At 72.5% G+C, this 55,754-nt stretch carries 52 protein-coding genes and 2 pseudogenes (1 of these 54 running past the window's edge); 27 read left to right on the forward strand and 27 right to left on the reverse strand.

Going from position 1 to position 55,754, the window contains the following annotated elements; genetic code table 11:
- Window positions 1–628: pseudogene (locus GA0115233_RS22170) on the reverse strand (hypothetical protein); the annotation flags it as partial.
- A gap of 28 nt (window positions 629–656) precedes the next feature.
- A complete protein-coding gene (locus GA0115233_RS22175; RefSeq protein ID WP_093722024.1) occupies window positions 657–1,898 on the reverse strand; it encodes an FUSC family protein in 1,242 nt (413 codons plus the stop codon).
- A 228-nt stretch (window positions 1,899–2,126) separates the two neighbouring features.
- On the opposite strand from GA0115233_RS22175, the gene GA0115233_RS22180 reads away from it, so the two are divergent.
- The gene (locus GA0115233_RS22180; protein ID WP_093722025.1) at window positions 2,127–3,494 is read left to right on the forward strand and encodes an erythromycin esterase family protein; all 1,368 of its coding nucleotides are present in this window, start codon (window positions 2,127–2,129) and stop codon (window positions 3,492–3,494) included.
- 10 nt (window positions 3,495–3,504) lie between these two features.
- Here GA0115233_RS22180 and GA0115233_RS22185 read toward each other — a convergent pair whose 3' ends face one another.
- Window positions 3,505–3,999, reverse strand: coding sequence for an FBP domain-containing protein (locus tag GA0115233_RS22185; protein WP_093722026.1), 495 nt, complete (start codon window positions 3,997–3,999; stop codon window positions 3,505–3,507).
- Between the two features lie 115 nt (window positions 4,000–4,114).
- Between GA0115233_RS22185 and GA0115233_RS22190 the strand changes: the two genes are divergently transcribed.
- The 3 genes from GA0115233_RS22190 to GA0115233_RS22200 all read left to right on the forward strand — a co-directional run bounded on the left by GA0115233_RS22190 (window position 4,115) and on the right by GA0115233_RS22200 (window position 6,689).
- Window positions 4,115–5,083 carry a phosphotransferase family protein gene (locus GA0115233_RS22190; RefSeq protein ID WP_093722027.1) on the forward strand — a complete coding sequence of 323 codons (969 nt, stop codon included), beginning with the start codon at window positions 4,115–4,117 and terminating at the stop codon, window positions 5,081–5,083.
- A 54-nt stretch (window positions 5,084–5,137) separates the two neighbouring features.
- The gene (locus GA0115233_RS22195) at window positions 5,138–6,412 is read left to right on the forward strand and encodes an ROK family protein (protein ID WP_093722028.1); all 1,275 of its coding nucleotides are present in this window, start codon (window positions 5,138–5,140) and stop codon (window positions 6,410–6,412) included.
- Window positions 6,413–6,476: 64 nt separating this feature from the next.
- Entirely contained in the window at window positions 6,477–6,689 is a 213-nt protein-coding gene (locus tag GA0115233_RS22200) for a hypothetical protein (RefSeq protein WP_093722029.1), read from the forward strand.
- A 39-nt stretch (window positions 6,690–6,728) separates the two neighbouring features.
- On the opposite strand, the gene GA0115233_RS22205 is transcribed toward GA0115233_RS22200, so the two are convergent.
- The 3 genes from GA0115233_RS22205 to GA0115233_RS22215 form a co-directional block, all read right to left on the reverse strand.
- Window positions 6,729–7,757 (reverse strand): SDR family oxidoreductase, encoded by a 1,029-nt coding sequence (locus tag GA0115233_RS22205; protein WP_093722030.1) that lies wholly within the window; start codon window positions 7,755–7,757, stop codon window positions 6,729–6,731.
- A 222-nt stretch (window positions 7,758–7,979) separates the two neighbouring features.
- Window positions 7,980–8,645, reverse strand: coding sequence for an HAD family hydrolase (locus tag GA0115233_RS22210; protein WP_093722031.1), 666 nt, complete (start codon window positions 8,643–8,645; stop codon window positions 7,980–7,982).
- Window positions 8,646–8,694: 49 nt separating this feature from the next.
- A complete protein-coding gene (locus GA0115233_RS22215; RefSeq protein ID WP_093722073.1) occupies window positions 8,695–9,726 on the reverse strand; it encodes a PHP domain-containing protein in 1,032 nt (343 codons plus the stop codon).
- A 94-nt stretch (window positions 9,727–9,820) separates the two neighbouring features.
- Here GA0115233_RS22215 and GA0115233_RS22220 point away from each other — a divergent pair, with 94 nt between their 5' ends.
- Window positions 9,821–10,057: a hypothetical protein gene (locus tag GA0115233_RS22220; protein ID WP_093722032.1), complete on the forward strand. Its 237-nt coding sequence runs from the start codon at window positions 9,821–9,823 to the stop codon at window positions 10,055–10,057.
- 15 nt (window positions 10,058–10,072) lie between these two features.
- On the opposite strand, the gene GA0115233_RS22225 is transcribed toward GA0115233_RS22220, so the two are convergent.
- Window positions 10,073–11,314 (reverse strand): ricin-type beta-trefoil lectin domain protein, encoded by a 1,242-nt coding sequence (locus GA0115233_RS22225; RefSeq protein WP_093722033.1) that lies wholly within the window; start codon window positions 11,312–11,314, stop codon window positions 10,073–10,075.
- A gap of 347 nt (window positions 11,315–11,661) precedes the next feature.
- On the opposite strand from GA0115233_RS22225, the gene tgmA reads away from it, so the two are divergent.
- Window positions 11,662–11,853: a putative ATP-grasp-modified RiPP gene (gene tgmA, locus GA0115233_RS22230; protein WP_093722034.1), complete on the forward strand. Its 192-nt coding sequence runs from the start codon at window positions 11,662–11,664 to the stop codon at window positions 11,851–11,853.
- A gap of 14 nt (window positions 11,854–11,867) precedes the next feature.
- Window positions 11,868–12,821: an ATP-grasp ribosomal peptide maturase gene (gene tgmB, locus GA0115233_RS22235; protein ID WP_093722035.1), complete on the forward strand. Its 954-nt coding sequence runs from the start codon at window positions 11,868–11,870 to the stop codon at window positions 12,819–12,821.
- A gap of 29 nt (window positions 12,822–12,850) precedes the next feature.
- On the opposite strand, the gene GA0115233_RS22240 is transcribed toward tgmB, so the two are convergent.
- The 3 genes from GA0115233_RS22240 to GA0115233_RS22250 all read right to left on the reverse strand — a co-directional run bounded on the left by GA0115233_RS22240 (window position 12,851) and on the right by GA0115233_RS22250 (window position 14,353).
- Complete coding sequence (locus GA0115233_RS22240; RefSeq protein ID WP_255310309.1) at window positions 12,851–13,081, reverse strand: DUF6422 family protein; 231 nt, start codon at window positions 13,079–13,081, stop codon at window positions 12,851–12,853.
- A gap of 82 nt (window positions 13,082–13,163) precedes the next feature.
- Window positions 13,164–13,628, reverse strand: a complete 465-nt coding sequence (locus GA0115233_RS22245; RefSeq protein WP_093722037.1) for a VanZ family protein — start codon at window positions 13,626–13,628, stop codon at window positions 13,164–13,166.
- A 56-nt stretch (window positions 13,629–13,684) separates the two neighbouring features.
- Window positions 13,685–14,353 carry a DUF4230 domain-containing protein gene (locus GA0115233_RS22250; protein WP_093722038.1) on the reverse strand — a complete coding sequence of 223 codons (669 nt, stop codon included), beginning with the start codon at window positions 14,351–14,353 and terminating at the stop codon, window positions 13,685–13,687.
- Between the two features lie 180 nt (window positions 14,354–14,533).
- Between GA0115233_RS22250 and GA0115233_RS22255 the strand changes: the two genes are divergently transcribed.
- Both GA0115233_RS22255 and tuf read left to right on the forward strand, forming a co-directional pair.
- Window positions 14,534–15,487 (forward strand): ribose-phosphate diphosphokinase, encoded by a 954-nt coding sequence (locus tag GA0115233_RS22255; protein ID WP_093722039.1) that lies wholly within the window; start codon window positions 14,534–14,536, stop codon window positions 15,485–15,487.
- 58 nt (window positions 15,488–15,545) lie between these two features.
- Window positions 15,546–16,739, forward strand: a complete 1,194-nt coding sequence (gene tuf, locus GA0115233_RS22260) for an elongation factor Tu (protein ID WP_093722040.1) — start codon at window positions 15,546–15,548, stop codon at window positions 16,737–16,739.
- An 8-nt stretch (window positions 16,740–16,747) separates the two neighbouring features.
- Here the strand turns inward: tuf and GA0115233_RS22265 are convergent, their stop codons facing one another.
- Together GA0115233_RS22265 and GA0115233_RS22270 are read right to left on the reverse strand one after the other, a co-directional pair.
- Window positions 16,748–17,128 (reverse strand): anti-sigma factor antagonist, encoded by a 381-nt coding sequence (locus tag GA0115233_RS22265; protein WP_093722074.1) that lies wholly within the window; start codon window positions 17,126–17,128, stop codon window positions 16,748–16,750.
- A gap of 247 nt (window positions 17,129–17,375) precedes the next feature.
- Window positions 17,376–18,326 (reverse strand): NADP-dependent oxidoreductase, encoded by a 951-nt coding sequence (locus tag GA0115233_RS22270; RefSeq protein WP_176711901.1) that lies wholly within the window; start codon window positions 18,324–18,326, stop codon window positions 17,376–17,378.
- Between the two features lie 71 nt (window positions 18,327–18,397).
- Here GA0115233_RS22270 and GA0115233_RS22275 point away from each other — a divergent pair, with 71 nt between their 5' ends.
- Together GA0115233_RS22275 and GA0115233_RS22280 are read left to right on the forward strand one after the other, a co-directional pair.
- Window positions 18,398–19,345, forward strand: a complete 948-nt coding sequence (locus GA0115233_RS22275) for a GlxA family transcriptional regulator (RefSeq protein ID WP_093722041.1) — start codon at window positions 18,398–18,400, stop codon at window positions 19,343–19,345.
- A gap of 61 nt (window positions 19,346–19,406) precedes the next feature.
- Window positions 19,407–20,048 carry a hypothetical protein gene (locus GA0115233_RS22280; protein WP_369691377.1) on the forward strand — a complete coding sequence of 214 codons (642 nt, stop codon included), beginning with the start codon at window positions 19,407–19,409 and terminating at the stop codon, window positions 20,046–20,048.
- A 467-nt stretch (window positions 20,049–20,515) separates the two neighbouring features.
- Here the strand turns inward: GA0115233_RS22280 and GA0115233_RS22285 are convergent, their stop codons facing one another.
- Together GA0115233_RS22285 and GA0115233_RS22290 are read right to left on the reverse strand one after the other, a co-directional pair.
- On the reverse strand, window positions 20,516–21,085 hold the full coding sequence (locus GA0115233_RS22285; protein WP_093722042.1) for a TetR/AcrR family transcriptional regulator: 570 nt from the start codon (window positions 21,083–21,085) through the stop codon (window positions 20,516–20,518).
- Window positions 21,082–21,444, reverse strand: coding sequence for a DUF1304 domain-containing protein (locus GA0115233_RS22290; protein WP_093722043.1), 363 nt, complete (start codon window positions 21,442–21,444; stop codon window positions 21,082–21,084). Before GA0115233_RS22290 ends, GA0115233_RS22285 begins: the two co-directional genes overlap by 4 nt.
- 272 nt (window positions 21,445–21,716) lie before the next feature.
- Here GA0115233_RS22290 and GA0115233_RS22295 point away from each other — a divergent pair, with 272 nt between their 5' ends.
- The 5 genes from GA0115233_RS22295 to GA0115233_RS22315 are packed head-to-tail and all read left to right on the forward strand — an operon-like array spanning window position 21,717 to window position 26,040.
- Window positions 21,717–23,435, forward strand: coding sequence for an ATP-binding protein (locus GA0115233_RS22295; protein WP_093722044.1), 1,719 nt, complete (start codon window positions 21,717–21,719; stop codon window positions 23,433–23,435).
- A complete protein-coding gene (locus tag GA0115233_RS22300; RefSeq protein WP_015655861.1) occupies window positions 23,432–23,842 on the forward strand; it encodes a roadblock/LC7 domain-containing protein in 411 nt (136 codons plus the stop codon). Before GA0115233_RS22295 ends, GA0115233_RS22300 begins: the two co-directional genes overlap by 4 nt.
- The gene (locus tag GA0115233_RS22305; RefSeq protein ID WP_093722045.1) at window positions 23,839–24,210 is read left to right on the forward strand and encodes a DUF742 domain-containing protein; all 372 of its coding nucleotides are present in this window, start codon (window positions 23,839–23,841) and stop codon (window positions 24,208–24,210) included. The genes GA0115233_RS22300 and GA0115233_RS22305 overlap by 4 nt, the downstream gene beginning before the upstream one ends.
- Window positions 24,191–24,796, forward strand: coding sequence for a GTP-binding protein (locus GA0115233_RS22310; protein ID WP_093722046.1), 606 nt, complete (start codon window positions 24,191–24,193; stop codon window positions 24,794–24,796). The genes GA0115233_RS22305 and GA0115233_RS22310 overlap by 20 nt, the downstream gene beginning before the upstream one ends.
- A complete protein-coding gene (locus GA0115233_RS22315) occupies window positions 24,793–26,040 on the forward strand; it encodes a cytochrome P450 (protein ID WP_093722047.1) in 1,248 nt (415 codons plus the stop codon). The genes GA0115233_RS22310 and GA0115233_RS22315 overlap by 4 nt, the downstream gene beginning before the upstream one ends.
- A 75-nt stretch (window positions 26,041–26,115) precedes the next feature.
- Here GA0115233_RS22315 and GA0115233_RS22320 read toward each other — a convergent pair whose 3' ends face one another.
- The 3 genes from GA0115233_RS22320 to GA0115233_RS22330 all read right to left on the reverse strand — a co-directional run bounded on the left by GA0115233_RS22320 (window position 26,116) and on the right by GA0115233_RS22330 (window position 31,129).
- Window positions 26,116–27,801, reverse strand: a complete 1,686-nt coding sequence (locus tag GA0115233_RS22320) for a hypothetical protein (protein ID WP_255310306.1) — start codon at window positions 27,799–27,801, stop codon at window positions 26,116–26,118.
- Window positions 27,802–27,993: 192 nt separating this feature from the next.
- Window positions 27,994–29,625, reverse strand: coding sequence for an amidohydrolase (locus tag GA0115233_RS22325; protein ID WP_093722048.1), 1,632 nt, complete (start codon window positions 29,623–29,625; stop codon window positions 27,994–27,996).
- Window positions 29,626–29,635: 10 nt separating this feature from the next.
- Window positions 29,636–31,129: an APC family permease gene (locus GA0115233_RS22330; protein ID WP_093722049.1), complete on the reverse strand. Its 1,494-nt coding sequence runs from the start codon at window positions 31,127–31,129 to the stop codon at window positions 29,636–29,638.
- 177 nt (window positions 31,130–31,306) lie between these two features.
- On the opposite strand from GA0115233_RS22330, the gene GA0115233_RS22335 reads away from it, so the two are divergent.
- The 3 genes from GA0115233_RS22335 to GA0115233_RS22345 all read left to right on the forward strand — a co-directional run bounded on the left by GA0115233_RS22335 (window position 31,307) and on the right by GA0115233_RS22345 (window position 33,015).
- Window positions 31,307–32,020, forward strand: a complete 714-nt coding sequence (locus tag GA0115233_RS22335; RefSeq protein WP_093722050.1) for a TetR/AcrR family transcriptional regulator — start codon at window positions 31,307–31,309, stop codon at window positions 32,018–32,020.
- 58 nt (window positions 32,021–32,078) lie between these two features.
- Window positions 32,079–32,543, forward strand: coding sequence for a pyridoxamine 5'-phosphate oxidase family protein (locus GA0115233_RS22340; protein WP_093722051.1), 465 nt, complete (start codon window positions 32,079–32,081; stop codon window positions 32,541–32,543).
- A 79-nt stretch (window positions 32,544–32,622) separates the two neighbouring features.
- Window positions 32,623–33,015 carry a VOC family protein gene (locus tag GA0115233_RS22345; RefSeq protein ID WP_093722052.1) on the forward strand — a complete coding sequence of 131 codons (393 nt, stop codon included), beginning with the start codon at window positions 32,623–32,625 and terminating at the stop codon, window positions 33,013–33,015.
- 46 nt (window positions 33,016–33,061) lie between these two features.
- Here GA0115233_RS22345 and GA0115233_RS22350 read toward each other — a convergent pair whose 3' ends face one another.
- The 3 genes from GA0115233_RS22350 to GA0115233_RS22360 form a co-directional block, all read right to left on the reverse strand.
- Window positions 33,062–33,394 carry a DUF4235 domain-containing protein gene (locus GA0115233_RS22350; protein WP_255310307.1) on the reverse strand — a complete coding sequence of 111 codons (333 nt, stop codon included), beginning with the start codon at window positions 33,392–33,394 and terminating at the stop codon, window positions 33,062–33,064.
- Between the two features lie 17 nt (window positions 33,395–33,411).
- Window positions 33,412–34,428, reverse strand: coding sequence for a glutathione S-transferase family protein (locus GA0115233_RS22355; RefSeq protein WP_093722054.1), 1,017 nt, complete (start codon window positions 34,426–34,428; stop codon window positions 33,412–33,414).
- Between the two features lie 222 nt (window positions 34,429–34,650).
- Window positions 34,651–35,100, reverse strand: coding sequence for a nitroreductase family deazaflavin-dependent oxidoreductase (locus tag GA0115233_RS22360; RefSeq protein WP_093722055.1), 450 nt, complete (start codon window positions 35,098–35,100; stop codon window positions 34,651–34,653).
- Window positions 35,101–35,257: 157 nt separating this feature from the next.
- Between GA0115233_RS22360 and GA0115233_RS22365 the strand changes: the two genes are divergently transcribed.
- Window positions 35,258–35,458: a ferredoxin gene (locus GA0115233_RS22365; protein WP_093722056.1), complete on the forward strand. Its 201-nt coding sequence runs from the start codon at window positions 35,258–35,260 to the stop codon at window positions 35,456–35,458.
- Between the two features lie 42 nt (window positions 35,459–35,500).
- Window positions 35,501–36,040, forward strand: coding sequence for a flavoprotein (locus GA0115233_RS22370; protein WP_093722057.1), 540 nt, complete (start codon window positions 35,501–35,503; stop codon window positions 36,038–36,040).
- Between the two features lie 182 nt (window positions 36,041–36,222).
- On the opposite strand, the gene GA0115233_RS22375 is transcribed toward GA0115233_RS22370, so the two are convergent.
- On the reverse strand, window positions 36,223–37,086 hold the full coding sequence (locus GA0115233_RS22375) for a hypothetical protein (protein WP_093722058.1): 864 nt from the start codon (window positions 37,084–37,086) through the stop codon (window positions 36,223–36,225).
- Window positions 37,087–37,265: 179 nt separating this feature from the next.
- Between GA0115233_RS22375 and GA0115233_RS22380 the strand changes: the two genes are divergently transcribed.
- Window positions 37,266–38,234 (forward strand): aldo/keto reductase, encoded by a 969-nt coding sequence (locus GA0115233_RS22380; RefSeq protein ID WP_093722059.1) that lies wholly within the window; start codon window positions 37,266–37,268, stop codon window positions 38,232–38,234.
- A gap of 369 nt (window positions 38,235–38,603) precedes the next feature.
- Window positions 38,604–40,433, forward strand: a complete 1,830-nt coding sequence (locus GA0115233_RS22385) for an RICIN domain-containing protein (protein WP_093722060.1) — start codon at window positions 38,604–38,606, stop codon at window positions 40,431–40,433.
- 104 nt (window positions 40,434–40,537) lie between these two features.
- Here GA0115233_RS22385 and GA0115233_RS22390 read toward each other — a convergent pair whose 3' ends face one another.
- Entirely contained in the window at window positions 40,538–41,089 is a 552-nt protein-coding gene (locus GA0115233_RS22390; RefSeq protein ID WP_093722061.1) for a DUF4232 domain-containing protein, read from the reverse strand.
- 71 nt (window positions 41,090–41,160) lie between these two features.
- Entirely contained in the window at window positions 41,161–43,533 is a 2,373-nt protein-coding gene (locus GA0115233_RS22395) for a SpoIIE family protein phosphatase (RefSeq protein WP_093722062.1), read from the reverse strand.
- Between the two features lie 405 nt (window positions 43,534–43,938).
- Between GA0115233_RS22395 and GA0115233_RS22400 the strand changes: the two are divergent.
- The 4 genes and pseudogenes from GA0115233_RS22400 (at window position 43,939) to GA0115233_RS22410 (ending at window position 49,414) form a co-directional block, all read left to right on the forward strand.
- Window positions 43,939–46,183, forward strand: a pseudogene (locus GA0115233_RS22400) (glycoside hydrolase family 9 protein).
- A gap of 34 nt (window positions 46,184–46,217) precedes the next feature.
- A complete protein-coding gene (locus GA0115233_RS22405) occupies window positions 46,218–47,348 on the forward strand; it encodes an effector-associated domain 2-containing protein (protein ID WP_141689555.1) in 1,131 nt (376 codons plus the stop codon).
- 42 nt (window positions 47,349–47,390) lie between these two features.
- Window positions 47,391–47,573 (forward strand): hypothetical protein, encoded by a 183-nt coding sequence (locus GA0115233_RS40235; protein WP_107406452.1) that lies wholly within the window; start codon window positions 47,391–47,393, stop codon window positions 47,571–47,573.
- Between the two features lie 14 nt (window positions 47,574–47,587).
- Window positions 47,588–49,414 carry an HEXXH motif domain-containing protein gene (locus tag GA0115233_RS22410; protein ID WP_141689556.1) on the forward strand — a complete coding sequence of 609 codons (1,827 nt, stop codon included), beginning with the start codon at window positions 47,588–47,590 and terminating at the stop codon, window positions 49,412–49,414.
- Window positions 49,415–49,688: 274 nt separating this feature from the next.
- On the opposite strand, the gene GA0115233_RS22415 is transcribed toward GA0115233_RS22410, so the two are convergent.
- From GA0115233_RS22415 to GA0115233_RS22430, 4 genes are all read right to left on the reverse strand, one after another.
- Window positions 49,689–50,645: an IS481 family transposase gene (locus GA0115233_RS22415; protein ID WP_093722077.1), complete on the reverse strand. Its 957-nt coding sequence runs from the start codon at window positions 50,643–50,645 to the stop codon at window positions 49,689–49,691.
- 70 nt (window positions 50,646–50,715) lie between these two features.
- Window positions 50,716–53,763, reverse strand: coding sequence for an FxSxx-COOH system tetratricopeptide repeat protein (gene fxsT / locus GA0115233_RS22420; protein WP_255310308.1), 3,048 nt, complete (start codon window positions 53,761–53,763; stop codon window positions 50,716–50,718).
- 744 nt (window positions 53,764–54,507) lie between these two features.
- The gene (locus tag GA0115233_RS22425; RefSeq protein ID WP_093722066.1) at window positions 54,508–55,446 is read right to left on the reverse strand and encodes an AAA family ATPase; all 939 of its coding nucleotides are present in this window, start codon (window positions 55,444–55,446) and stop codon (window positions 54,508–54,510) included.
- A 32-nt stretch (window positions 55,447–55,478) separates the two neighbouring features.
- Window positions 55,479–55,754: the end of a VMAP-C domain-containing protein gene (locus tag GA0115233_RS22430; protein ID WP_093722067.1), read on the reverse strand. It continues 1,173 nt past the right edge of the window; 276 of the gene's 1,449 nt are visible here — the last part of the coding sequence; its start codon lies off the right edge, out of view — the gene reads right to left on this strand; its stop codon occupies window positions 55,479–55,481.

The following is a 55,754-nucleotide window of genomic DNA, read 5'->3' on the forward strand; positions in this document are numbered from 1 at the left end:
CCGGGGCGGCCGGTGCCGCGGACGCCCGCGGCCGGGCGCCGCCCGGCCGTCCGGCCGCCATGAGTGCCCGTCGCCGCTCCTCCCGCAGCCGCTCCTCCTCGCGCCACCGCGCCAGTGCCTGCGGCTCCAGCGGGAACGTCTGGAGCTGGACCCCGCCCCAGACCTCCTCGCCGGTCACCTGTCCCTCCACGGTGGCCCCGAGCCCCAGCGGCACGGCCACGAACTGGCGGACCGTGCCCTTGCCCGAGTTGATGCCGTCCAGCCACGGCTGGCGGGGAAGGACGAGGTAGTTCTGCGGGTCCCGGGCGAGCCGGTCGCTCCACGGCTTCCCGGAGACCGCGCAGACCTTGCCGACGCCGACCTGGAGAGCGGCGGGCTCGGCGGTCCCGGCGAAGCTCAGCCACATCGCCTCGCGCAGATACACCGGCAGCATCACCCCGCCGCGCGCCCGCCACTCCCGAGGAACCGTGTCCGGGTAGTCCGCCACCCGCCGCAGCGGGAACTCGCCGAGCCCCGGCGGCAGCGGATGCGTGCCGGTCTCGGGCAGCCGCAGGGTGCGGATGAACCGCACCGCCACCCCGCCCGGCAGCCGCAGTGTGTTCCTGTCGATCCGTACGCCGTCGCCCACTGACCGTGCCCCCCTGTCGATGACCTTGTCACCTGGGACGGCGCACGGAGGCCAGCCGGTTCCGGCCGACCCGCACGGTCTCCTGGAGCCGGGTCAGCCGCGGCATCCGCTCGCGCTGCTCGCTGGAGACCCGGTCCAGCTCCTCCAGCAGCCGCCGCGAGCGGTGCTCGGTGTCCATCTCGTCGAGCATGCGGTTGACCTCGGTCAGCACCGCGCCGTGCAGCTGCCACTGCCGGGCGTCGCGCTGGACCTCCTCCAGCAGCAGCTGGGCGAGCTTGTCCCGGGTCGCGGCGGCCTGCCGCAGCTCCGCGGCCAGCCGCTCCTCGGCGGACTCGGCGTTCTCGCTGACATGCGCGGTGACCAGCACCGCGAAGCTCACCACCGCGTCGGCGACCTCGGAGAGCAACTGCTCCACGGCGGCACCGATCTGCGGCGCGAACAGCGGATCGGGGTCGCGTTCCTTGGCCAGGTCGGTGAGCGTGCGGGCGATCACCCGCAGCACCACCGTGCAGATCTCCAGGGTGTCCAGACCGGTCCGCAGCACCACCCGGTGCAGCAGCCCCTCGCGCACCCGCGGATTGAGCCGCAGACTGTCCTCGGCCTGCCTCAGGGCCGCGTCCACCTCGACGATGTCGTGGTCGAGCCGGCGCGCCTCGTACAGCCGGGCCGTCGCGCGCTCCACCGGCGTACGGCCGGCCGCCTCCTCGCCCATGCTCAGCATCAGCTGCCGCACCCGGCGCGCCAGTCCCTCGATGGACTCGCCCGCCTCGTCCACCCACACCGGCGGCGCCAGCAGCAGGTTGCAGCCGAGGCCCACGACCGCGCCGATCAGCGTCTCCAGCACCCGCGCCCACGCCGTGTCCCCGACGGAGGTCACCCCCAGCACCAGCATCGCGCTGATCGCCACCTCGGGGACGTACTCGTCCACCCGGACCAGATGTCCCACGGCCAGCGAGGCCAGGATCACCAGCGCCAGGCTCCACCAGGTCAGACCCACCAGCAGACTGAAGGCGATGGCGACCAGGACGCCGGCCACCACGGAGTTCACCCGGCGCACACCGTTGGTGAGCGTCGCGTAGAGGGTGACCTGGACGACCAGCAGGGCCGTCAGGGGCGCGGTGAGCGGGGCCTTCTCGGGGCTCAGGTGCAGGGCGATGACGTAGGCGACCGTCGCCGCTGCCGTCGAGCGCAGCATCTGAACGACCGCGGGTTCCCGGCTCAGCTTCGTCAGCCACTCCCGCGACACCCGCCACCGTCGTACGTCGAGCATCCTTGCGCTGTTCCCCTCTCACGGAGCGACGAACATGATCACGCGGTCCGCCGAGCGGACCGCGACAGTCCGCAAGGAGGCCCAGAGTGATCGACTCGGGATCACCTGACAAGAGCCGACGGCGGAAAGAAGGAGGAAATCCCCCCGATCCGACCGCCGGAGACCCGCACCCGCGGACGGGGGCCGACCGGATGGTGTCCGGTCCGGCCGGGACGCGAGCCTGGGATCATGAAACGGCACCGGACCGCAACGGCCCTGACCCTGTTCATCATCCTCGGCACGACGGCGTCCGTCCTCCCGGCGGCGGCTGCCGCCCCGCCCGTGCGCGCCACCGCGGCATCCGACCACGACGGGGCCGTCGTCGACGCCCTCGCCCGCGCGGCGCATCCCCTGCGCACCGTCGAGCCCGGCGGCGACACTCGCGACCTGCGCGCCCTGGACCGCATGATCGGCGACGCCCGGGTCGTCGGCCTCGGTGAGGCGACCCACGGTTCCCACGACTTCTTCGCGCTGAAGGGCCGCGTCCTGCGCCACCTGGTCGAGGAGCGCGGTTTCCGCGCCTTCGCGCTGGAGGCACCCTGGAGCACGGTCGCCCGCCTCGACGCCTACGTGGTACGCGGTGAGGGCGATCCCCGGCGCATCATGCGGGACGAGTTCCAGCGCGACTACCGGTGGTGGAACAACACCGACTACCTGCGGCTGATCGAGTGGGCCCGCGCCTACAACCTCCGCCACCCGGCCGACCCGGTCCGCCTGGTCGGCGACGACATCGCCTGGTCCGGGCCCGAGCTGTACGACGCCGTCACCGGGTACGCCGCCGGCCGCGACCCGGAGACCGCGGCCCGCCTCGAAGAGCTCTACCGAGGGCTGCGGCCCACCGAGGCCACGGGCGCCTACATCGACCGGTACCTCGGCGAGCCGTACGCCGTGCGCGAGGAGCGGGCCCAGCGCACCGGACAGGCCCTTCAGCTGCTGCGCGGCATGGCGCCGGGCAAGGACCGGGCGGCGTACGAGCGGGCGGTGCAGGACGCGCGGGTGATCGACCAGACGGCACGGCAGTACGCCTTCGACTTCACCGACCCCGCGCAGGTGTCCGAGGCCATGCGCTACCGGGGCGAGCAGATGGCCGCGAACGTGCTGTGGTGGCAGCGGCACACCGGCGCCCGGATGCTGCTCTCGGCGCACAACAACCACGTCGGCTACGTCCCGGACCGGCCCGCTCAGTACCTGAAGGCGCAGGGCGCCGTCCTGCGTGACGCGCTCGGCGCCGGGTACGTGAGCGTCGGCCTGACCTTCGACCACGGCTCGTTCCGGGCCACGGGCACCGACGACGAGACCGTCGTGCGCCGGTGGGCGGTGGGACCGGCGGGCCCCGGCACCAACGAGGTCGTCCTCGACCGGGTGCCCCACCGGAACTACGTCCTGGATCTGCGCACGGTCGGCTCCCCGGCCCGGGAGTGGCTGCGCCGGGCGCGGCCCACCCGCAGCGTGGGCACCGCCTACCCGGACGGCCCGCACGACATCGCCCTCGCCCGCAGCTACGACGTCCTGATCCACCTGCACCGGGTCTCCGCGGCCCGGCTGCTGGAACCGTGAGGCCTGCGGCTCAGACGTCCAGCTTGTCGAGGAAGGCGCGCAGATTGCCCTCGGTCCGCGCGATCTGCTCCTCCAGGGTGAGACTCTCCTCGATCCGGATGCCCGAGTCGGGCACCTTCTTGCCGCGCAGGTAGAGGGAACAGGCGAGGTCGGTGCACATGTACAGGCCGACCGAGTTGCCCTCGCGGCCCGCCGGGCCCGCCTTGCGCGCGGTCATCAGCGAGACCCCGCCGCCCCGGTGCGTGGTCAGGCACAGCGAGCACAGGCTGCGGTGCAGGAACCCGCGCTGCTGCGACGGGAAGCGCAGCGTGATGCCGATCAGCCGGCCGTCCCGCTCGGTGACCAGATAGCTGCGGTCGGGCGCCCCCGGATCTCGCCTGCCCAGGAAGTCCAGATCGTCCCACGGGAGTTGATCGAGATCCCGGGGCACGCTGAGGCGCTTGGCCTCGCCCTTGGAACAGTTGACGAACGAGGAGCGGATCTCGGACTCGGTGAGTGCTTTCATGGGGGCCTCCTGAGGGGCGTGGCGACGTCGTTACCTAGAAGTCCTAGGTTTCCGACTAAGGCTAGACGTCGTATGCCTGCAAGGGCCAGCGAATATTCAGTGGAAGGGGCGGGACATGGGGACGGACTCCCGGGCACGGGCCGAACGGATCCTGGCCGCGGCAGGACTGCCCCTGGGCGGCCTGGCGGGGGTGCGCCCGCTGTCGGGCGGCACCTACAACACGGTCGAGGAACTCCTCCTCGCCGACGGCACCCGGTACGTACTCAAGGTCCCGCCCGCCGAGACCGTCCCCGGACTGCGGCACGAGCGGGCGCTGCTGGTGTCCGAGGCGGAGTTCTACCGGGCCGCGGCCGGTGTCGGGGTCGCCGCGCCCAGGGTGGTCGCCTTCACCGAGGGCGCCCTGCTGATGACCGCGTGCCCGGGACAGGCCTGGGACGACTCGCTCACCGACGCCGAACAGCGCGACCTGCGCACCGAGCTGGGCCGCCAGGTGGCCCGGCTGCACACCGTGACCGGGCCGGGCTTCGGCTACCCCTCCGGCGCCCTCGGCCCCCTCGCCGCCGACTGGCGTACCGCGTTCTCCGTACTGCTCGACGCCGTTCTCGACGACGCGCGCCGGTACCGGCCGTGGCTGCCGCGCCCCGTCGAGGAGACGGAGCGCACGCTCCGGGCCGCCCTGCCCGCGCTCGACGAGGTCACCGCGGCGTGCGCGGTCCACTTCGACCTGTGGCCCGGCAACATCCTGGTGGACCGCTCGGCCGGGGCGGCCCGCATCGGCGGGATCATCGACGGGGAGCGCATGTTCTGGGGCGACCCCGTCGCCGACTTCGTCTCACTCGCCCTGCTCGGGGACATCGAGAAGGACTCGGCCTTTCTCGGCGGGTACCGGGAGGCGGGCGGCCGGGTCGACTTCGACCGGTCCACCCGGCTCCGGCTGGCCTGCTACCGCGCCTACCTCTACCTGATCATGCTCACCGAGACCGTGCCGCGCGCCGCCGACGAGGGGCGGTCGCGCTGGATCCGGGAGACAGTGGGGCCGGAACTGGTCGCGGCGCTCGACGCGATCACGGAATTGAGCCGCTGACCCGGTATCTTCCAGGGCGTCCAGGTCGGACGGCGTGTTGACAGGGGGAGCCAGATGGTGGGGCGGAACAGGCGGACGGTACGCGACCTGCGGCGGGGCAACCGCGCGGCGGTTCTGCAACGCCTGTACTTCGACGGCCCCCTCAGCCGCTTCGAGCTGGGCCCGGCCACGGGACTCAGCTCCGGCTCGGTCAGCAATGTGGTCGCCGACCTGCTCGCGGACGGGGTGCTGGAGGAGGCGGGCAACGTCGAGTCCGACGGCGGCAGGCCGCGCACCCTGCTCAGAGTGGCCCCCGACTGCGGCTACATGATCGGCGTGGACGTCGGCGAGACCCGGGTGCGGGTGGAACTGTTCGACCTCGCGCTCACCGAACTCGGCCGTACGGAGCGGGTCCTGGGCGCCGAGGGGTACGCCGTCGAGGTCGTCGTGGGGTACATCCACGACGCCGTCGCCGAGGTGCTGGCCGCCGCCGATCTCGCCCCGGACCGGCTGCTCGGCATCGGTATCGGGGTGCCCGGCATAGTCGAGCACGACCCCGAGCGCGGCGCCGTCGTGCACGGCCAGACGATCGGCTGGGACGCGGTCGCACTGGAGTCACTGCTGCGGGAACGGTGCCAACTGCCCGACAGCATCCCCTACTTCATCGACAACGGCGCGCGCACGCTCGGCCAGGCGGAGATGTGGTTCGGCGCGGGGCGCGGGGCCCGCAGCGCCATCGTGGTGCTGTTCGGCTCCGGGGTCGGCGCGTGCGTGGTGACCCCGGAGGCGGGGGAGGGGCGTGCCGTCGAGGGCGGGCACCTGACCGTCCAGGTCGCGGGGCGCCGCTGCCGGTGCGGCGCGCCGGGCTGTCTGGAGGCGTACGCCGGTGCCCAGGCGCTGCTGGAGCGGTGGCGGGAGGCGGGCGGGCACCCGCCCGAGGGCGCCGGCCAGGAGAGCGCGCTCGCGGCGCTGATGTCGGCGGCCGCCGACGGCGACCCGGTGGCGCGGGAGCTGCTGGCGGAGACCGCCGAGTACATCGGCGCGGGCCTGTCCGACCTGATCAACCTGTTCCGGCCGGAGCGCATCCTGATCGGCGGCTGGGCGGGTCTGCGGCTCGGCGCGGCGCTGCTGCCCGAGATCCGGCGGCACGCGGCCGGGTACGCACTGCGGCACCCCGCGGAGCGGGTCGGTATCGACCTGGGCGGGCTCGGACCGGACGCGGTCACCGTCGGTGCGGCGATCCTCCCGCTCGCCGCCTTCTTCGCCCTGGGCGGCCGGCGGACCGAGCCCGCACCCGCGGAACCGCGGCCCGTCTGGCACGCGGCACTCGCGGACCGCGCCCCGCGCTGACGTTTCACCGCGCCCCGGCGGCGGTACTCGCGGGACGCCGCGCGTGACGAGCGAAGGAGGCACCGTGAACACCGAGAAGGGCGAGCCCGTGCCGAGGGACCTGCCGGACCAGCTGGCGGGAGCGGGCGAGGACCCCTGGGACGTGAACCCCGAGGACCTGGACACCGCGCCGGAGGACACCCCGGAGCCGGACGAGGCGGGCACGGGCCGCAAGGGGTCCCGGAAGGACGCGAACGTCCACCCGGAACATCCGGCGCCGGACGAGTCGACGGCGTAGCCGGTCCGGGCGGGGCCGCGGGGCCGCGCCCGGACCGGCTCAGCTCGCCTTCCGCCCCCGCATCGGCGCGGTCGCCTCGCCCGCGCCCGACTGCATGCCGTGCAGGAACTCCTCCAGCACCTCGGGGGCCGAGCGGCGGGGCTGCCAGTTCAGCTCGGTGCGGGCCCGGGTGCAGTCCATCAGGGGCAGGCGCAGCACCGCGTCGAACAGGTGCGGTGAGGCGGGCAGCAGGTGCAGGCCCCAGGCCGCCGCGACCGCCGAGCGGGCCGCCGTGGGGGACATGCGTACCGGGCGGGCGTCGAGCAGTTCGCCGAGCAGGGCCGCGTCCACCGGGGGGTCGGCCGCCAGATTGAAGGCGCCCTTCACCTCCGTGCCGATCGCCAGCCGGTACGCCTCGGCCGCGTCGTCGGTGTGCAGCGCCTGCACCCGCAGCCCGGGGATGTCCGGCAGGAACGGCAGCAGCTCCGGCCGGGCCAGCTGGCCCGGCAGGAAGCGCCCGCCGAAGATCCTGCGCTGCTCGCTCGCCGACTCCCGCTTGAACAGGAACGCCGGCCGCATCCGGACCACCCGCACCTTGCGGTGCCGTCGCTCGAAGGTGTCCAGGGTCCGCTCCAGATACGCCTTCTCCCGGCAGTACGCGGCGCCCGGCCAGCCGTGCGTGGGCCACGACTCGTCGACCGTCCCGTCCTTCGGCCCCGGGGAGTAGGCGCCGACCGACGAGGCGTGCACCAGCGTCGGCACCCTGGCGGTGGACACCGCGTCGAAGACCCGGATCGAGCCGAGGACGTTGGTGCGCCAGGTCTCCGCCGGATCGTGCGTCGGCTGGAAGGCCCAGGCCAGATGGACGACGGCATCGGCGCCGGCAAACTCCTGCACCAGGTCCGTCTCCTCGGAGGCCAGATCGGCCGCCGACCACTGTGTCTTCGGCGGGAACCAGTCGGGGATCCTGCGGGCCAGGCCCAGCACCGACCCCACGGAGGGGTCCTCGGAGAGGAGGCGCACGAGGCTCGTACCGACATTCCCCGTGGCCCCCGTGACGACGACCCTGCTGCCCTGTGTACTGCTCACGGTCGGCTCCTCTCCGCGGATGGGAGCAGCCGACTACCCCGCGCCGGGAAAGGGAAAGCCCCGACCGCGACGGGGGAATCACGGTCGGGGCGGGGGAATCACGGTCGGGGCGGATCAGGGGGGCACGTACCGTGCCCGCATTAAGTTCAACGGAGAACCATCCCGCGCCGTTCCCCGGCCGCCGGTGACGCGTGTCACCGTTTCCGGCTGCCCCTTCCAGTGTCACCCCTTCCGGGCGAACGGGCTCTCCTCGATCGAAGCCAGCAGATGCGCGGGACCGTCGTACACGGCCTCGGCGCCCGCCTTCTCCAGATCGGCCCGCGCGATGCCCCCGCACAGCACGGCCACGCACCGCACCCCGGCCCGGCTGCCCGCGCGCATGTCCCACACCGTGTCCCCGACGAACACCGCGTCCTCGGCGGACGCCCCGGCCAGCTCCAGCGCGTGCTCCACGGGCTCCGGCGCGGGTTTTCCCTGCTCCACGTCATCGGCACTGGCGGTCGCGGCGATGACGTCGTCCGCGTCGATCGCCCGCCGCAGCGCGCCCAGCTCCGCACCGCCCGCCGAGGTGGCCAGCACCACCGTCCAGCCGTCCCGGTGCAGGCGCCGCAGCAGCTCCCCGGCGTCCGACAGGGCGGGCAGCCGGTCGAAGTACTGCCCGTACAGTGCCTTGTGCGCGCCGCTCAGCTCCTCGTCGCGGTCCTTGTCCCGGTCGTCCCCGAGCAGGTGCGCGATCAGATCGCCGGAGCCGAGTCCGACCGCGCGGTGCACGGCGTGCATGGGCACCCGGTGGCCCGCCTGCCGGAAGGCCTCCCACCACGTGACCACGTGCAGATGATTGGTGTCGACCAGTGTGCCGTCCACGTCGAACACAGCCACGCGTCCCATACGCCCGTCCCTCCGCCGTACTGTTCAGCCGGACCGTCCGAGTACCACGTCAGGAGCCCGTGACGCGTGCGGGCAGGCGCCGCTCGCGCGTCCAGGCCAGCAGTTCCTCCCGCGTCCAGGTGGTGACCACACGCTCGGCGGGCACCCCGCACTCCTCGGCCCGGGCGCAGCCGAGCACCTGCCAGTCCAGCTGTCCGGGCGCGTGGGCGTCGGTGTCGATGGAGAACAGCACTCCCGCGGCCACCGCCTGCCGCAGCAGCCGGCGCGGCGGATCCAGGCGTTCGGGACGGCTGTTGATCTCCACCGCGGTCCCGGTCTGCGCGCACGCCGCGAACACCTCGTCCGCGTCGAACCGCGACTCCGGCCGTCCCCGCCCGGTGATCAGCCGCCCGGTGCAGTGCCCGAGGACGTCGGAGTGCGGATCGCGTACGGCGGCCACCATGCGCCGGGTCATGGAGCGGGCGTCCATGCGCAGCTTGGAGTGCACGGAGACCACGACCACGTCGAGCCGTTCCAGCAGCCCGGGCTCCTGGTCGAGGGAGCCGTCCTCCAGGATGTCGCACTCGATGCCGGTCAGCAGGCGGAACGGCGCCCAGGTCTCGTTGAGGGCCGCCACCACGTCCAGCTGCTCGCGCAGCCGCTGCGCCGACAGGCCCCGGGCCACCGTCAGCCGGGGCGAGTGGTCGGTCAGCACCGCCCACTCATGGCCCAGCGCCTTCGCGGTGCGGCCCATCTCCTCGATCGGGCTGCCGCCGTCCGACCAGTCGGAGTGCAGATGGCAGTCGCCGCGCAGCAGCGCCCGCAGCCCGGTGCGGTCCGCCGGGTCCGGCTCCTCGGCCCGCAGCTTCTCCAGATAGCCCGGCACCTGCCCGGCCAGCGCCTCCCGGGCGACCCGCGCCGTCTTCGGCCCGACGCCCTTCAGCGACTCCAGCGTCCCGGCCGCCGCCCGCTCCCGCAGCTCCGCCTCCGGCAGCGCCGCCAGCGTCCGGGCCGCGGTGCGAAAGGCCCGTACCCGGTAGGTCGGCGCCAGGGACCGCTCCAGCAGGAAGGCGATCCGCTCCAGGGCCTCGACGGGATCCATCGCCACCTCCGCCTCCAGGGTTGCCCAGGAGGCGGAGGCCCGCACGGCGGGCTCGACAGGTTCGGAATGGGCAGATCCGCTTTACCCTCGTTTCATGACCGAAATCGCGAGCCCGTACATCTCCCATCCGCGGATCTTGGTGCTCGGGGTCCAGCCGGGCACGCCGCCGTTCCGCATTGTGGAGATCGACGGTGAAGTGGTGGGTGAGGCGAAAGCCGTCACCGATGTCCTGTCGGCCGCCGCCGCGTACGGCATCACCGTCCATGACCTGGACGATCCGGATGTCGTGCGCTGGGTCGGCGGCGACAAGTTCACCTGGACCCTGCACTGAGGCAGGCTGCGGGATTCAGCCGACCGTCCACTTCTGGTTGGCGCCGCCCGTGCAGCTCCAGATCTGCAGCCGGGTGCCGTTGGCCGGGTCGTTGCCGGTCACGTCCAGGCATTTGTCGGCCTGGGGATTGACGATGTCGCGCGCCGCGGTGACGGTCCAGCGCTGGTTGGGTCCACCGGTGCAGTCCCACAGCTGGACGGTGCTGCCGTTCGCGGTGCCGTTGCCGGTGACGTCCAGGCACTTGCCGAGCGCCCGGATCGTGCCGTCGGAGCCGACGGTCCACTGCTGGGCGGCGGTGCCGTTGCAGTCGTAGAGCTGGACGGGGGTGCCGTTGGCCGGGTTCGCCCCGGCGACGTCGACGCACTTGCCGGCCAGGCCCCTGATCGCCCCGCCCGCGGGGGCGTCGCCCGTGCTCACGGTGACGTGGTCGACGACCATCTGCTGCGGGAAGACGGTGGAGCCGTCCGGGTCGCCGGGCCAGTAGCCGCCCACCGCCAGGTTGAGGATCAGGAAGAACGGCTTGTTGAACACCCACTGCCGGCCGCCGAGGTCGGCGGGCGTGCGCCGCTGGTAGACATTGCCGTCCACGGACCAGGTGATGGAGTCCGGCGCCCAGTCGATCGCGAAGGTGTGGAAGGCGTCGGCGAAGGCCTGGCCGTTCGGCAGGGAGTACGCGGCGCCGATACCCCCCGAGCCGAAGTAGCCGGGGCCGTGCAGGGTGCCGTGGACCGTGGAGGGCTCGAAACCGACGTTCTCCATGATGTCGATCTCGCCGGAGGCGGGCCAGTCGACGGGGGTGCCGAGCATCCAGAACGCGGGCCACATGCCCTGCCCCCGCGGCACCTTGATGCGCGCCTCGACATGTCCGTACTGTGCGGTGAACTTCCCCGCCGTGTTCAGCCGGGCCGAGGTGTACTGGCACGTTCCGTACCAGCACTGGTAGTTGGCGGGGTTCTCGCGGCGGGCGGTGATCACCAGACGGCCCTGGCCGTCGAGCGCGGCGTTGCGGTTGCCGTCCGTGTAGTACTGCCGCTCGTGGTTGTTGACGTTGTCGCCGGTCTCGATGTGCCACTTGGCGGAGTCGACGGCGGAACCGGCGGGCCCGTCGAAGGTGTCGGAGAACGTCACCGCCATGACGCGGGGCCGGGCGTCCGCCTCCGCCCGGGCGGGGCCGGTGGCGGCGGTCGCGACGAGGGCGGCGGACAGGGCGGTCAGCAGCCAGGCGCGCAGTGCGCGGAATCTACGGGAAGAGGGCACGACTCTCCTTCCGTCGGCATGCCGTGGGGAGCGCGGGCCGACCGAGGTGGGGGGTGAAGGTGCGTCGCCTCTTGATTTAAGGCTTGAGGTAATGGGGCGTCAATACTTTGGTACGGACCGGCGTACACGGGTGCCGAACCGGGGTCCGGGCCGCCCGGGTGACACTTTGAGCCCGCCGTCCGATGGCTCTGTGTGTACTTCGGGTGGCAACTCCCGTTGCATTCGGTGCAGATGATGCAGGAGATGTGACGACCTTCACCCCGATGTAGCCGAAAGTGATGAATTCCTTACGTAACAGACCCGTAAGGGACTGTACGCAGGTACAGCGCGACCCTTGGAGGTATCCCGTGCGACCGTTCACGCTCAACTACGCCTGTCCGCAGGGGCCCACGACCACCGTGACGCCGTACAGCTTCGACAGCGCCCGGCAGTTGAACGTCCTGCCCGACGGCCGCCCCGCCGTCATGGACCGGGAGCTGCTGCTGGCGGCCGGTACCACGACGTCCACCGCGGGTTCCCAGACGCACTTCGACGACTGAGGCCCGTCCGCGCGATGACCGTGCTCATCCTCACGTCCGAGGAGGACGTCACCGCCGACATGGTGGTGGCCGCACTGCACAGCCTGGGAACCCCGGTGCTGCGGCTGAACCCCGCCGACCTGCCGGGGAAGGCCGTCCTGTCCGCCGACTACGCACACGGCGACTTCACCGGCCACCTCTCGGTGAACGGACACGTCCTCAGCATGGGCGGACTGCGCTCGGTGTGGGTGCGAAGACCCGGCGAACCGGCCGCGCACGCCCCCGAGCCCTCGCCGTGGCTGACCGCCGAGACCCGGCAGGCCCTCTACGGCATGCTCTACTCCGCCACCGCGCGCTGGATGAACCATCCCCGCGACGCGGAGCGGGCCCGTCTCAAGCCCTGGCAACTGCGGGTCGCCCACCTCAGCGGCTTCGCCGTGCCGCCGACGGTGTTCACCACCTCACCGCGGCTGGCGCGGGAGTTCACCGAGGAGCACAAGGACGTGGTGGTGAAGTCCGCCTCGGGGCCGCCGCCGGAGGAGCCGGGGACGGCCCTGCCCACGACGTTGATCGGCGCCGACGCGGACTTCTCCGCCGTCGCGGCCGGTCCCGCGCTGTTGCAGCGGTACGTGCCCAAGCGGGCCGACATCCGGCTCACCTGCGTCGGCACCCAGCTCTTCGCCGCGCGCAAGACGGCCGAGCCGGGCCAGGTCGACGGCCGCTACGGCGACACCGGGCACCCCTGGCAGCCGGTCTCGGTACCCGGCCGCATCGCCGTGGCGGTCCGCGAGTACGTCGTCCTCGCCTCCCTCGCCTACGCCGCCTTCGACTTCGCCGAGGACGAGGACGGCGTCTGGTGGTTCCTGGAGTGCAACCAGGGCGGCCAGTTCGGCTTCGTGGAGCTGGAGACGGGCCAGCCCGTCTCGGAGGCGGTTGCCCGGTGGCTGTCCCAGGTGCCGGCGCACCTGAGGCCTGCGGGGCGCCGGTGAACGCCCGGAGGTGGTCGAGGAGGCCGTCGTCAGGTGGCGTGCTGTGACGCGCTGTGCCGGCAATTGGTCCTGGTGCAGACGGGGCCGTCGCCGACGTATTCACGGCAGTGGCCGCACGCGCGGCACTTCGTGCCGAAGAAGTGGTCGTCGATACCGGTCGGCCCCGCTCGTCTGATCATGTCCGTGGCCTCCCGGCGCGCCCTGATGACCAGCAGCGCGGCCTCGTCGAGGATGTCCCTCCGTTCGGCGGACTTCGACATCACGGAAACACCCACACCTTCGCCTCACCCGAGCACCCTTCCATCGTCGGGCCGCGGACCCGGGCCCGCCACCGCAGGACGGTCAGCCCGCGTGCACCGCCCGCCCCAGACGCCGCCCGAGCAGGGCGTAGCCGATCAGGGCGCCCGTGGTGTTCAGGATGACGTCGTCGATGTCGAAGGCGCGCCCGGTGACCAGGGCACCCTGGGCGCACTCCACCAGGAGCATCACCGTCGCCGTCAGCAGCAGGACCCGCAGGACACCCCGGGCCTGCGGGGCGAGCATCGGCGCGAGGACGCCGAACGGGACGCCCAGGAGCACGTTCCCGCCGATCTGGCGGACCGCGTCGCGCAGTTCGGGCTGGTCGAGGTAGGCGCGCAGGGAGCGGCCGGGGTGCAGGTTGGTGTGGGTCAGGGACTCCGAGGCGGGGGACGGCTCCAGGGTCAGTCTGGCCAGGACCACAGCGAAGGCCACCATCAGGGTGAACGCGCACAGCATCGCCAGCAGGCGGGCCAGGACGCGGGGCAGATCGGGGGCCGTGCGGGCCATGTGGTCCTCCCGTCGTCAACTACCGTTCGGAATCTGCCGGTTACCCCTGACGCCGCCTACGATGCCGCCCCGTACTCGACCTTCACCTCCGTGAAGCCCAGCGAGTGCAGCAGCCCCTTGAGCATGTCCGTGGTGTTCGCCTCGGCCCGCTCCGTCAGCGCGCTCTCCTTTGCCGCGTCGCCGATGTGCCGGGCGGCGAGTTTCTGTACCGCCTGTTCGCTGTTGGGGTTGTCCGAGAAGAGGTCGCCGATCCGGTCGAGCAGCCCGCGCTGCTTGGAGACGGCGTAGGAGCGGTCCGGGTCGAGCGCGGGCTCCCCGAGCGCCGCGTGCGGCAGCCGGAGCGTGGCCGACGTACGGTCCTCGTCGACCGTCACGTCGTCCGCGCCGACCTTGCCGAGGTCGACGTACGCGTCCACGGTGCCCGCCCCCACGTACAGCGTGCGCGTACCGCGGAGCGCGTCCGGCAGGTACTTGGCGTCCTTCTCCAGGTCCACCACCACCTGGAAGTTCCCGGAGGCGGCGTCGTAGCGGCTGATGTCCTGGACGGACTCCAGCAGCGCGGGCCCCGAACGGTCGTGGGTCTCGGTGCCGAACAGGTCCTTCAGCCCCGGCAGCACACTCATCGCGAGCCCGGCGAACAGCACGGCGAGCACCAGCACGACGGCGCCGACGGCCTTCGCCCAGCCGGGTACGAGACCAGCGAGGCGCCTGATGGGAGTCGTCATGGCGACGGCCCTCCTTCCTCCTGTCCGGATGCCCCCGAACGGGCATATGAGACAGGGCGGTTGGCCGCTACCGGCGGCTGACGGAAGCACAGGGGGCGCACGAAGCACCGGACGGAGTGCGACCCGTCGGCCCAGTAGCATCGGCCCGGCAGCAGAAACGATCATGCGAGGAGCGGATCCGTGCGAGACATCGCCGTGTTCAGCGGTAGCGCCCACCCCGAACTGGCCGCCGAGGTGTGCGCGCACCTGGACGTGCCCCTCAGCCCCACCCGGGTCAGCCGGTTCGCCAACGACTGCCTGGAGGTGCAGCTCCAGGCCAACTGCCGGGAACGGGACGTCTTCCTCATCCAGCCCTTGGTCGCCCCGGTCCAGGAGCACCTCGTCGAACTGCTGCTGATGTGCGACGCGGCGCGCGGCGCCTCCGCCGGGCGGATCACCGTCGTCATGCCGCACTATTCCTACGCCCGCTCCGACAAGAAGGACGCCCCGCGCATCTCCCTCGGCGGACGTCTGGTCGCCGACCTGATGGTGGCCGCGGGCGCGAGCCGGGTCCTCGCCATGACCCTGCACTCGCCCCAGGTGCACGGCTTCTTCTCGGTCCCCGTGGACCACCTGCACGCCCTGCGCGAACTGGCCACCCACTTCCGCCAGTACGACCTGTCCCGCACCACCGTCGTCTCGCCCGATCTCGGCAACGCCAAGGAGGCAGCCGCCTTCGCCCGGATGCTCGGCGCCCAGGTCGCCGCCGGCGCCAAGCAGCGGTTCGCGGACGACCGGGTCAGCATCAACTCCGTCATCGGCGAGGTCGCGGACCGCGATGTCATCGTGCTCGACGACGAGATCGCCAAGGGCAGCACGGTCCTGGAACTCCTCGACCGGCTGCGTGAGTTGGGTCCGCGCTCGATCCGGGTGGCCTGCACCCACGGCCTGTTCACCTCCGGCGCCCTGAAGCGGATCGGCGAGCAGCCGGACGTGCTGGAGATCGTGTGCACCAACACCGTGCCGGTGCCCGAGGAGGAGCGCACCGACAAGCTCCGGGTGCTCACCGTCGCCCCGCAGCTCGCCGAGGCGGTTCGACGCATTCACAACGGTGAGTCCGTCAGCGCCCTGTTCGACGCGCCGTCGAGCGAATAGACAGGAAGGCACAGCCGGGAATGGCCCGGCCTCACTCACCCGATGAGGAGGCCCCGCAGTGGCGAAGGCGAAGTTCGAGCGCACCAAGCCGCACGTGAACATCGGCACCATCGGCCACATCGACCACGGCAAGACCACCCTCACGGCGGCCATCACCAAGGTGCTGCACGACCGTTACCCCGACCTCAACCCGTACACGCCGTTCGACCAGATCGATAAGGCGCCCGAGGAGCGGCAGCGCGGTATCACCATCTCCATCGCCCATGTCGAGTACCAGACGGAGACCCGTCACTACGCCCACGTCGACTGTCCGGGCCACGCCGACTACATCAAGAACATGATCACCGGCGCGGCCCAGATGGACGGCGCCATCCTCGTCGTCGCGGGCACCGACGGGCCGATGCCGCAGACCAAGGAACACGTCCTGCTCGCCCGGCAGGTGGGCGTGCCGTACATCGTCGTCGCCCTCAACAAGACCGACATGGTCGACGACGAGGAGATCCTGGAACTGGTCGAACTGGAGGTGCGCGAACTGCTCACCGAGTACGAGTTCCCCGGCGACGACGTCCCGGTCGTACGGGTCTCCGCGCTCAAGGCGCTGGAGGGCGACGCGCAGTGGGCGCAGTCGGTGCTCGATCTGCTGGACGCCGTCGACTCGGCGGTGCCCGAGCCGCAGCGGGACGTGGACAAGCCGTTCCTGATGCCCATCGAGGACGTGTTCACTATCACCGGCCGCGGCACCGTCGTCACCGGCCGGATCGAGCGCGGCATCCTGCGCGTCAACAGCGAGGTCGAGATCATCGGCATCCACGAGCAGAAGACGAAGACCACCGTCACCGGCATCGAGATGTTCCGCAAGCTCCTCGACGAGGGCCGCGCCGGGGAGAACGTCGGCCTGCTGCTGCGCGGCGTCAAGCGCGAGGAGGTCGAGCGCGGGCAGGTCGTCATCCGGCCCGGATCGGTCACCCCGCACATCGAGTTCGAGGCGCGCGCGTACATCCTCTCCAAGGACGAGGGCGGCCGGCACACGCCGTTCTTCGACAACTACCGCCCCCAGTTCTACTTCCGCACCACCGATGTCACCGGGGTGGTCACACTGCCCAAGGGCACCGAGATGGTCATGCCCGGCGACAACACCACCATGACCGTCCAGCTGATCCAGCCGGTCGCCATGGAGGAGGGCCTGAAGTTCGCGATCCGCGAGGGCGGGCGGACCGTCGGGGCCGGTCAGGTCACCAGGATCCTCACGTAGCCCGCGCCTCACACCGAGCCGGACGTGGCCTCGGGCTGTCCCAGGGCCGCGTCCAGCGTCGGATGCGGTGGAAGCAGCAGGGCGAGACCGGTGATCCGCAGCATGCGCAGGGTCAGCGGATGGTCGCACACCAGCTGGAGCTGCCCGCCCTGGTCGAGGACGCGGGCGCGCGCCCGGTACAGCAGGCGCAGCCCGGAGCAGTCGAAGAACTCCACGGGACGCAGGTCGATCACGATCCGCGCGTGCGGACGGGCCGTCACCCGGTCCAGCTGGGGCAGGAGTTCGATGGCGGCGGCGATGTCGATCTCGCCGAGGAACTCCAGGACGGTGTGCCCCCGGTCCTGGCGGGCACGCAGGTGGCGGGAGAAGAGTGCAGGTTCCTGCTGCACGACCACATCGCCTCCAACCTGCGCCCTGGGGTGTCGGGGGAACCGGCGGACGACCGGAAGCAGAACCGGTCCCCGCACTGCAAGTTACCCTCGATGGAGGCAATCTGAGCATGTTCGATTGACATATGTCTTTGAATTGCGCTCCGGCGTACGCGGGTTGGCGCTCAGTGACCACAACTTCGGCCGGTTCACTACGCCGTGCGACCCGGTGCCGGACGAGGAGTCCCCCCGTCCGGCACCGCCCGCGTCACTCGCCCAGCAGGACCAGCTTCCCCGCCGTACGGCCGGTCCCGCCGAGCCGGTGCGCCTCGGCGGCCTCGGCCAGCGGGAAGGTCCCGGCGACGGTGGCGCGCAGCGCGCCCTGTTCGACCAGCCCGGCGATCGCCCGCATCCCGGAGTGCGAGGCGTCCACCAGCATCCGCACCGCCCGCACCCCGAGCCGCTCCGCCTCCTCGTAGAACTCGGCGGAACCCACCGGCAGGATCGACACCACGATCCCGCCCGGCCGCAGTACCCGCAGCGAGCGCAGGCTGTAGTCGCCGCCGATTGTGTCCAGCACGACATCGACGTCCTTCGCGGCCTCGGCGAAATCGGCCGACCGGTAGTCGATCAGCTCGTCCGCGCCCAGCGTCCGCAGCAACTCGTGCTTGCCCTCGCTGGCCGTGCCGATGACATGGGCGCCGCGCGCCTTGGCGATCTGCACGGCCACATGACCGACCCCGCCGGCCGCCGCGTGGACCAGCACCCGCTGCCCCTCCTGGAGCCCGGCCGTCTCGACCAGCGCCTGCCAGGCGGTCAGCGAGACCAGCGGCAGCGCGCCGCCCTGGACGTGGTCGATCACGGCGGGCTTGAGCGCGAAGGCGCGGGCCGGACCGGTGACGTAATCCGCGTGCGAGCCGTGCCCGTACGGGTACGGCAGCATCCCGAAGACCTCGTCGCCGGGCCGGAACCGGGCGACCCCGATGCCGACCTCCTCCACCACCCCGGACACGTCCCAGCCGAGGACGAACGGCGGCCGGCCCAGGAACCCGCCGTTCTCCCGGTGCTTCCAGTCGGTCGGGTTCACTCCGGCCGCCCGCACCCGGACCAGGATCTCGTTGGGGCGCGCCGAGGGCCGCTCCCGCTCCACGACCTTCAGGACCTCGGGACCGCCGAGGACGTCCTGACTGATGGCTCGCATCGTCTGCACAGTGCTCATGGTCCACCAGCCTGCCCGCGGCCCGCCTCCCGGGAAATGGCATGATTGCCAAGCTTCGATAGGATCGTGCCATGGTCAAGGAACGCGTGGTCGTGCTGGCGCTGGACGGCGTCTACCCCTTCGAGCTGGGCATTCCGGCCCGCATCCTCGGCGCGGCCGGGCGCTACGAGGTGCTGACCTGCTCGGTGGACGGCCGCCCGGTGCGCACGAACGCCGACTTCACGGTCGGTGTAGAGCACGGGCCGGAGCTGCTGGCCACCGCCGACACGGTGGTCGTCGCCGCGATCGACCCGTGGTGTCTGACCGAGCGGCTCCCGGACGAGGTCACCGAGGCCCTGGCGCTGATCCGTCCCGAGGCCCGGATCGTCTCGATCTGCACGGGTGCCTTCGTGCTGGCGGCGGCCGGGCTCCTCGACGGGCACCGGGCCACCACGCACTGGCACCTCGCCGACCACTTCCGGCGGCTGTATCCGCACATCGAACTCGACCCCGATGTGCTGTTCGTCGACGACGGCCGGATCCTGACCTCGGCCGGGGCCGCCTCCGGGGTCGATGTGTGCCTGCACATCGTGCGCAAGGACCACGGCAGCGAACTCGCCAACTTCGTCGCCCGCAGCTGTGTCGTGCCGCCGTTCCGGGAGGGCGGGCAGGCGCAGTACATCCAGCAGCCGGTACCGCAGCCGGGCGGCTCCAGCACGGCGGCCACCCGGGCCTGGGCGCTGGAACGCCTCGGTGAGCCGCTGACCCTGGCCGATCTCGCGGCGCACGCGCGGATGAGCCTGCGCACCTTCGCGCGCCGCTTCAACGACGAGGTGGGCCTGAGCCCGGGGCGCTGGCTGATCCAGCAGCGGATCGCGCGGGCCCGGCATCTGCTGGAGGCCAGCGACCTGTCGGTGGACCACATCGCGGGAGAGGTCGGCTTCGCCACGGGGGCCTCGCTGCGACAGCATCTGCACGCCGCGATCGGGGTGTCGCCGCAGGCGTACCGGCGTACGTTCCAGGAGTCGCGCCGCGCCTGAACGTTTGGGCGTGCCGCCGCGTCGGAGGGATGCAGAAAGAAGCGGCGGACCAGGGGTGGGTATGCGAAGCAGGCTGATGGCGGTGGCGTTCGGGGTGCTGGCGGTCGCGGTGACGGCGGTGGGGTGCGACGAGAATGAGGACACGCGCGTCGTCGACGACGCGGCGTCGGCTCCGGCCACCGCGTACTCCGGGCCGCTGAGCGACTCCGCGGAGCGGGCGCTGGAGTGCGAAAGCAAGGTCTTCTCCAAGGGTGGCGCCGACCGGTGGGGCGAGGGCGACGCGGGCGCGAGCCCGGAGGAAGGGCTGAAGCTCTACTTCGAGATCGAACAGCCCGATGTGCCGCGCACCGGGTACCGCGAGGAGCGGCGGGAGGGGGACCGGGTGCTGTACTCCCTCGACGTGGACGGACGTACGAAGGTCGCGGTGATCGTCGCCAAGGGCGGGGAGGGGCGGCCGGGTTGGGGGCCGGAGAGCAGCGCGCAGTGCGATCCGGCCGAGCTTCCGGAGAGCTATACCGACAGTGGGCCGTACGAGATCTGGACCGACGAGCGCGGGCGGCGCGTCCCGGTCACCGAGGTGCACAGCGGTGAGGGTGCCGAGCACTGCGACTGGCAGAAGGCGCACGTGCTGTCGACCGGGTGGGGAAGGGGGGCCGCCTCTTCGCCCGGGATCCGGAGGGGGTGCTGCCGCCGGGGTCCCTGACGGCTCGCTATGACGGTTCCGCCCGTCTGCCGGGCGATGCGCGGGACACCGGGTATCGGTACGGGGACTGGGAGTTGTGGCTGAGTGACGCCACCCCGACGAAGGCGTACGTCCGCACGCCGGACGGGGTGGAGGCGTGGCCCGCGACGAAGGAGGGCTTCGGCTGCCGCTAGTTCGTGCCGCGAGGCTTTTCCTCGCCCCCGCCGCCCCTACCCTCCCCCAGAGGGGGGACCCCCACCGTCTCCTGGGGGCTCCGCCCCCAGACCCCCAATCGGCCCTGAACGGGCCTCGTCCTCAAACGCCGGACAGGCTGAAAGCGGGGGCAGAGCCCCTGATCTCAGGGGCGCGGGGAACTGCGCGAACAACCCCCACCCACCCGCACCCGAAACACAACCCCTCGGGGTCGAAGGGGCGAAGCCCCTGGAGGACGGGTCGGGTAGGGGCGGCGGGGGCGAAACACCTCCGGCTCACCGACTGCGATGCAGCGCGACCAGCAACTGCCAGACCTGGTCCGCCACTTCCTCCGCGGTCGCCTCGATCAGCCCGTGCAGCCAGTCCGCCAGGACACCCGCGAAGGTCGCGGTGACGGCCGACGCGACCAGCGGCGCGTCCGGCGCCCCGGCCAGCTGCCGTTCGCGAAGGCTGTACGCCCTCAGATCGCGGTGGAGCAGACGGCCGAGCGGCCCGCCGCCTCCCGGCGTGAGGAGTTCCTGGTACAACGCGGCGTGCGGGGCGAGGGACCGGAAGAACCCCACCAGCGCGGGCGGCGCGTGCACCGGGTCGGGGCGGCCCCGCCAGGCGTGCAGCGCTTCCACCGCCTCGCGGACCACGTCCGCGCAGGCGTCGACGGCCAGTGCCTCCAGGCCGTCGTAGTGCAGGTAGAACGTGGCCCGGCCGATGCCGGCCCGGCGCACCACCGCGGCCACCGAGACCCGGGAAAGCGGTCGCTCGGTGCACTCGTCGAGCAGCGCCTGCCGCAGTCGCCGCCGGGTGCGCGCGGCCCTGGGGTCCTCGGGCGGCGCCGTCGGGTCGCTCACCCCGCCGCCAGGACGGCGGCCAGGGCCAGTGCGCCGGGCAGCGCCTGGGCCAGCAGGATCCGCGGGTTGGCGGTGGCCGCGCCGTACACGCCCGCGACCACCACGCAGACGAGGAAGAAGATCTGGACGTCATGGCCCGTGGGGTCGGCCGCGATCAGGCCCCAGACCAGTCCGGCCGCCAGAAAGCCGTTGTAGAGGCCCTGGTTGGCGGCCAGCGGCGCGGTGGTCCGGGCGAGCTGTGGATCGAAACCGTGGAGTGAACGCCCCGGCGCCTTCTGCCATAGGAACATCTCCAGCACCAGGATGTAGAAGTGCAGCGCGGCCACCAGCCCCACCAGCACCTTCGCGAGTGTTTCCACGGAATTCCCTCTCCTAGACTCCTGGACAGGTGTCCACTATAGCTGGACACCTGTCCAGGATCGAATCCGACTGATTCCAGGCGGAGAGTGACGGAACGCTCACCTCCACCGACCGGGCCTGGTTGATCCTTTTGCCCCCGAACCCGATAAGCTCCCCCACGGCGCTGCGAGTTGACCCGTCACCCCCTGGGTTCACTCGTGGTGCGTACTCATGAGTGCGTCCCCCCTTGCACGCCCCCCCTTGTTCGATCGTGTTGGTTCGAAGGATGCAGATGGAACTCGCCACTCCGCCCCCGGCGGCGCGGGCCCCTGTCGCCTGGTACAGCTGGTGGCTGATGCCGCTGGCTTTAGGAGGCGGGACGGTAGCCGCGACATTCATGAGCTCCGAACGAATAACCGCCGCGGTCGCCGGCGCCGCGGCCACCGCGGCAGGCACCGCGTGTGTACGGCTCCTGCTCCGCACCCGGACCCAACTCGGCCGCGCCGAAGCCTCCTTCCGCGCCCAGCAGGCCGAGCACTCCCAGCAGTGGCAGCAGCATGTGGCGGGCCTGGAGCGGAAGTTCGCGGCCGAACGGGTGGCCCTGGACGGTGAACGCGCCGCCATGGAGAGCCGCCTGAACGAGCAGGCGGGCGAGTACGAGGCCCGGCTCGCCGAGCAGACCCGGCTCTTCGAGGAGCGGCTGGCCGGACAGGCCACGTCCTACGAGGCCCAACTCGCCGACCAGGCCGAGGGATTCAAGGAGCAGCTGGCCGACCAGCACGAGGCCGTCGCCCGCCTCGCCGGGGAGCAGCTTCCCCAGGCGCTGGAGCGGCTGCGGGCCGGTGACGCCGTGGACGACCTGCTTCCGGTCGTCAGTGAGCACACCAAGGTCAGCAAGGAACTCCGGGCCGAACTGCGCAAGGTGCTGCGCACCTCCCTGATCGGCGTCGAGACCGAGTTCAACCGCTCGACCTCCGCCGAACAGGCCGTGATCAGTATCGGCAACCGGATCCACGTCCTGACCAGCAAGCTGCGCGGACGCCTGCACGAGATGCAGGGCGAGCACGGGCGGCTGCCGTCCGTGGCGCGCGGCCTGATGGAGCTGGACCAGGCGATCGGCCCCGCCGACTGTCTCGCCGCCAGCGTCGGCGTGCTCGGCGGCTCGGACCGTCCGGGACGCCAGTGGCAGGAGCCCCAGCGCCTGCTCAGCGTGGTCCGCGGCGGTATCGGCCGGATCAAGGACTTCCACCGCGTCGAGGTACGGCACCTGCCCGAACTCGGCGTCGACGGCGGTCTGGTGGACCACCTCACGCTGATCTTCGCCCATCTGCTGGACAACGCGGCCCGCTACTCGCCGCCCACCGAGCCGGTGGTCGTCTCCGGCAAGGAGGTGCCCAACGGCGTCGGCATCGAGATCCAGGACTCGGGCAAGGGCCTGAGCGAGGAGAAGAAGCGCGAGGCCGAGCACGCGCTCGCCGGCACCGCGCCCGGCGCGGGTCTCGGCGGTATCTCGGAGGACGCCAGCATCGGCCTCCGTGTCGTCGGCACCCTGGCCCGCCGCTACGGCATCCGCGTCACCTTCGCGGACTCCCCGTGGCTCGGTACCTCGGTGGTCGTGGTGGTCCCGCACAAGTACTTCAGCCCGCTCCCGGCGTCCGCCGCGGCCACCGCACCGGCGGCCCCGGCGGCGACGGAGTCCGCCCCCCGTACCGCCGTGGCCGCCGAGCCGGCCGCCACGGTCGCGGGGGACGCCGTCGACACCACGCCCGGAGGACTGCCCCGGCGCCGCAGCAAGCGGAGCGAGGCGGCCCGTCACGAGCCGGCCGAACGCACCGAAAGCAGTGAGGGGACCGCGGTCGCGGCCGTCCCGCCGGACGCCTCCTTCGCCGGCCTGGCCGCCTTCGCCACCGCCGGCCGGGAGTCCGACGGCGACAGCGGGTCCGGCGCCGACGTCACCGCCGGACGCGAGTCCACCGAGCACCACACCGAAGAGAGCGACAAGTCCGTATGACGCAGCAGGGAACCGACGTGAGCTGGGCGCTCCGCGATCTCGTGGAGTCCATCCCGGAGATCCGTTTCGCCCTGGTGGCCTCCAGCGACGGCAAGGCCATCACCTCCTACGGCGCCGAAGACCCCGACGACGTCGACCGCTTCGCCGCCGTGGTGGCCGGCCTGCAGGCGCTGGCCCAGCCGGTCGCCGAGCAGTTCCCCAAATACGCGGGGCAGTTGCGGCTGGCGATGATCGAGGTCGACGGCGGTCACCTGTTCGTCGTACGGGCCGGAGTGGAGACGTATCTCGGCGTCCTTGCCCGTGAGGGCCTCGACCAGGGGCTCCTCGGACACCAGATGCGGGACCTGGCGCGCAGAATGGGCGAGTTGCTGGGCACCACTCCGCGCCTGGAGGAGCACTCTGGATGAGTGCTCCCCGCCGGCCCACGGACCCGTCCGGTCTTGAGCGCTACTACGTCCTGACGAAGGGGCGCAGCGGACCGGGCGGTTCGGCGTCGAGCCTCGACGTGGCGACCCTCATCGTCTCCCGCGTGGCCCCCTTACCGGGCATGCAGCACGAGCACGAGGAGATCCTCCGGCGCTGCCGTGATCCGCTGTCGGTCGCCGAACTCGGCGCCCACCTCGGATTGCCCTTCAACATTCTCGCGGTGCTGCTGGCGGATCTGCTGGAGGCAGGTCGCGTCGAAGCCCGTGACCCCATTCCGGTGCACGGCGCCGGCCGAGGGCCCGACCTCGCGCTCCTTGAGGAGGTACTCAGTGGACTTGAAAGGCTTTGATCACCCCGGCGAGCTGTCGGCCGGTGGGACCCGTTCGGTGAAGGTGATGATCGCCGGCGGGTTCGGCACCGGGAAGACCACGATGGTCCGCTCGGTCAGTGACATCAAGCCGCTCACCACGGAGGAGACCCTCACCCAGGCGAGCGCCGACGTCGACCATCTGATCGGGGTCGCCGACAAGACGGAGACGACCGTCAGCCTCGACTTCGGCAAGATCAGCATCAACGACTCACTGATGCTGTACCTGTTCGGGACCCCGGGCCAGGAGCGCTTCTGGTTCCTGTGGAACGGCCTGTTCAAGGGTGCGCTCGGCGCGGTCGTGCTGGTCGACACCCGGCGGCTGGCCTCCAGCTTCCGGGCGATCGAGGAGATGGAGCGGCAGGACGTGCCGTTCGTCATCGCGCTCAATGTCTTCCCCGACTCCAAGGACCACCCCATCGAGGAGATCCGGGACGCGCTCGACATCTCGCCGCAGACGCCGATCGTGGTCTGCGACGCCCGCGACCGTGCCTCCAGCCGTGATGTGCTGATCACCCTGATGCGCCATCTGATGGAACGATCCGCAGCCGCCCTGGAGCCCCGATGACCGACCAGACCTTCGACAGTCCCGACGCCCCCCGCGGCTGCCCGGTCGCGCACGGTTCGGCCGACCTGGTCCGGCTGTACGGGGACGAGGCGGCCACCGATCCGCGCGGCATCTACGAGCGGCTGCGCAAGGAGCACGGCTCGGTCGCCCCGGTCCTGCTGGAGGGCGACATCCCGGCCTGGCTGGTCCTCGGCTACCGGGACAGCCGGCGCGTGCTCGACAATCCCCGCCAGTTCGCGCGCGACGCGCACTTCTGGCGGGACATGCGCGAGGGCCGGGTGGCGGAGAACTCCCCGCTGGTCCCGATGCTCGCCTGGCGGCCCGACTGCGTCTCGCAGGACGGCGAGGCCCACCGCAGGCTGCGCGGCGCCGTCAGCGACGGCCTCCAGGCCGCCGTGGACCGCGGCATCCGGCGCCACGCCACCCACTTCGCCAACAAGCAGATCGACACGTTCGCGAACCTCGGCCGTGCCGATCTGGTGGCGGACTTCGCCGACCTGCTGCCGATGCTGGTGGTCGCCCGCATTCTCGGTCTCGCCGAGGCCGAGGGGCGGCGTCTTGTCGAGTCCTGCGCGCAGGTGATGAAGGGCGGCGAGGACGCCGTCATGCACGACGGCGTGATCAGGGAGATCTTCGGTGAGCTCGCCGAGCGCAGGCGCACCGAACCCGGCTCCGACCTCGCCACCAACCTGCTGGAGCACCACGCGGGGCTCGACCACGACGAGGTCGTGATGCACCTGCGCGCGATCCTGATCGCCGCGCACGTCACGACCAATCTGCTGGCCCGGGTGCTGGAGCTGGTCCTCACCGACGCCTCCCGCCTGTCCGGGCTGATCAGCGGCCAGCTGAACATCTCGGCGGTGATGGAGGAGGCCATGTGGAACTCCCCGCCGCTGGCCGTGCTGCCGGGCCGCTTCGCCGCCAGCGACGTCGAACTGGGCGGGCACCGCATCGAGGAGGGCGACCTGCTGGTGCTCGGCCTCGCGCCGGGCAACGTCGACCCCGAGATCCGGCCCGACCCGAGCGTGTCGGTGCACGGCAACCAGGCGCATCTGGCGTTCGGTTCGGGCCCGCACGAGTGCCCCGGCCAGAGCATCGGCATGTCCATCATCGAGGTCGGCGTGGACATCCTGCTGCACCGGCTGCCGGGTCTGCGTCTGGCGGTGCCGCCGGAGGAGCTCACCACGACCTCGTCCACCTGGACCTCGCCGCTGGACAGCCTGCCGGTCGAGTTCGAGGTGTAGAGCCCGACGAGGTGTGGAGCCCAATGAAAGAAGGCCGCTGCCCCACCGGGCAGCGGCCTTCTCGCATGCGCGGGCTCAGCCGTCGAGCCAGTCGCCCTTCAGGTCCGCGGGACGGTACCCGGTGGCGTTCCACAGGAAGTGCGGGTGGGCGCAGCCGAACATGTAGGCCAGCAGCGCGGTGTCCTCCCGGCCGGTCTCCGGCTCGTACATCGTGTAGAAGTACTCCGAACCGACCACGCCGGAGTCCTGCTGCACCTCACGCGCGCGGTCCGGGCCGGCCTCGGTGCGGGACGCCTCCACGGCGGCGAGGTAGGTACGGCGCAGGATCGACCAGACGGTGTCGGTGTTGCCGTGCCAGGGCCCGTGCAGCGCCTCGAAGGCGTGCAGCTCGGCGTCGAACAGCGGCCAGGCCCCGGGGAAGTGGACGCGGCAGCGCTCGGACAGCTCGGCGGTCCGCGCGCTGAGTGACGGTGCGCTGCGCCGCGGGCTCAGGGTGAGCGTGGTGCCGTGCGTGAGGATGCCCGAACAGGCGTTGGGCTGGAGGTCGCACAGCGCGCAGCCCTGCGCCGACGGGAGGCCCTGGGTGATGCCGTCGAACCACAGGGCGTGCCGCCCGGTGAGCCCCATCCAGACGATGGTGCTGGGCATCAGCCAGGTGTTCCACATAGAGGAGTGCGCCTCGGGCATACAGCCGTACTTGATCAGCGCGATGGCGCTGGCCGCGTAGAGCGTCTTGGTGTGGGCGGACATGCCGGAGAGCCAGAAGTTGCTGATCTCACCGGTCAGGGCGTCGACCCGGACGTCGGTCATGTCGTCCACGACCCGGCACAGCAGCAGGGAGGCCAGGTGCTCCTCCTGCCACAGCTCGCTGTCCGGGGAGACGTGCCAGAACAGGCAGTCCATCATCTGCAGCGCCGAGTAGGTGCTCTGGCCGAGCGGGTTGGTCTGCGGGAGCACCACGCTGCCCGTCTGGTGCTGCTGGAGCCAGTGCTCGTCGGCGGATCGTTTGTGCGCCGCGTACAGGCCGCAGACCAGGGCCCGGGCGCTGTTGACGCTGAAGTCCTCGGCCAGCCGGCCCTCGATCAGCTGCGTGAGGTGATCGGTGTCGATGGTGTCGATGACCCGCTTGTACTCGTGGAACAGCAGGATGTCGTCCTCGAAGCGGTGCCGGTAACCGAGGTCCCGCTCCAGGTCGTTCATCTGCCGGACCACGGACCAGCCGCCGGTGAGCACGCTGTCCAGCTCCCGGCGGTACGGCCAGGTCTTTACGGCGAGGGGGAGTCCCGCGCTCTGCCGCCAGCGGTAGTCGGCCAGGGTCCGCTCGGGGGCGGCGGGCACCTGGCGGCACAGGGCGCACGAGCAGTCGGCGGACTGCTCCTCGCGGGGCGGGGCGAGGGCCCGGCTGCGCCAGGCCCCCTCCAGCATCTCGCAGGTCAGGCGGCACACCTCGATGTCGGTGCCGACCTGTGGGAAGGCCGACTCGATCAGGCGCAGGCTCGCCTCCAGCCGGCGCAGCCGGGCCTGCCCGGCCTCGTCCGGCGGGAGGTAGGCGTCGGGCGCCGGCTGGAGGGCTCCCTCCAGGTGCAGCGCGGTGCCGGGGTGGGGGGAGCCGAGCGCGTCAAGCCGCTGCTGGGCGGCGGTCTGGCACTTGCGGTCCTCCTCGGTGCGGCCGCGGATGTGCCGGCCGAACAGACGGGCCAGGGCGATCCCCGCCTCCGCCGTGGATATCTCAGGACCACCGCCCACGACTCCAGATTTCACACCGGTCTCCCTTCAAGCAGTGGTCCTGGCAACGGAATCGAAGGCCGTGACAGACGGCCGGGGGTGGCCGCTCTGCCACCCCGCAGATTCGAACTCGCCTTCCCGATACGTAAGTTGAATCGAGAAGCGGAACGAGACTGCCCAGAGCGTAAATGATCTACACCGTGACCCGGCCGTGATATCCGTTACTGTTCAAGCCACTTGAGCTGCGTATACTCGCTCGCCCCCCACATAGGTCTGCGCCACCCGTGTCGAGGCCAGCTCCTCCGGCGGAACCGCGAACGGATCCCGGTCCAGAACCACCAGGTCGGCCAGTGCTCCCGGGCGCACCGCACCGGTGTCGTCGAGGTGGTTCACATGCGCCGATCCCGCCGTGTAGGCGGTCAACGCCTCGGTGAGGCCGATGCGTTCACCCGGCAGGAACACCGGCGCGGCGCTGTCCGGCGAGACCCGGTTGACCGCCACATGGATGCCCGCCAGCGGGTCCGGGCTGCTGACCGGCCAGTCGCTGCCCGCCGCGAGCCGGGCGCCGGAGCGCAGCAGCGCGCCGAACGGGTACTGCCACGCGGCCCGTTCGGGGCCGAGGAAGGGAATGGTCAGCTCGTCCATCTGCGGTTCGTGGGCGGCCCACAGCGGCTGGATGTTCGCCGTCGCGCCGAGCGAGGCGAAGCGCGGCACGTCCTGCGGGTGCACGACCTGGAGATGCGCCAGGTGGTGCCGCGTGTCACGCATCCCGTTGGCCGTCCGCGCCGCCTCGATCGCGTCCAGCGCGTCCCGTACCGCCCGGTCGCCCAGCGCGTGGAAATGGCACTGGAAACCCAGCGCGTCCAACTCGGTCACGTACTTGGGGAGTTGACCGGGGTCGACGAAGCTGGTGCCCCGGTTGGCGGTCGCGCAGCCGCAGCCGTCCAGGTACGGCTCCAGCAGTGCGGCCGTACCGTTCTCGGCGACCCCGTCCAGCATCAGCTTCACCGTCCCCGCCCGGAACCGGCCGTGACTCAACTCCGCCCTGCGCTCCACGAGTTCGGGGATCTGCTCGGCGCCGCGCCCGCGGTCCCACCACAGCGCGCCCACCACCCGGGCGGTCAGCGAACCGTCCCGGGCCGCGGCGAGATACGCCTCGGCCGGGTCGTCCATCCCGGCGAACTCCCCGACCAGCGCGTCCTGCCAGGCGGTGATGCCCAGGGAGTGCAGATGGCGCTGGGCGCGCAGCAGCGCCGCGACCCGGTCCTGTCGCGTGGCCGGGGGAGTGAGCCGCCCCACCAGCCGCATCGCCCCCTCCTGGAGGGTCCCGCTCGGCGCCCCCGAGGCGTCCCGCTCGATCCGCCCGTCCGCCGGATCGGGCGTGTCACGGGTGATCCCGGCGCGTTCCAGGGCCCGGCTGTTGACCCAGGCCCCGTGGTGATCACGGTTGGGCAGATACACCGGCCGGTCCGGTACGACCGCGTCCAGCAGCTCCTTCGTCGGCGTACCGCCCTCGAACGCCTCCATGGACCAGCCGCCGCCGGTGATCCACTCCCGCTCGGGGTGCGCCTCGGCGTACGCGCGCACCGCGGCCACGGACTCGGCGGCCGTCCGCGCCCCGGTCAGATCGCACTGTGCCAGTTCCAGCCCGGCGGGCACCGGGTGGACGTGGGCGTCCTGGAACCCGGGCAGCAGCAGCCGCCCGCCCAGGTCGACCACCTCTGTGTCCGGTCCGGCGAGTTCCCGGACCTCGTCGTGTCCCACGGCGGTGATCCGGCCGTCGGTGACGGCCACCGCGGTGGCGGTGCGGCCCTCAGGGGTGAGGACGGGGCCGCCGGTGAAGAGCAGGTCTGCGTGCATGGTCCGTCTCCTAGTGGGGTGTCGGAAGCAGGCGCGGGGACTCGGAGTCGGTGCCCTCGCCGGTGCGGAAGTACGGGGACTTGCGGACCCAGCGGGCCCAGGCGGCGGCGACGAAACCGGACGCGATCATCGCCAGCGGGGTGGTGAGCAGGAACCAGCCGTTGTCCGCGCGCAGTTCGAAGTGGTCGGCGGAGTCGTAGAAGGACCAGCCGAGATAGCCGCCGAGGGCGACCAGGACCAGCGCGCTCAGGACCGGCAGCACCACCGCCCGGACCCCTTGCCACGGGTCCTCGCGCAGCAGGGAGCGGAAGCGGACGGCGGCGGCGAGGGCGGTGAGCGCGTAGGAGAGGGCGACGATGATGCCCACGGCGGTCACGGTCGCCATGATCATGTCGGCGAGGCGCGGGATGACCAGGGAGAGCGCGGCGACCGTCGCCGCGAGCGCGCCGATCAGCACGGTCCCGGCCGCCGGAGTGCCGTACCGGGGGCTGACCCGGGACCACACCGGGCCGAGCGTACGGTCCCGGCTCATCGCGAACATGCCCCGGGCCGCCGGGATCACCCCGGCCTGGAGGGAGGCCACCGCCGAGAACATCAGCGCCACCAGCGGCAGCACCGCCAGCGGCTGATCGGCGAGGCGCTCGCCGAAGAACGCCAGCCCTTCGGCGCCGTGGCCCGCCAACTCCTCCTCCGACAGCACGCGCTGGAAGGCGACCGAGCCGAGCAGGAACAGCCCCAGCATGGTGAACAGGGTGGTGAAACCGGCCTTGGAGGCGTCCCGGGGGTCGCGGACCTCCTCGGTGACGGTGAACGCCGCCTCGAAGCCCCAGTAGCAGAACACCGACAGCAGCAGCCCCTGGGCGAGCGCGGTCGGGGAGGGGATGGCGAACGGGTCGAACCAGCTCAGGCTGAAGGGGTGCGGGCCGGTGACGATGCCGTAGCCGCAGAAGCCGAGCAGGACGACGTACTCGAAGACCAGCAGCCAGCCCTGGAGGCGGGCCGCCTTGCGGACGCCGGTGACGGCCGTGACGGTGACCGCGGCCAGGACCACCAGGCCCACGGCGGTGGTCTGTGCCGTCGACCCGGGGTCCAGGGCAAGGCCGCCCACCCGGTGCACCCCGGTGTCCCCGGCGAGCTGGATGAGGGCCGAACCGGTGACCGCCGTGGTGTAGGCGAGGAACGCCACCACCGCCACGATCGTCACCCAGCCGACCATGAAGCCGAGCCAGGGGCTGAGCGAACGGCCCACCCACACATAGCCGTTGCCCGCGTTCGGCTCGACGCGGTTGAGGCGCGAGTAGGCGCCCGCGATGCCCAGCACCGGCAGGAACGCCAGCAGCATGATCGCCGGCAGATGCAGGCCGACGACGCCGGCCGTGACACCGAGTCCGATGCCGATGCTGGTGGTGGCCGCCGTACTGGAGGCGGCGATGGCGACGCCGTCCAGGACGCCGAGGGACTTGCGCAGAACGGGTGGGTCGAGGGCCGGGGGAGTGTCGGTCATGGCGTGCTCCGCTCGCACCAGGGGGCCTGGCAGGCCCCGGTGACCGCACATGAAACTGGCCGCGCGCTTCACAGGTCAACGGTGTTGTCATAAGGTGCCGCCACCGGCCCCGAACCGCCACCGGCCCCGAACCGCCGCCACCCCGGCCGCCACCGGCCCGCGTGGGAAGGAGCAGCCATGACCGAACGCGTCGTGCCGCCCGCCGAGCGACGGCGCAGACGGCCCACCAAACAGGGCGTGGTGCTGTCCGAGGAGCTGATCGTGGCCACCGCCCTGCGGCTCATCGAGGAGCACGGCGCCGAGGCCCTGTCCGTACGCCGCCTGGGCCGCGCCCTGGGCGCCGACCCCAGCTCGCTGTACCGGTACTTCCGGCACACCGACGACCTGCTGCTGGCCGTCGCCGACGAGCTGATCGGCCGCACCCTGCGCGACTGGCGGCCGACCGGCGACTGGCGTGCCGACCTGCGCGACCTGGGCCTGCGCGTCCACTCCGGAGCGCTCGGCCATCCCCGGGCCGCCGTGCTCAGCGCCTACCGGGTCACCGGCCGGGTGCACGAGATCCAGGCCGTCGAGACCATCCTCGGCGTGCTGCGCGGCGCCGGGTTCCCCGACCCCGAGGCGGTCCGCGTCTACCACGCCTTCGTCGACCAGGCCCTGGCCTTCAGCGCCCTCGACGCGGCCGGCGCGGCACTGCCGAAACCCGCCCGGGACGCCGAGAACGCCGTATGGCAGGCCACGTACGCCCGCCTCCCCGCCGGCACCCACCCGAACATCGCGGCCACCGCCCGCCACCTGGTCGCCGACATGCGCCACAGTTCGTACCCGACGGCACTGGAGATGCTGCTGAGCGCGGCCGAGGCACGGCTGTTCGAAATCCGGGGACGTGCATGATCGTCCACTGACACACTGGGCACCGACCGACCGCGTCCCGACAGGAGGCCGTCCCGCCATGACCAACCCGCCCGCACGCCCGGCGAAACAGCGCAAGCTCGACACCCTGCACCGCCTGGGGCACGACGAGGACGTCTGGGTCGCGACGGCGGGTCCCGACGGGGGAGCGCCCTACCTCGTACCGCTGTCCTTCCTCTGGGACGGCGAGACCCTGCTCCTCGCCACCCCCGCCGCCAGCCCCACGGGCCGCAATCTCAAGGCGACCGGGACGGTGCGGCTGGGCGTGGGGCCGACGCGGGACGTGGTCATGATCGCGGGCACGGTCGAGGCACTCACCCCCGCCGAACTGCGCGAGGGCGAGGGAGACCGATTCGCCGCGAAGACGGGCTTCGACCCCCGCGAACTCACCACGGAATACCTGTACTTCAGGGTCCGCCCGCAGCGCGTGCAGGCCTGGCGCGAGGCCAACGAACTCTCCGGTCGTGACCTGATGCGCGACGGCACCTGGCTCGTCGCGGACTGATTCCGGCGCACCGGGACACCCGAACGGCACAGGGCGGCGGGGCAGTTGGGTCCCGCCCCCGCGACCGTACGGAGGAGCCATGGCCCTGGTGAAAGCGGGCGTCGTCGTGCTCGACTGCGCCGAACCCGAGAAACTCGCCCTGTTCTACCGGGAGTTGCTGGAAGCCGAGCAGATCCACGAGAGCGCCAACCGGGTGGAGATCAGGAGCGCCGACGGCACCCGGATGGGCTTTCGCCGCGACATGAACGCCACCGCCCCGAGCTGGCCGCGCCCCGAGAACTCCCTCCAGGTCCACCTCGACTTCGTGGTCGACGACCTGGACGAGGCGGAACGCAGGGTCATCGGCCTGGGCGGCCGCGCCCTGGACACCCGCGACACGTCGGGCCCGTTCGAGGAACGCAGCTACAGCGACCCGGCGGGCCATTCGTTCACCCTGCGCAGGGGGCCGTCCACGGCACCGAAGCGGGGGTAGGGGCCGGTGCGCTCGCGGCAGCGGCCCCCTGGTGTCCCCGCGGCGCCTACGCCTCCGCTGCCGCCTTCGCCTCGACCTTCTTCTTCACGTCGCCCGCGGGCCACACCCCCGTGGACCGCTCCACGGCCTTCGCGCCCGTGCGGTTCACGGCGCTGCGGACCACCGCGAAGATGGCGCCCTGGAGGGCGGAGGCGAGGAGGATCTCGCCCCAGCCGCGCTCCTGGTCCAGGGGGTCGGGGGCGTCGTCCTCGTGGCGCAGGGCCTTCCAGGTGGTCTGGAAGACCAGCCCGGCGAGGGTGCCGCCCACCCAGCCGATCGCGAACCCGAGGGGCTTGTAGGCGAGCGGGAGTTTCAGCTTCTGCTGCTTCTTCTTGGCCACGTCTGCCTCCATTGGGGTCAGGGCTGTGCGGTCAGGTCCGGGACCGCCTCGGCCGCGGGCACCGGACCGGGCGGGGTGCCGGTACCGAAGGGACGACCGCCCAGCCTCTCGCGGCCGTGCGGGCTCCGCCAGCCGGAGAGGTCCGGGCCGAGCGGCACGATCCCGGTCGGATTGATACCGGTGTGGACCCGGTAGTAGTGCCGTTTGATGTGATCGAAGTCGACGGTGTCACCGAACCCGGGGGTCCGGAAGAGATCGCGGGCGTACGCCCACAGCACCGGGTTCTCCGACAGTTTCCACCGGTTGCACTTGAAATGGCCGTGATACACGGCGTCGAACCGGACCAGAGTGGTGAACAGCCGGATGTCCGCCTCGGTGATCGTGTCGCCCACGAGATACCGCTGCCCCTCCAGCCGCGCCGCCACCCGCTCCAGCCGCCGGAACACGCCCGCGCATGCCCCCTCGTACTCCTCCTGGTCCACCGCGAACCCGGTCCGGTACACCCCGTTGTTGACGTCCTCGTAGACCTCGGCCATCACCCGGTCGATCTCGCCCCGCAGCTCACGCGGGTACAGGTCCGGCGCACCCTCCCGGTGCAGCGCCGTCCACTCGGTGGCCAGGTCGAGGGTGAGCCGCTGGTAGTCGTTGGTGACCAGCTTCCCGCTCGGCACGTCCACCACCGCGGGCACACTCACCCCGCCCGGGAAGCCCTTCTCCCGTGCCTCGTACGCCTCGGCCAGGTACCGGATGCCCAGCACCGGGTCCCGCCCGCCCGGGTCCAGCGTGAAACGCCAGCTGCGGTCGTCCTGGACCGGGTCGGCGACGGCCATCGGCAGGGCTTCCTCCAGACCCAGCAGCCGCCGCGAGATCACCGCCCGGCTCGCCCACGGACAGGCACGGCTCACCACCAGTCGGTAACGTCCCGCCTCCACCGGCCAGCCGTCCCGCCCGTCCGCGGTGATCCGGTCGGCGAAGTGGCTCTTCGACCGCGCGAACGAGACATGGCCGTACGCCGCGTTGCCGTCGTCGGGCATGGTGCCTCCTCCCAGTCGGACACCCACCGGGTCCCCCGATTTCGGCGGACGGCACACAGGTGATCCACCGGGTCCTGGCAATCGGAGAGGACGATCAATGCGCCACTGGCGAGGCACGGCGGAGCCCCGCCGCGACGGGGGAGCACGGCGGGGCCTGACGCACGTGTGCCCGGGGGCGGTGCGTTCATGCACCCGCTCGCGAGAAAATCCGAGCGGGACCCCTCAGCCTTCGTCGGCCCGCTCCAGCACGAACACCGGGATCTCCCGGTCGGTCCTCTTCTGATAGTCCGCGTACGGCGGGTACGCCGCGACGGCCCGCTCCCACCACTCGGCCTTCTCCGCGCCGGTGACCTCGCGGGCGGTCATGTCCCACTGCTCCGTGCGGTCCCGCAGCTCCACCCGCGGATCCGCCTTGAGGTTGTAGTACCAGACCGGGTGCCTGGGCGCACCGCCCTGGGAGGCCACCACCGCGTACCGGCCCTTGTGCTCGACGCGCATCAGCGGGGTCTTGCGGATCTTCCCGCTCCTCGCGCCCCGCGTCGTCAGCAGCACCACCGGCAACCCGGTGTCCCGCAGCGTCGTCCCCTCGGTACCGCCGGAACTCTCGTACAGCTCGACCTGCTCCCGCACCCACCGGGTCGGGCTGGGCTCGTACTCACCCTCAAGAGGCATGGCATCGATCCCCTCGTCGTTGTGCGACCGCCTACCCACCGACAACACCCGTGCGCGCACGATTCATCCAGCCCAGTGGAGCGAATCGGGCCCGTGAAATCGCCGACACGAGCGACGAATGCCGCCGTCCGCCGCGCCTCGCGGGGACGCTCCGGTCATGCACATCGACATCGACAGGAACACCTGCATCGGCGCCGGCCAGTGCGCCCTGGCCGCCCCCGCCCTCTTCACCCAGGACGACGACGGCTTCAGCGCCCTGGTGCCGGGCCACGAGCACGGCACCGACCACCCCATGGCCCGCGAGGCCGCCCGGGCCTGCCCGGTCGGCGCGATCAGCGTGTCGCCGCCGACGCCCTGACCGGGACCCGGGCGGGCACCGGCCCTTCAGTAGGCTGCCCGGATGACCGAACAGCCCCGCAAAGCCTTCCTCTACGTAGTCGTCTGTGCCGCCGGAATCGCCTCCGGTGTGGGCAAGTTGGTCAGTGCCGCGCAGGAGCGCGGGTGGGAGGTGGGGGTCATCGCGACGCCCGTGGCGATGAACGGGTTCTTCGACACGGCCGCCGTCGAGGCGCTCTCCGGGCGGCCCATCCGCTCCGCCTGGCGCACCCCCGCCGATCCGCGGCCCTTCCCGCCGCCGGACGCGGTCGTCGTCGCCCCCGCGACCTTCAACACCGTCAACAAGTGGGCGGCCGGCCTCGCCGACACCCTCGCCGTGGCGACCCTGTGCGAGGCCCCGGGGCTCGGTGTCCCGGTGGCCGCGCTGCCCTGCGTGGCGGACGCGCTCGCCGCCCACCCCGCCTACCGGGAGAGCCTGCACCGGCTGCGCGGCATGGGCGTCCGCTTCGGGGAGCCGTACTCCGGCGAGCCCCAGGAGGACGGGCGGCGCCCGGAGTTCGGCTGGGAGCGGGCGCTGGACCTGATCGAAGCGGACGGCGCCTAGGGCCTTTCGTTTGGATCAGCCTGGCTCTGATCGACGGTCCGTCGTGACTGAGCCGAGCGGGGTCTGGTGCGTGCAGCTGCAAGGCGGAGGAGGGAGTCGACGCGGAGCGTCGGCGACCGACGACAACGCGGCAGATGCGCGTGCCAGACCCCGCGACGCCGGGATGATCCAAACGACAGGCCCTAGACGCACTCCACGGTCGGCCCCGCCACCATCGCCCCCGTGTACAGCGCCTGGCCCCGCGGCATCCAGTACCCCAGTTTGGACACGACCGTCGAGCATGCCTCGCGCAGCGCGATGCGGACCTCCACCGTCGCCGGGCGGCCCGGTTGCAGGTCCGTCAGGGCGCAGTCCAGCGCGAACAGGTGACGCTCCGTCGAGGGATGGCGGCCGACCAGCGGATTCACGCACCGCGCGTCGTCCGTCGTCAGCTCGACCCCCGAAGCCTCCTCCCCGATCAGCCCGAACCGCGCGCTGCCGTCCCCGCGGTCGCTGTCGCGGTACACGGTGTACGTCAGGGTCGTCGCACCGCCGCGCCGCAACGGCCCCCCGGCCACCTCGACCCGGTGCGTCGGCGGGGCCTTCGGCGCCGTCAGCGTGAGGGTGGCCCGGACCGTGCCGCGCAGGTCCACGCCCGCGGGGTCGGAGCGGACCCGGACATCGGCCTCGATGTCGTACGTGCCGGGGCCCGGGTACTCCCGTGAGCCGGGCAGCGTGCCGGTGGCCGCGACCTGGCCGTCACGGCGCGCCGTCCAGGTGCCCGAGGTCAGGCACGCCGGCCGGGCGGGGGAGGCGTCGCGGTGGCAGACGGCCGGCGCCGAGACCGCCGTCATCGGCGTACCGCTGCCCAGGCACAGCGACACCGACGCCCGCTGCCCGTCCGGCCCCCGCAGGATCCCCGCGGGCGCGCACACCGTCATCGGTTCCGCCGCGACCGGCGCGGGCGCCGACGGCGGGTCCGGCAGCGCCCACGCGGGCGCCACGAGAACGAGCGGCAGCGCCGCCGCGCCCAGCAGAGTCCTCGGCCCGGTCCGACGTGTCCGCACCGTCCGCCTCCCGTACGGTTCCGACCGGCCCGGTGCCGGTCACCGCACCGAGCATGCGCGCACGTAACCGGCGCGGGGGCGCTCCCACGCCGTACGGTCACCCGCGGGCGCCCCTGCGCACCGCCCGCCGGGTACGTACGCTCCACCTGGTACCGACCCCGAAGGCAGGAGCAGCAACGATGCAGTACGTGAAGCTCGGTTCGACGGGCCTGGACGTGTCGCGGATCTGTCTGGGCTGCATGACCTACGGGCTGCCCGACCGAGGCGTGCACGAGTGGACGCTCGACGAGGAGGCATCCCGCCCGCTCATCCGCCAGGCGGTGGAGGCGGGCATCAACTTCTTCGACACGGCCAACGTCTACTCCGACGGCACCAGCGAGGAGATCGTCGGGAGGGCGCTCGCCGACTACGCCCGCCGCGACGAGATCGTCCTCGCCACCAAGGTGCACGGCCGGACGCACCCGGGCCCCAACGGCCGCGGCCTGTCCCGCAAGGTCATCATGGCGGAGATCGACCACAGCCTGAGCCGCCTCGGCACCGACTACGTCGACCTCTACCAGATCCACCGCTTCGACCCGCACACCCCCGTCGAGGAGACCATGGAGGCGCTGCACGACCTGGTGAAGGCCGGCAAGGTCCGCTACATCGGCGCGAGTTCGATGTACGCCTGGCAGTTCTCCAAGCTCCAGTACACCGCGGAGCGCCACGGCTGGACCAAGTTCGTCTCCATGCAGAACCACTACAACCTGCTCTACCGCGAGGAGGAGCGGGAGATGCTGCCGCTCTGCGCGGACCAGGGCGTGGGCGTACTGCCCTGGAGCCCGCTGGCCCGCGGCCGCCTCACCCGCGACTGGGGGACCGTCACCGAACGCAGCGCGGGCGACAACTTCGGCAGCCGTCTGTACCTGGACAGCGACCGCACGATTGTCGAGGCGGTCACCCGGGTCGCGAACGAGCGTGGCGTTCCGCGCGCCCAGGTCGCCCTCGCGTGGCTCCTCCAGCGGGAGACGGTGGCGGCGCCGATCGTCGGCGCGGCCAGGCCGGGGCACATCGAGGACGCGGTGGCGTCGGTGGAACTGACCCTGAGCGAGAAGGAGATCGAGGAACTGGAGCAGCCCTACACGGCACGCCCGATCGTCGGCCACTGATCCCGCACCCGTGCGGTCCGTGCGGTACCGCGAACCCGGTACCGCACGGACGTGTGTCCCCTCCCCTTCACTTCGCGCCCCGCCTGCGTGAACGCCGCCGCTCCATGGCCTGCTGGACAGGCACGGAACTGTTTGCGGAATACAGCTTTCCCGGCCGGTCGGGCGTTGCCAGGTCTTTGCTGACAGATATTCAATTCCACGCGCGTCGCATACGGCGCGGAAAACCGATGCAAGGCTTGTTCCGCGCTGTTGACCTGTGCAAAGGTGTGCCTCGCTCCCTTGAGTCGCACGCGTGCACCGCGCCGCACCCGGAGCATTACCAATTGGTATGGACCATCAATACCGCATGCCCTCCGGAGGAATGCCGCCGTGCGTGACGCAGGCTCGCCGAATTCCGCAGGAAACGCCCGCTCCATTGAATTGACGGACGCGCAGCTGAGCGCCGAACTCAAGAAGTGGACCGGAGCGTCTCCCGCGCTTCAGCCGGTGGGTGAACTTCTCGACCGGCACTGGGCGGCGGGATTCGCCTACGCACGGCTGTGCACCAGCTCCGCCCGCGCCGCCGGCATGCTCACCACCGCCGCCTTCACCCGGCTGTTCGGGCAGACCCTGCGGCAGAACGGGCCGACCTCGGCGTGGCGGCCCCAACTCCTGCTGACCGTACGGCGTGTCGCGGAGGAGTGGGACACCGACCAGCAGCGCGAACTCCTCCACCCCGAGCTGCGTTCCGACCCCGCGCACGGGGAGCGCGCCACCGCCCGGCTGCTCCCGCCCGCGCACCGCAGGCTGCTGTCCGGCGCCTTCCAGCGGCTGCCCCAGTCGGCGCGCTGCCTGCTGTGGCACACCGAGGTCGAGGCGGAACCCCTGCCCATACCCGCGGCCCTGCTGGGCCTGGACATGGAGGGCGCCCTTGTCGAACTCGGCCGCGCCCGCGACCGGTTGCGCGAGGAGTGCCTCCAGGTCCACCAGGAACTCGCCCCCGACCAGGAGTGCCGCCGCTATCTGCGGCTGCTCGACGTCACCTACCGCCGCGGCGGCATCGACATCGACCCCGACCTGCGCACGCACCTCGAAGGCTGCCGCCACTGCCTGGAGACCGCCGACCAGCTGCACTGCTTCAACCACGGCCTGGGCCTGGCGCTCGCCGAGGCGGTCCTCGGCTGGGGCGCCCGCGAGTACGTGGAGTCCCGCGCCCTGAGCGTCGACGAGGAGAGCCTGCCGGAGGAAGCCGCACCGCCCCTCGTCGGGGAGGACTTCGGCGCCGACCCGCTGCCCGAGGCACCCCCGGCCGCCGCCCCGCCCCCCGCGCGCAGCCGCAGCGCCCGCAAGGCCGCCCGGCGCGCGGTACGGCGCCGCAACGCCACGGTCGGCGCCGTGACGGTCGGCGCCCTGGTCCTCGTACCGCTGGTGCTCTGGTCCGCCAACGGCTCCGAGGACGGCACCGCCCCCGCCGGATCGAGCCGCCCCACCGAGGCGGCCGGGTCCGACGGTGCCACGCCCACCCCCAGCCCTTCCTGGGCCGGGGCCAAGGAGGCGGCCAAGGGCAGGCTGACCGGGCGGCTGCACAACCTCGCCTCCGGACTCTGCGTCTCCGTCGTCGGCGGCAAGGTCGTCAAGGGCGCCGAGACCGAACTCGCCGAGTGCTCGGCACGGGCCGAGCAGCAGTGGGCGTACGAGACCGACGGGCGGCTGCGCAGCGCGGCCGAGCCCGATCTGTGCCTGGACTCCCGGCTCGGCTACTCGGTACGGCTCGCCCCCTGCACCGACACCCGCCGGGTCCGCTACGACTTCACGCTCCAGGGCACCCTCGTCCCGCGCTGGGACCAGGACCTCGCCCTGAGCCCCGCCGCCACCGACGGCTCCGGCGCGCTCGTGCTGAAGACCCGCCGGGACGACGGCGCCCAGCGCTGGGTCGTCGACACCTCCCGGCCCGAGCTCCAGATGGAGGCGGTCAACTGGGGCGAGCCCACCAGCGGCTCCCCGACGCCGTCACCGACACCCGAGTCCACGCCCGGCCCCAAGGCGTCGAAGTCCCCGAAGACCACGGCCACCCCCTCGCCCACACCGACGCCGTCGGCCGAGGACCCCTGCGCCACGAACCCGTACCAGTGTTCCTGGGGCGATGACTGGGACCGGGACGATGACGACTGGGGTGACGACGACGGTTGGGGCGGTGGCTACGGCCGCGGCCGCCGCTGACCCACGGAGGGCCGTCGAGGACCCTCACGGCACGCCAAGGACCGTCAGGGACTGCCAAGGCCCTTCAAGGCCCCTCAAGGCCCCTCAAGGTCCCTCAAGGTCCCTCAGGGCCCCGAACCCGGCGTGAACGCCGTCACGTGGACCGTCGAGGCGTTCCCGGACACCGGCACCGCGCCCGCCGTCCACGGCACCTCGATGGGCCTGCGCTCGTCCGGCGGGGTCACCAGCAGCCCGGCCGGGCGTGCCGTGCGCGCCCCGCTGATCTCCGGGCTGGAGAACGACAGGCCCGCCCACGCGCTGGCGCCGGGTGCCAGGATCACCCGGGCCGGTGAGCCGGGAGCACGCCTGGCGTCGGGACCGAGCCGCTTGCCGGACGCGTCCACGAAGGCGGCGCCCGGACAGCCGTACAGCGTGCAGGTGCGCGCCGAGGTGTTGGTCAGCACGATCGGGAAGTTGCGCTGCCCGGCGCCCGGGTCCACCGGGCCGACCTCGGCACGCAGGTCGGGGGTGCGGCAGCGGGACGGGGTGGTCGGTGAGCTGTGGGGAGCGGTCGCCGTGGTGCCGTCGTCGGTGCCGCACGCCAGGAGCGGGCCGAGCAGGGCGACAGCGCTCACCCGCAGGGCCGCGCGGCGCACGCGTGAGGAGAGGGTCTGCACGCTCCCGAGGGTTCGTCATGGCCCCGTGCGTCCGGCCGAGGACAGCGGGAAACCCCGCGTACTACGCCCGTTCAGCCCTGGTCCAGCAGGGCCAGCTCCGCCCAGATCGTCTTGCCGGTCGCGGTGTGGCGGCTGCCCCAGCGCTGGGTGAGCTGGGCGACCAGCAGCAGCCCACGGCCGCCCTCGTCCCAGGTCTTCGCCCGGCGCAGATGCGGCGCGGTGTGGCTGGCGTCGGACACTTCGCAGATCAGCGTGGCCCGGTCGTGGATGAGCCGCAGCCGGATCGGCTTGGAGCCGTAGCGGATGGCGTTGGTGACCAGTTCGCTCACCACCAGTTCGGCCGTGAACGAGGCGTCGCTCAGCCCCCAGGTGGCGAGCTGGTCCACGACCTGCTTGCGGATCGGCGCGACCAGCGCCGGGTCGGCCGGGATGTCCCAGGTGGCGACCTGGGAGGCGGGCAGCCCCCGGGTCCGGGCCAGCAGCAGCGCCACGTCGTCGGTGACCCCGCCGGGCGGCAGCAGGGTGTGCAGGATCCGGTCGCAGGACTCCTCCAGCGAGCCGGAGGGGGCGGCCAGCGACTCCAGCAGCAAGGCATGGCTGGCGTCGACGTCGCGTTCGCGGTTCTCGATCAGACCGTCGGTGAAGAACGCCAGCACGCTGCCCTCGGACAGCTCGACCTCGGCCGACTCGAAGGGCAGTCCGCCCAGCCCCAGGGGCGGCCCGGCGGGCAGGTCGACCGGGTGGGGCTCGCCCCTGGGCGGCACCACGATCGGCGACGGCAGCCCGGCCCGCGCCAGCGTGCAGCGCCGGGACACCGGGTCGTACACGGCGTACAGACAGGTCGCGCCGACCTCGCCGGGTCTGCCGTCCCCGGCCTCCTCGGAGAGCCTCAGGACCAGGTCGTCGAGGTGGGTGAGCAGCTCGTCGGGGGCCAGGTCGATGTCGGCGAGGGTCCGTACGGCGGTGCGCAGCCGGCCCATGGTCGCCGACGCCTGGATGCCGTGCCCGACGACGTCCCCGACACACAGGGCGACCCGCATCCCGGACAGCGGGATCAGGTCGAACCAGTCGCCGCCGACACCGAACCGGGTCGCCGGCAGGTACCGGGAGGCCGCCTCCACCGCCGGTGTCCGCGGCAGGCCGCGCGGCAGCAGGCTGCGCTGGAGGGCGAGGGCGGTCTCGCGCTCCCTTGAGTAGCGGCGGGCGTTGTCGACGCAGACCGCCGCACGGGCCGTGATGTCCTCCGCCAGCAGCACGTCGTCGGGCGTGAACGGCTCCGGGCGGCGGCACCGGGTGAACACCGCGACCCCGAGCGTCACCCCCCGCGCCCGGATCGGCACGGACATCGTGGAGTGCATGCCGTACTCCCTGACCCAGGCGCTGCGCGCCACGTCCTGGCTCAGCCAGGCGTCGAGGTCGCCGGAGTGCACCGAGGCGACGACGGTGTGCCCTGCCGTCAGCGAGGAGGCCTGCGGCGACTCGGCCGGGTACAGCTCCAGGTGCCCCGGCTGGGTCACCGCCTCCGGGCAGCCGGGGGTGATCGACCGGTGCGCCGCCCGGCGCAGGCCCACCGGCGCGGTGACCGTCGCCGACGGGGCCGCGCCCTCGCCGTCCGGGTCGAGCAGGTCGACGCTGACGAAGTCGGCCAGCGCGGGCACGCACACATCGGCCAGTTCCTGTGCCGTCCGGGTGACGTCGAGGGTGCTGCCGATGCGCACGCTCGCCTCGTTGACGAGCTGCAGCCGTTCGCGGGAGCGGTGGTTCTCGGTGAAGTCGTGGGCGGCCACGCACACCCCGCGCACCCGGCCGTCGGCGTCCGTGACCGGCGCCATCCGGGCCAGCCAGGCGTGCGCGCGGTCCTCGCCCCCGGTGCGCAGGTAGGTCTGCACGTCGCGGGACCGGCCGGTGGCCAGTACCCCCGCCATCTCCGCCTCCATCTCCTCGCTCTGCGCCTTGCCGCCGATCTCGGAGGCCCGCAGGCCCCGGATGCGTTCCTCGGGCAGACCGATCACCTGGGCCATGGCGTTGTTGAGGCGGCGCAGCCGCAGCCGCTCGTCGTAGACGGCGATGGCGCAGGGGGACTGGTCGAGCCCGGCGGCGGCCAGCGGATCGTCCTCGCGCCCGGGGTCCGCGGGCTCCAGCGGGGTGACCACGAGCCAGCTGCCGGGTGTGCCGTCGTGCGGCGGCCGGTGGTGGGCGAGCAGCCAGACCCGTACCCGGTGGCCGTCCTGGTGGCGCAGCGGCACCGTGCCGTCCCAGCGGGGGCCCGCCGGGACCGGCATCTCGCCGTCGGCCAGCAGCCGCGCGGCGGGCCGGCCCACGACGTCGTCGGCCGGCCAGCCCAGCAGACGCCGGGCACCCGCGTTCCACTCCAGCAGGGTGCCGTGCTCGTCGACGACGGCCCGAGCCGTCGCGGCGTCGTCGAACGGGTCGTGCGGGGTCATCGTCGCCACTCCAACGCGGACACTCACAGTGACCGGTGGTCACGTGGCTACCAGCCTAGTGCTTCCCGGCCCCGGACGGCTGGGGAACCGTTGTGCGGCCGGTCGAACAGTCAAGGTCGAAATCCGGCCGATCCGGGACCAGGGAGGCAAGCGCTTTCCTCGGAGTCCGGCCGCTGCCGCACGGCGCCTCTTGGCGGAGCGGCACACCGGCCGCGCACGTCACCGCGCCCGCGCCGCGCCACCGTGACTCGGCGCCCGCGTCCTGGGCAACCCCCGCCGCCCGGACGACAGTTCGTCCTGTCCCGACCGTTGACGCGGCGTCACACGGGCCACAAGCATGTCTTGCGTCCGCCTGGGAGCGCTCCCATGCGAGCGTCACCCGCACCCCGCCCGAGGAGCCCAGACGTGAAACGACGCAGAACCGCCCTGCTGTCCCTGACGGCCCTGCTGGCGACGGGACTCACCGCGCTGCCCGCCGCGCAGGCCGGAGCCGACGAGGTCGAGCAGCTCAGGAACGGCACCTTCGACACCACCACCGAGCCCTGGTGGACCACGAGCAACGTCACCGCCGAACTGTCCGACGGGCAGCTCTGCGCCGACGTCCCCGGCGGCACCACCAACCGCTGGGACGCCACCGTCGGACAGAACGACCTCACGCTGGTCGAGGGCGAGACGTACCGCTTCTCCTTCAGCGCGAACGGCGCGCCCGAGGGCCATGTGGTGCGCGCGATCGTCGGCCTGTCGGCGGCGCCGTACGACACCTACTTCGAGGTGTCGCCGCAGCTGAGCGTCTCCGGGAACGCCTACACGTACACCTTCACCGCGCCCGTCGGCACCACCCAGGGCCAGGTCGCCTTCCAGGTCGGCGGCAGCGCCGACGACTGGCGGTTCTGCATGGACGACGTGTCCCTGCTGGGCGGGGTGGCACCGGAGCCGTACGAGCCGGACACCGGTCCCCGGGTCCGCGTCAACCAGGTCGCCTACCTGCCCTCCGGACCCAAGAACGCCACCCTCGTCACCGACGCCACCGGGAAGCTGCCCTGGCAACTGCGCGACGCGCGCGGGAAGGTGGTGGCGCACGGCTGGACCGTGCCGCGCGGCACCGACGTCTCCTCCGCGCAGAACGTCCACTCCATCGACTTCGGCTCCTACCGCAAGCGCGGCAGCGGACTCACCCTGACCGTCGACGGCGAGACCAGCCACCCCTTCGACATCGACGCGGACGTCTACGGACAACTGCGCCTGGACGCGGCGAAGTACTACTACACCCAGCGCAGCGGCATCGCCATTCGGGACGACCTGCGGCCCGGCTACGCCCGCCCCGCCGGCCACCTCGACGTGGCACCCAACCAGGGCGACGGCGCCGTGCCCTGCCAGCCGGGGGTGTGCGACTACACCCTCGATGTCACCGGCGGCTGGTACGACGCCGGGGACCACGGCAAGTACGTCGTCAACGGCGGTATCTCCGTATGGGAGTTGCTCAGCACCTACGAGCGCGCCCTGCATGCCCGCACCGGCGACCCGGCCGCGTTCAGGGACCGCACGCTCGCCATCCCCGAGAGCGGCAACCGCGTGCCCGACCTGCTCGACGAGGTCCGCTGGGAACTGGAGTTCCTGCTGAAGATGCAGGTGCCCGAGGGGCAGCCACTGGCCGGTATGGCGCACCACAAGATCCACGACGAGCAGTGGACCGGCCTGCCCCTGCTGCCGAGCGACGACGCGCAGAAGCGTGAACTGCACCCGCCGTCCACCGCCGCGACCCTGAACCTGGCGGCCACCGCGGCCCAGGCGGCGCGCCTGTACAAGCCGTACGACCGGGAGTTCGCCGCGAAGGCCCTGAAGGCGGCGCGCAAGGCGTGGGCGGCGGCGCTGGCCCACCCCGACCCGCTACGCCTCCGAGAGCGACGGCATCGGCGGCGGCACCTACGCCGACAACAACGTCACGGACGAGTTCTACTGGGCGGCGGCCGAGCTGTATCTCACCACCGGCGAGAAGGAGTTCGCGAACCGCGTCCTCAACTCCCCGGTCCACACCGCCGACATCTTCGGCCCCCTCGGCTACGACTGGGCCCGCACCGCGGCGGCGGCCCGCCTCGACCTCGCCACCGTGCCGAACCGGCTCCCCGGCCGCGACAAGGTCCGCAAGTCCGTGATCAAGGGCGCCGACGGCTACCTGGCCACCCTGAAGTCCCACCCCTACGGCATGCCCTACGCCCCCGTGGACAACGTCTACGACTGGGGCTCCAACCACCAGATCGCGCACAACGCCGTCGTCATCGCCACCGCCTACGACCTCACCGGAGCCGCCAAGTACCGGGACGGCGCGGTGCAGAGCATGGACTACCTGCTCGGCCGCAACGCCCTGAACATCTCCTACGTGACGGGCTACGGCGAGGTCAGCGCACAGAACCAGCACGCCCGGTGGTACGCCCACCAGCTCGACCCGAACCAGCCCAACCCGCCCCGCGGAACCCTGGCGGGCGGGCCCAACTCCAGCATCCAGGACCCCTACGCACAGAGCAAACTCCAGGGCTGCGTGGGCCAGTTCTGCTACATCGACGACATCCAGTCCTGGTCGACCAACGAGCACACCATCAACTGGAACTCGGCGCTCACCCGGCTCGCCTCCTTCGTGGCGGACCAAGGATGACCCGCTGAGCCCGCTCGGGCGGCACACTGGGCCCATGAACTCGCCCTTGCCGCAAGCAGATCCCCGCCGGACCAGCGTCGTGGTCGTGGGCCTGGACGCCTACGAGGCGGGGGCGCACTGGGCCCTGGACGGCCCGGTGTCCGACGCGCTGCGGTTCGCGGACTGGTTCCTCGACCGCGGGGTGCCGCCCGAGCGCATCACCGCCCTGCTCTCCGCCCCGCCCGGACGGGCCGACGCCCTGCCCGAGGTGCCCTACCAGGTCCTCGGCGCGGACCGGGCCGACGTGCACCGCACCCTGCTGCGCACGCTCGGGGCGGAGGAGAGCGAACTGCTGTGGGTGGTGTGGGGCGGCCACGGCGTCGTGGACCCGGAGGGCAGACGGCGGCTGTTCTACGCGGACGCCACCGAACAGGACCCCCTCAACCTGGACTTCGACGCCCTGCTCGCCCACTACCGGGCGGCCCCCCGCCACCCCCGGCAGATCTGGCTGGTCGACGCCTGCCAGCAGCTCCACAACCCCTGGCGCGCCCGGCGCAACCTGCCCCGCGAGGACTACGGCACCCCGATGCCCCGCACCGCCCGCGACCAGGCGGTCCTGTTCGCCACCCGCCCGGGCGAGGCCGCGCGCAACCTCTCCGGCACCCGTACCGGCCTGTTCAGCCGCGAGGCCCTGGCGGTCCTGACGTCCGACCCGGAGGCGTCCAAGGGCTGGCCCCCGGACCCCGCCCTGCTCATGGACCGCCTGCGCGACCGCTTCACCCGACTGCGCGCCGACGGCCACGCGGCGCAGACCCCCACCTACGTGTGGTCCCGCACCTGGGACGGCGACGAGGGCCAGCTCCTCTCCCGCGGCCGCCCCACACCCGACGCCCCCGACTCCGCCCCCGAGCTGACCCCCGACCGCCTGCGCGCCCTCACCGACGCCCTCCTCGCGGTCGGCGAGTTCGTCGAACCCCAGGGCCGCGAGGAAATCCTCGGCCTGCTCCGCATCGGCGTCCGAGCCGCCATCCCCCGCCACACCCGGCCCCGCCTGGACACGATCAGCATCCTCCGGACGTGCGCGCGACGCCCGGGGGCGCTCCAGGAGTTGGGGGAGGCGATCCTGCTGTGCGCCGGGGGGAGCGCTGAGGCGGAGCGGGCGCACCGGCTTCTGCAGGAGGCGTGAGGCGGCACTGGAACCCGTCGACGTACCTTAGGATCTGGAGCCATGTACGAGTCCCGTGATGCGGCGGAGTCCGCGAGCGTCGAGTCCTGGCTGCCGCGCCTTTCCCACCTGTCGCTGGACGAACTTCCCGAGGCCGGGCACGCCGCGCTGCGGCCCGCGACGGACACGCTGCTCGCCGGTGTCGACCGGCCCTTCAGTACCCGGGGCGGCAGCGAACCCAGCTGAGGAAGGACGTGTTCGTGCCCGCTTCGGACGCGGCCTCCCAGGGCTCCAAGAGCAGCGCCCTGCGGCCCCACCGCCTCGACGAGCGCACCCTCGCCGAGCTGTGCTCCGCCGGGGAGTCACTGAGGGCGACCCGGGCCCTGCTGGACGCCGAGTACAGCCGACGCCTGCTCCTGCTGCGCGTCCTGGTCGACGAGGTGGCCTCCCGCCCCGCCGAGACCGGCCCGCTCCCCTCCGTGCACGCCGCCTGGGACCTGCTCGCCCGCTCCCAGCGGGCGGCGCCCGAGGCCGTGCACCGGCTGCTGATGGACCCGCAGACCGGACTGTGGGCGGCACAGGCGCTGCGCCGGCTGCGCGGCTCGCAGGAGGCCGACGGACCGCTCTGGTGCGATGTGGGCCAGCTGCACGCCCTGGCCGCCGCCGCGGCCGTACGCGCCGGACTCGAGTTCCGGATCCGGGTCCCGGCAGTCGCCGGAGCCGTGCTCCTCCCCGGACTCGGCCGGGCCCACCTGGCCACCCCCGAGCCGTGGACCACGGCCGAGGTGCACCGGCAGGACGGCGTCACCCGCATCCGTACCAAGGGCGCAGTCGTGGACGTACCGGCGCACGCCGCCGAGGACGCGCCCCACTGGTCCGGCCTGCGCCAACTGACCCTGAGCCACCGGGGACTCACCCTCGACCTCACCTTCGACGACCTGACCCGCTACCCCGTCATCGCGGGCACCGCAGCACCCGACCGGCTGGACGGATCCGCGCTACGGCACTGGCGGCGCGGCCTCGAACGGGCGTGGGCGCTGCTGGTGGAGGACCACCGCGACAGCGCCGAGGCCCTCGCGGCGGGACTGTTCTCCCTGGTACCGCTGCCGCCCGCCGACCGCTTCCGGCCGCGCAGCGCCTCCGCCTCCGAGGCCTTCGGCTGCGTGACCATGTCCGCGCAGCACCCCCGCATCCCCGACGACGAGGCCACGGCGGAACTCGCGGTCACCCTCGTCCACGAGTTCCGGCACACCCTGCTCAACGGGCTGATGCACCTCACCCAGTTGGCCGAGGACTGCCCCGACCTGTTCCGGGCACCCTGGCGGGACGACCCCAGACCCCTGACCGGGGTCGTCCACGGCGCCTTCGCCTTCTCCGGCGTCGCCCGGTTCTGGCGGACCCGCGCCGAGCGGGACCACGGCGCCGCCCGCGACCGCGCCCGCTTCGAATACGCCCTGTGGCGGCGCGAGTCCCGCGCCACGCTCGAACTCCTGCACCCCCACCCCGCGCTCACCGGCACCGGCCGCGTGCTGGTGCGCGGGCTGCTCGCGGACCTGCGGTCCTGGGACTCCGATCCGGTGCCCGAGCCGGCACTGACCCTCGCCGAGCGGGCAGCCGCCCACCACCGTGCCGCCTGGCGCGCCCACCACCTGGTGCCGGACGGGCCGACCGTCCGCGCCACGACCGACGCCTGGCTGCGTGGCACCCCGCCGCCCCGTCCCGCGGGCGAGGAGCCCGGGTCCGTCGTCACCGACCCCGGCGGCTGCCGCATCGACGCCTACGCCCATCTGGTCCGCCTGCGCATCACCGACCCGCCCGCCTTCGCGGAGACCGCCGACGGCGGCCCCCGCCCGAACGGCGTCACCCCCGCCGACGTGGCCCACGTGGCGGGCGACCTGACCGAGGCCGCCCGCCTGTACGCCGAGGACACGACACGCCCGGCCGCCTGGGGCGGCCTGAGCCTGCTGCTCGGCGCCGAACGCCCCGAACTGCTGCGTGCCGTCTCCCGCTCCGTGACCGGCAGGGCCAGCCAGCCGCCGCCCCCGGCGGAGCTGACCCGCTGGCTGGCCGCAACCGACGGCGCCTAGGGCCTGTCGTTTGGATCAGCCTGGCTCTGATCGACGGTCCGTCGTGACTGAGCCGAGCGGGGGCGATGGGGGTGCCCCCGCGCGAGGTTGTTCGAGCGTGGGGGAGCGTGCAGCTGCAAGGCGGAGGAGGGAGTCGACGCGATGGGGGTCCCTCCCGCGCGAGCGAAGCCGAGCGTGGGGGAGTCGGCGACCGACGACAACGCGGCTGGGGGTCCCCCCTCTGGGGGAGTGCGTGCCAGACCCCGCGACGCCGGGATGATCCAAACGACAGGCCCTAGATGTATGGACCCGCAGGGTTGTTGACGCGGCTGATGGGCGGGTGTCCGCCGAGTGCGGTGTGGCAGCGGTGGTGGTTGTAGGTGTGCAGGAAGTCTGACAGGGCTTCGGTCCGTTCGGTGTTGCTGGTGTAGGGCCGCTGGTAGGCCCATTCGTCGAGCAGAGTGCGGTTGAAGCGTTCGACCTTGCCGTTCGTCTGAGGCCGGTAGGCCCGGGTCAGTTTCCCTGTCGCGCCGAGGTCGGCCAGGACGGCCTTCCAGGCCAGGCCCTTGCGGTAGGCCCAGGCGTTGTCGGTGAGGACGCGTTCGATGCGGGTGATGCCCTGGCTGTGGAAGAACGTGGCCGCGCGGGCCAGGAAGGCCGCGCAGGTCGCGACCTTCTCGTCGGGGTGGATCTCGCTGTAGGCGAGGCGGGAGTGGTCGTCGACGGCGGAGTGGACGTAGTCGAAGCCCATCTGGCTGCGGGTGGCCCGGCCGGCCTGGCGGCCCAGTGCCTTGTGGCCGCCACCGTCGGGGATCCTGCCGAGTTTCTTCACGTCGACGTGGACGAGCTCGCCGGGCCGGTCGCGTTCGTAGCGGCGGATGATCTGGCCGGTCGGGCGGTCGAGCCAGGCCAGCCGGTTCAGCCGGTGGCGGGTCAGGATCCGGTGGACGGTGGATGCGGGCAGTCCCAGGACCGGGCCGATCCGGGCGGGCCCGAGCTTGCGGGTCCGCCGCAGGTCGCAGACGCGTTCTTCCACCGCGGCCGGCGTCCGGTGCGGGGTCGTGCGCGGTCTGCTGGAGCGGTCGGCCAGGCCCGCATCGCCCTCGGCCCGCCAGCGGCGAACCCATTTGTGGGCCGTGGGCCTCGATATGCCCATCTCGGCCGCGACATGCGCGACCGGACGGCCGGAACGGACACGTTCGACCAGCAGCCGCCTGCCGTGAACGGTCAGCCGGGCATTACGGTGGGACACGAAGACCTCCGTGGAGGTCTTCGCCATGATCAAGACCAGTCGGCGTTAACAACGCTCGTGATCAATACACCTAGAGAGGGAGCGGGTCTATGTCGCAGTCCGCTCGGGTCTCCCAGTCCACGGCCTGACGTACCGCCGGATGGTCCGCGCCCAGCGCCCGGTTGAGCCGTTCCGCCGTCGCGGTGTGCCTGCGCTCCGCCTCCTCGTGCTCGCCGAGGGCCCGTAGATCCAGGGGGAGGTTCGCGGCGCAGGCCAGCGTGGACGGATGGTCCGCGCCCAGCACGTCGGTGGAGAGCGCGAGCGTCCGTTCGTCCAGCTCCCGGGCGGCCGCGTACTCGCCGAGGTCGTACAGGTCACTGGCCAGGTTCGTGGCACAGACCAGCGACGAGGGGTGGCGCTCGCCGAGCACCCGGTGGAAGGCGCTCAAAGCTTGTTCGTCGATGGCCCGGGCGGCCTCCGGCTCCCCCATGTGCCGCAGCGTCACGGCGAGATCCACCTCGGCCGACAGGGTGTGCGGATGGGTTCTGCCGTACGTCTCGGCGTACTGGGCGTGGATGCGAGTGCCCAGCTTTCGCGCGGTGGTCAGTTCGCCGGCGTGCCGGAGGTCGATGGACAGCTCCAGCGTCGAGGCCATCGACCCCGGGTTGTTCGCGCCGTACCGGGCGACGAGCGCGTCCTGCGCCTGCTCGGCGGTCTCCCGTGCCTCCTCGTGCCGGCCGGCCTTGCGCAGGGCCACCGCCAAGTGGCGGTGGTTGGACAGGGTGAAGGGGTTGACCTGCCCGAGCAGCCGCCCGCACCGGTCGGTGAGGTCCCGCTGGTGGGTCAACGCCGCGTGGTAGTCGCCCAGTTCACGGTCGTCCAGGATCAGACTGAGCCAGGTCACCAGGCTCACCACATGGTCCTGGCCGTACATCTGCTGCTTGCTGTGCCAGGTCCGCGCGTCCAGCCGGCGCGCCCGCGCGAACTGCCCGGCGAGCCGGAGGCTGACCCCCAGGTTGTGCGCCGCGCGCAGGGTCTCCGGGTCCTCCTCGCCGAGCTGGCGCAGATAGCGCTCGTGCACGGACTCCGACAGCTCCAGGGCGGCGGCGAAGTCGCCCTTCACACGCCGGTCGATGGCCACGTTCCCGAGCGCGTCCAGCGTGTCCTCGTGGTCCTCGCCGACGGTGCGGCGGTACGCCTCCAGCACCCGGTCGTTGACGGCGGACGACTCGGCGTAGCGGCCCATGCTGAGCAGCACCGCGCCCATCCACTTGGACAGCTCCAGGGTCTTCGGGTCGTCCTCCCCGTCGCCCTGCCGCCAGGCCTCGTAGGCGGACTCGGCCAGGTGGAGCGCGGCCTCGTAGTTGCCCCAGCGCAGCAGGTACCGCACCTCGTTGATGACCAGCGTGCGCACATACGGGTCGGTGGAGCCGACGGCCTCGGAGACGACCAGGTGCGGGTACAGCTCGCCGTAGCGCGGCCACTGGGTGGCGTTGTGCGGGTCCCGGGGATCGTTGGCGGCCAGCAGCAGATGGATGCCGTTGCGCATGCGCTCCTGCTCGGCCTCCGTCATCCGGGCGATCAGGGCCGTCTGCACGAGCCGGTGCATCTGGAGGGAGTTGGCGCGGAAGTCGAAGCGGGCCAGGGAGTAGCGGCCGATCTCCCGGATGGCCTGGCCGAGGCGGATCGGATCGCGCAGCACCAGATCGAGTTCGGGGGTGATCGAGGTGCCGGGCAGTCCCGAGAACAGATTGCGCGAGATCGACTCCGGCGCGCAGAACGCGCACAGTTGCAGCAGCTGCATGGCGGCCGGGTTCCGGGTCTCCAGCTGGTCCAGGGACACGTTCCAGGCCGCGATGACCGGCAGTTGGTAGTCGAGCGGGGGCGCCAGCCCCAGCAGGTCCACCTGCTTCTCCTCCAGCAGGCGCAGGTATTCGTCCGCCGGCATGCCGGTCTCCGCCCGCCAGGCGGCGGCCTGTTCGAGGGCCAGCGGGAGGTCGCCGAGCGCGGTGGCGAGCCGGTCGGCCTCGTCGTCGGTGATGTCCGGGCCGCGCCGCCGCAGCAGCTCCACGCTCTCCTCGCGCCGGAAGACGTTCACCTCCAGCGGCTTGGCCACGCTCGCCCACTGCGGATTGCGGGACGTGACAAGGATGTTGCCCGGCCCGCCGAGCGGGAAGTAGGGGCGCACCGCCTCCGGGCTGTCGGCGTTGTCGAAGACCAGCAGCCAGTTGGCGTACGGCTCGCCCCGGCGCAGCGCCTCCAGCACCGCGGCCACCGACCAGGACGCCTCGTTCCCGGACTCAAGGCCCAGATGGTGCGCCAACTCCACCAGGGACAGGGCGATCTGGGCGGTGCGTTCGGCGGAGATCCACCAGACGAGGTCGTACTCCGGCAGATGCCGGTAGACGTACTCGACGGCGAGCATCGACTTGCCGACGCCGCCCATGCCGTGCAGGGCGTTGGGGAGCACGGCCGTCGCCCTCTCCTTGCGGAGCCTGCGGTGCAGGGCGTCGAGCAGCTCCACCCGGCCGGTGAAGTTCGGATTGCGCGGCGGTACGTGGCCCCACACGGCCGGGCTGCTGTTGCCCCGCCGTTCGGTCGTCGGGGCCGCCCCGGAAGGGACGTCGGTACGCGGCTGCTTGGTCGGCTGGTTCACCAGGTCCTCCTGCTTCCGCAGGTACGAAGGGGACGGCCCGCAGGCCGCGGCGTCGGGCGGCTGGGGCGCGGCGGTCAGTTGCTCCAGCGCCCGCGCCTGGGCGGCATGCGGACCGGATACGGCGTGCAGTACGGCGATCTGGGGTTCCGCCCAGGCGCGGGCCTCCGCGCCGGACCTCAGCGGAATGAACGACTCCGTGCCGGTCAGCAGCGCGGGCACCTGCCAGCGTCCCCGGGCGGACTCCCCGAGGGCCTCCGCGACCAGGTCGACGACCAGCCGGAGTTCCTCGGTGCGTCCGGCGGCCAGCAGCTCGCCGCGCACACCGGGGGCGAAGTCGTAGGCGAGCGGCGGCCCTTCGGCCGGGGGCGGTCCGGTGCGCGGGTGGACCAGCCGGTGGGTGAGCAGCTGGGTGAAGTCGAAGATCCGCGCCTCGGGGCGCAGCCGGGCGAGCACATGCCTGATCACCGGCACCGCGAGGGGCACCGCGGCGAGCAGGGTGGCGACGGCGAGTACGTCCGGTGTGACCGACCGGCGGAACGCGGCGACGCGCTCGGCGGGCCGGGGCTCGGGGCCCGGCGGCGGCGCGGGTCCGGGCCGCGGGGTGGCGAACGTCAGCGGCAGCCGGGCCCCGGGTGCCCCGGGCGCCGGTGACCAGCCGTGCCCAAGAACGCAGGCCGCGCGGGGCCGGCTCCAGCACCGGAACCGGCAGGGAGGGGCCGTCCTCGTCGGGCGCGCCGAGGCCGAGGTGGCGCGGCCCGGTGCCGTGCGCGCGGTTCGGCGCGCCGGGCCCCGCGGAGCGCAGTGACATGGGCCAGGTCGGTACGCCGGTCTCCGGCCAGGCGTGGTGGGGCAGCAGATGCACCACCGCCAGCGGTCCCGCGCCCGCCCACCGGTGCAGGGTCCGGGACCGGTCGCCGGAGCGCCAGGCGGGCGCGTTGCCGTCGGTGACCACGAGCGTCAGCCGGCCGGCGGAGCCGCCGCCGGGTGGCAGCGGTCCGAGACGGCGGCGGTCCACCCGGCGGAAGACCCGTGAGCGCCGCAGCAGTTCGGTGAACTCCACGACCGTGTCCTGCCAGATGGCCATCCCGGGGTCCGGGTCCACCGCCACGAGCATGTCCCAGCCCCGGCGCGGTCCGCGCCCGCGCAGCCCGCCGAGCGCCCGCAGAATGCCGTGCGGGTCGGTGATGTCCGACCAGCGCGTGCCCGGGACACCCGCGTCGAGGCTCGTCATGACCCCTCCATGGCGGCCCAGCTCCAGAGGGTGTCCAGGGCCGCGCTCCCCTCCCCGTCCCTTTCCCGGATCGCGGCCAGGGCACCCGTGGCCACCAAGTGGAGGGCGTCCAGGAGCTGTCGGGGCGAAGCCGGTTCCCGGCCCGCCCGGTCGAGGAGCGGATCGAGCACGTCCTCGTCAACGGCGGGGAAGCGGGACCTCGCCAGCTCGGCCAGCCCCTCCCGGGTCAACGGCGGCAGCTCCAGCCGGACGCAGGCCCGCAGGAACGCGGGCGGCAGCTCGCGCTCCCCGCCGGTCGTGGCGACGACGACGGGCAGCTCCCGGCAGCGCACGAGCCCGTCGCGGAGCGCCGCCGTGCCGCCAGGCTCGCAGGTGTGCACCGTGGCACTGCCGGAGCCGAGGAGGCCGGGGACGGTGAACTCCCCGTCGTCCAGCACCGCCAGCAGTTCGTCCGGCAGGTCGAAGCCGCCCCGGTCCAGATCGTCGACGAGGACGACGCGGGGTAATCGGCGGGGGAGCAGCGCCGTGCCGAGCGGACCCAGGCGCACCGTGCCGGGCGCCGTCTCGGTGTACAGGCCCTCGACGAGCGTGCTGCCGCCCGTCACCGGCCAGCGCAGCACCGGGCCCAGACCGAGCTCCCGGGCGATCCGGTGGGCCAGCGCCGACTTGCCCACGCCCGGGTCACCGCCGACGAGCAGCGGACGGCGCAGCCGCAGCGCCGTGTTGACCCGGGCCACCTCCTCGGGGTCCGGGGTCCGGGGCGTGCCCGGGGGACCGAGGACCCGCGCGGCCGTGTCGTCCCGGGCCGGCGCCGTGGGCTCGTCCGGCGGGTGGCCGGCGTAGGAGCGCCAGGGCGGCGGTGCGGGCCAGCGGCGGTCCCGTTCGACCGGGTCGAGCGGGATGCCCGTGCCCCGGTACAGCCACCAAGTGTCCATGGACGTGTCCTCCCTGCGCGGTGATGTCACGGTCACAGCGGTTTGCGGTCGGGGTCGTCCCACAGCACCGCCAGATGCCGGCCGATGTGGTGCTCCGGCGTGCCCGCGCCGAGCGCGGCGGCCTGCCGCCGGAAGCGGGTGACGCGCGGCAGCAGATCGGCGAAGCCCCCCGCGAACAGCTCGCTGATCACCTGCCGGAACTCCGTGGTGGACTCACTGGTGCGATGCCAGACGACCACCGGATAGCCCATGCGCAGCGCGGTCTTGAACTCCTTGCGGCCGTGCGGGCGGCCCTCCTCCGGGGGTTC

This window comes from Streptomyces sp. DI166 (assembly GCF_900091315.1).
Classification (GTDB): domain Bacteria; phylum Actinomycetota; class Actinomycetes; order Streptomycetales; family Streptomycetaceae; genus Streptomyces; species Streptomyces fuscus.

What these genes read in the sequence shown, in the direction of transcription:
- GA0115233_RS22175 (WP_093722024.1), bottom strand. Translation starts at nt 1,898, where the DNA reads ATGCTCGACGTACGACGGTGGCGGGTGTCGCGGGAGTGGCTGACGAAG.
- GA0115233_RS22180 (WP_093722025.1), top strand. Translation starts at nt 2,127, where the DNA reads ATGAAACGGCACCGGACCGCAACGGCCCTGACCCTGTTCATCATCCTC.
- GA0115233_RS22185 (WP_093722026.1), bottom strand. Translation starts at nt 3,999, where the DNA reads ATGAAAGCACTCACCGAGTCCGAGATCCGCTCCTCGTTCGTCAACTGT.
- GA0115233_RS22190 (WP_093722027.1), top strand. Translation starts at nt 4,115, where the DNA reads ATGGGGACGGACTCCCGGGCACGGGCCGAACGGATCCTGGCCGCGGCA.
- GA0115233_RS22195 (WP_093722028.1), top strand. Translation starts at nt 5,138, where the DNA reads ATGGTGGGGCGGAACAGGCGGACGGTACGCGACCTGCGGCGGGGCAAC.
- GA0115233_RS22210 (WP_093722031.1), bottom strand. Translation starts at nt 8,645, where the DNA reads ATGGGACGCGTGGCTGTGTTCGACGTGGACGGCACACTGGTCGACACC.
- GA0115233_RS22215 (WP_093722073.1), bottom strand. Translation starts at nt 9,726, where the DNA reads ATGGATCCCGTCGAGGCCCTGGAGCGGATCGCCTTCCTGCTGGAGCGG.
- GA0115233_RS22220 (WP_093722032.1), top strand. Translation starts at nt 9,821, where the DNA reads ATGACCGAAATCGCGAGCCCGTACATCTCCCATCCGCGGATCTTGGTG.
- tgmB (WP_093722035.1), top strand. Translation starts at nt 11,868, where the DNA reads ATGACCGTGCTCATCCTCACGTCCGAGGAGGACGTCACCGCCGACATG.
- GA0115233_RS22240 (WP_255310309.1), bottom strand. Translation starts at nt 13,081, where the DNA reads ATGTCGAAGTCCGCCGAACGGAGGGACATCCTCGACGAGGCCGCGCTG.
- GA0115233_RS22245 (WP_093722037.1), bottom strand. Translation starts at nt 13,628, where the DNA reads ATGGCCCGCACGGCCCCCGATCTGCCCCGCGTCCTGGCCCGCCTGCTG.
- GA0115233_RS22250 (WP_093722038.1), bottom strand. Translation starts at nt 14,353, where the DNA reads ATGACGACTCCCATCAGGCGCCTCGCTGGTCTCGTACCCGGCTGGGCG.
- GA0115233_RS22270 (WP_176711901.1), bottom strand. Translation starts at nt 18,326, where the DNA reads ATGAGCACTGTGCAGACGATGCGAGCCATCAGTCAGGACGTCCTCGGC.
- GA0115233_RS22275 (WP_093722041.1), top strand. Translation starts at nt 18,398, where the DNA reads ATGGTCAAGGAACGCGTGGTCGTGCTGGCGCTGGACGGCGTCTACCCC.
- GA0115233_RS22280 (WP_369691377.1), top strand. Translation starts at nt 19,407, where the DNA reads ATGCGAAGCAGGCTGATGGCGGTGGCGTTCGGGGTGCTGGCGGTCGCG.
- GA0115233_RS22295 (WP_093722044.1), top strand. Translation starts at nt 21,717, where the DNA reads ATGGAACTCGCCACTCCGCCCCCGGCGGCGCGGGCCCCTGTCGCCTGG.
- GA0115233_RS22300 (WP_015655861.1), top strand. Translation starts at nt 23,432, where the DNA reads ATGACGCAGCAGGGAACCGACGTGAGCTGGGCGCTCCGCGATCTCGTG.
- GA0115233_RS22305 (WP_093722045.1), top strand. Translation starts at nt 23,839, where the DNA reads ATGAGTGCTCCCCGCCGGCCCACGGACCCGTCCGGTCTTGAGCGCTAC.
- GA0115233_RS22315 (WP_093722047.1), top strand. Translation starts at nt 24,793, where the DNA reads ATGACCGACCAGACCTTCGACAGTCCCGACGCCCCCCGCGGCTGCCCG.
- GA0115233_RS22325 (WP_093722048.1), bottom strand. Translation starts at nt 29,625, where the DNA reads ATGCACGCAGACCTGCTCTTCACCGGCGGCCCCGTCCTCACCCCTGAG.
- GA0115233_RS22330 (WP_093722049.1), bottom strand. Translation starts at nt 31,129, where the DNA reads ATGACCGACACTCCCCCGGCCCTCGACCCACCCGTTCTGCGCAAGTCC.
- GA0115233_RS22335 (WP_093722050.1), top strand. Translation starts at nt 31,307, where the DNA reads ATGACCGAACGCGTCGTGCCGCCCGCCGAGCGACGGCGCAGACGGCCC.
- GA0115233_RS22340 (WP_093722051.1), top strand. Translation starts at nt 32,079, where the DNA reads ATGACCAACCCGCCCGCACGCCCGGCGAAACAGCGCAAGCTCGACACC.
- GA0115233_RS22345 (WP_093722052.1), top strand. Translation starts at nt 32,623, where the DNA reads ATGGCCCTGGTGAAAGCGGGCGTCGTCGTGCTCGACTGCGCCGAACCC.
- GA0115233_RS22355 (WP_093722054.1), bottom strand. Translation starts at nt 34,428, where the DNA reads ATGCCCGACGACGGCAACGCGGCGTACGGCCATGTCTCGTTCGCGCGG.
- GA0115233_RS22360 (WP_093722055.1), bottom strand. Translation starts at nt 35,100, where the DNA reads ATGCCTCTTGAGGGTGAGTACGAGCCCAGCCCGACCCGGTGGGTGCGG.
- GA0115233_RS22365 (WP_093722056.1), top strand. Translation starts at nt 35,258, where the DNA reads ATGCACATCGACATCGACAGGAACACCTGCATCGGCGCCGGCCAGTGC.
- GA0115233_RS22370 (WP_093722057.1), top strand. Translation starts at nt 35,501, where the DNA reads ATGACCGAACAGCCCCGCAAAGCCTTCCTCTACGTAGTCGTCTGTGCC.
- GA0115233_RS22380 (WP_093722059.1), top strand. Translation starts at nt 37,266, where the DNA reads ATGCAGTACGTGAAGCTCGGTTCGACGGGCCTGGACGTGTCGCGGATC.
- GA0115233_RS22395 (WP_093722062.1), bottom strand. Translation starts at nt 43,533, where the DNA reads ATGACCCCGCACGACCCGTTCGACGACGCCGCGACGGCTCGGGCCGTC.
- GA0115233_RS22405 (WP_141689555.1), top strand. Translation starts at nt 46,218, where the DNA reads ATGAACTCGCCCTTGCCGCAAGCAGATCCCCGCCGGACCAGCGTCGTG.
- GA0115233_RS40235 (WP_107406452.1), top strand. Translation starts at nt 47,391, where the DNA reads ATGTACGAGTCCCGTGATGCGGCGGAGTCCGCGAGCGTCGAGTCCTGG.
- GA0115233_RS22425 (WP_093722066.1), bottom strand. Translation starts at nt 55,446, where the DNA reads ATGGACACTTGGTGGCTGTACCGGGGCACGGGCATCCCGCTCGACCCG.